The organism is Candidimonas nitroreducens (assembly GCF_002209565.1).
Classification (GTDB): Bacteria; Pseudomonadota; Gammaproteobacteria; order Burkholderiales; family Burkholderiaceae_B; genus Candidimonas; species Candidimonas nitroreducens.
In genome coordinates this window covers 115,344-172,010 of sequence record NZ_NJIH01000012.1, presented here as the reverse complement: position 1 = coordinate 172,010, position 56,667 = coordinate 115,344, and the positions used below count along the sequence as shown (strand labels likewise).

General features: G+C 63.4%; 51 protein-coding genes (2 of these 51 running past the window's edge). 28 read left to right on the top strand and 23 right to left on the bottom strand.

Going from position 1 to position 56,667, the window contains the following annotated elements; all coding sequences use genetic code 11:
• Window positions 1–1,196, top strand: partial view of an MFS transporter gene (locus CEY11_RS20615; protein ID WP_198958950.1) — the 3' portion only. The gene continues 28 nt to the left of window position 1, outside the view; only the last 1,196 of its 1,224 coding nucleotides appear in the window; the start codon falls outside the window, past its left edge; the stop codon is at window positions 1,194–1,196.
• Window positions 1,197–1,317: 121 nt separating this feature from the next.
• Here the strand turns inward: CEY11_RS20615 and CEY11_RS20610 are convergent, their stop codons facing one another.
• Both CEY11_RS20610 and CEY11_RS20605 read right to left on the bottom strand, forming a co-directional pair.
• Entirely contained in the window at window positions 1,318–1,926 is a 609-nt protein-coding gene (locus CEY11_RS20610; RefSeq protein ID WP_088605294.1) for a helix-turn-helix domain-containing protein, read from the bottom strand.
• A gap of 62 nt (window positions 1,927–1,988) precedes the next feature.
• Window positions 1,989–2,960 carry a Bug family tripartite tricarboxylate transporter substrate binding protein gene (locus tag CEY11_RS20605; protein WP_088605293.1) on the bottom strand — a complete coding sequence of 324 codons (972 nt, stop codon included), beginning with the start codon at window positions 2,958–2,960 and terminating at the stop codon, window positions 1,989–1,991.
• A gap of 170 nt (window positions 2,961–3,130) precedes the next feature.
• On the opposite strand from CEY11_RS20605, the gene CEY11_RS20600 reads away from it, so the two are divergent.
• The gene (locus tag CEY11_RS20600; RefSeq protein ID WP_088605292.1) at window positions 3,131–3,862 is read left to right on the top strand and encodes an aspartate/glutamate racemase family protein; all 732 of its coding nucleotides are present in this window, start codon (window positions 3,131–3,133) and stop codon (window positions 3,860–3,862) included.
• A 58-nt stretch (window positions 3,863–3,920) separates the two neighbouring features.
• Here CEY11_RS20600 and CEY11_RS20595 read toward each other — a convergent pair whose 3' ends face one another.
• The 3 genes from CEY11_RS20595 to CEY11_RS20585 all read right to left on the bottom strand — a co-directional run bounded on the left by CEY11_RS20595 (window position 3,921) and on the right by CEY11_RS20585 (window position 8,252).
• On the bottom strand, window positions 3,921–5,549 hold the full coding sequence (locus CEY11_RS20595; RefSeq protein ID WP_158215399.1) for a gamma-glutamyltransferase family protein: 1,629 nt from the start codon (window positions 5,547–5,549) through the stop codon (window positions 3,921–3,923).
• A 215-nt stretch (window positions 5,550–5,764) separates the two neighbouring features.
• Complete coding sequence (gene amaB, locus CEY11_RS20590) at window positions 5,765–7,255, bottom strand: L-piperidine-6-carboxylate dehydrogenase (protein WP_088605290.1); 1,491 nt, start codon at window positions 7,253–7,255, stop codon at window positions 5,765–5,767.
• A 100-nt stretch (window positions 7,256–7,355) separates the two neighbouring features.
• Window positions 7,356–8,252, bottom strand: a complete 897-nt coding sequence (locus CEY11_RS20585) for a LysR substrate-binding domain-containing protein (RefSeq protein WP_088605289.1) — start codon at window positions 8,250–8,252, stop codon at window positions 7,356–7,358.
• Window positions 8,253–8,445: 193 nt separating this feature from the next.
• Here CEY11_RS20585 and CEY11_RS20580 point away from each other — a divergent pair, with 193 nt between their 5' ends.
• The 11 genes from CEY11_RS20580 to CEY11_RS20530 all read left to right on the top strand — a co-directional run bounded on the left by CEY11_RS20580 (window position 8,446) and on the right by CEY11_RS20530 (window position 20,605).
• A complete protein-coding gene (locus CEY11_RS20580) occupies window positions 8,446–9,738 on the top strand; it encodes an NAD(P)/FAD-dependent oxidoreductase (protein ID WP_088605288.1) in 1,293 nt (430 codons plus the stop codon).
• Window positions 9,739–9,747: 9 nt separating this feature from the next.
• On the top strand, window positions 9,748–10,977 hold the full coding sequence (locus CEY11_RS20575; RefSeq protein ID WP_088605287.1) for an aminotransferase-like domain-containing protein: 1,230 nt from the start codon (window positions 9,748–9,750) through the stop codon (window positions 10,975–10,977).
• Window positions 10,978–11,234: 257 nt separating this feature from the next.
• A complete protein-coding gene (locus CEY11_RS20570) occupies window positions 11,235–12,149 on the top strand; it encodes an ABC transporter permease (RefSeq protein ID WP_088605286.1) in 915 nt (304 codons plus the stop codon).
• Window positions 12,150–12,195: 46 nt separating this feature from the next.
• Window positions 12,196–13,113, top strand: coding sequence for an ABC transporter permease (locus CEY11_RS20565; RefSeq protein ID WP_198958949.1), 918 nt, complete (start codon window positions 12,196–12,198; stop codon window positions 13,111–13,113).
• A gap of 2 nt (window positions 13,114–13,115) precedes the next feature.
• The gene (locus CEY11_RS20560) at window positions 13,116–14,144 is read left to right on the top strand and encodes an ABC transporter ATP-binding protein (protein ID WP_088605284.1); all 1,029 of its coding nucleotides are present in this window, start codon (window positions 13,116–13,118) and stop codon (window positions 14,142–14,144) included.
• A complete protein-coding gene (locus tag CEY11_RS20555) occupies window positions 14,134–15,183 on the top strand; it encodes an ABC transporter ATP-binding protein (RefSeq protein ID WP_088605283.1) in 1,050 nt (349 codons plus the stop codon). Before CEY11_RS20560 ends, CEY11_RS20555 begins: the two co-directional genes overlap by 11 nt.
• A gap of 58 nt (window positions 15,184–15,241) precedes the next feature.
• Complete coding sequence (locus tag CEY11_RS20550; protein ID WP_158215398.1) at window positions 15,242–16,831, top strand: ABC transporter substrate-binding protein; 1,590 nt, start codon at window positions 15,242–15,244, stop codon at window positions 16,829–16,831.
• A gap of 103 nt (window positions 16,832–16,934) precedes the next feature.
• Entirely contained in the window at window positions 16,935–18,221 is a 1,287-nt protein-coding gene (locus tag CEY11_RS20545; protein ID WP_088605281.1) for a Zn-dependent hydrolase, read from the top strand.
• Between the two features lie 59 nt (window positions 18,222–18,280).
• Complete coding sequence (allE, locus tag CEY11_RS20540; RefSeq protein ID WP_088605280.1) at window positions 18,281–19,051, top strand: (S)-ureidoglycine aminohydrolase; 771 nt, start codon at window positions 18,281–18,283, stop codon at window positions 19,049–19,051.
• Between the two features lie 10 nt (window positions 19,052–19,061).
• Window positions 19,062–19,565 carry an ureidoglycolate lyase gene (locus CEY11_RS20535; RefSeq protein ID WP_198958948.1) on the top strand — a complete coding sequence of 168 codons (504 nt, stop codon included), beginning with the start codon at window positions 19,062–19,064 and terminating at the stop codon, window positions 19,563–19,565.
• 197 nt (window positions 19,566–19,762) lie between these two features.
• Window positions 19,763–20,605 carry a MurR/RpiR family transcriptional regulator gene (locus CEY11_RS20530; protein WP_088605278.1) on the top strand — a complete coding sequence of 281 codons (843 nt, stop codon included), beginning with the start codon at window positions 19,763–19,765 and terminating at the stop codon, window positions 20,603–20,605.
• Between the two features lie 4 nt (window positions 20,606–20,609).
• Here CEY11_RS20530 and CEY11_RS20525 read toward each other — a convergent pair whose 3' ends face one another.
• From CEY11_RS20525 to CEY11_RS20500, 6 genes are all read right to left on the bottom strand, one after another.
• Window positions 20,610–21,158: a DUF3830 family protein gene (locus tag CEY11_RS20525; protein ID WP_198958947.1), complete on the bottom strand. Its 549-nt coding sequence runs from the start codon at window positions 21,156–21,158 to the stop codon at window positions 20,610–20,612.
• A 222-nt stretch (window positions 21,159–21,380) separates the two neighbouring features.
• The gene (locus CEY11_RS20520; RefSeq protein ID WP_088605276.1) at window positions 21,381–22,553 is read right to left on the bottom strand and encodes an L-rhamnonate dehydratase; all 1,173 of its coding nucleotides are present in this window, start codon (window positions 22,551–22,553) and stop codon (window positions 21,381–21,383) included.
• Between the two features lie 121 nt (window positions 22,554–22,674).
• Window positions 22,675–23,694, bottom strand: a complete 1,020-nt coding sequence (locus CEY11_RS20515; protein WP_088605275.1) for a 4-hydroxythreonine-4-phosphate dehydrogenase PdxA — start codon at window positions 23,692–23,694, stop codon at window positions 22,675–22,677.
• Between the two features lie 38 nt (window positions 23,695–23,732).
• Complete coding sequence (locus CEY11_RS20510) at window positions 23,733–25,223, bottom strand: tripartite tricarboxylate transporter permease (protein WP_088605274.1); 1,491 nt, start codon at window positions 25,221–25,223, stop codon at window positions 23,733–23,735.
• Between the two features lie 20 nt (window positions 25,224–25,243).
• Window positions 25,244–25,786, bottom strand: coding sequence for a tripartite tricarboxylate transporter TctB family protein (locus CEY11_RS20505; protein ID WP_088605273.1), 543 nt, complete (start codon window positions 25,784–25,786; stop codon window positions 25,244–25,246).
• 66 nt (window positions 25,787–25,852) lie between these two features.
• The gene (locus tag CEY11_RS20500; RefSeq protein ID WP_198958946.1) at window positions 25,853–26,875 is read right to left on the bottom strand and encodes a Bug family tripartite tricarboxylate transporter substrate binding protein; all 1,023 of its coding nucleotides are present in this window, start codon (window positions 26,873–26,875) and stop codon (window positions 25,853–25,855) included.
• 149 nt (window positions 26,876–27,024) lie between these two features.
• Here CEY11_RS20500 and CEY11_RS20495 point away from each other — a divergent pair, with 149 nt between their 5' ends.
• From CEY11_RS20495 to CEY11_RS20460, 8 genes are all read left to right on the top strand, one after another.
• Entirely contained in the window at window positions 27,025–27,942 is a 918-nt protein-coding gene (locus CEY11_RS20495; protein ID WP_088605272.1) for a LysR family transcriptional regulator, read from the top strand.
• A 234-nt stretch (window positions 27,943–28,176) separates the two neighbouring features.
• Window positions 28,177–29,175, top strand: a complete 999-nt coding sequence (locus CEY11_RS20490; protein ID WP_233155005.1) for a Bug family tripartite tricarboxylate transporter substrate binding protein — start codon at window positions 28,177–28,179, stop codon at window positions 29,173–29,175.
• A 44-nt stretch (window positions 29,176–29,219) separates the two neighbouring features.
• The gene (locus tag CEY11_RS20485; RefSeq protein ID WP_088605271.1) at window positions 29,220–30,722 is read left to right on the top strand and encodes a sulfatase-like hydrolase/transferase; all 1,503 of its coding nucleotides are present in this window, start codon (window positions 29,220–29,222) and stop codon (window positions 30,720–30,722) included.
• Window positions 30,719–31,663, top strand: a complete 945-nt coding sequence (locus CEY11_RS20480) for a LysR family transcriptional regulator (RefSeq protein ID WP_088605270.1) — start codon at window positions 30,719–30,721, stop codon at window positions 31,661–31,663. Before CEY11_RS20485 ends, CEY11_RS20480 begins: the two co-directional genes overlap by 4 nt.
• Before the next feature lie 25 nt (window positions 31,664–31,688).
• The gene (locus CEY11_RS20475; RefSeq protein WP_233155004.1) at window positions 31,689–32,528 is read left to right on the top strand and encodes a cytochrome b561 domain-containing protein; all 840 of its coding nucleotides are present in this window, start codon (window positions 31,689–31,691) and stop codon (window positions 32,526–32,528) included.
• 41 nt (window positions 32,529–32,569) lie between these two features.
• Window positions 32,570–33,484: an SMP-30/gluconolactonase/LRE family protein gene (locus tag CEY11_RS20470; RefSeq protein WP_088605269.1), complete on the top strand. Its 915-nt coding sequence runs from the start codon at window positions 32,570–32,572 to the stop codon at window positions 33,482–33,484.
• Window positions 33,481–34,413 (top strand): YncE family protein, encoded by a 933-nt coding sequence (locus tag CEY11_RS20465; protein WP_088605268.1) that lies wholly within the window; start codon window positions 33,481–33,483, stop codon window positions 34,411–34,413. Before CEY11_RS20470 ends, CEY11_RS20465 begins: the two co-directional genes overlap by 4 nt.
• A gap of 232 nt (window positions 34,414–34,645) precedes the next feature.
• Complete coding sequence (locus CEY11_RS20460; protein ID WP_088605267.1) at window positions 34,646–35,578, top strand: dihydrodipicolinate synthase family protein; 933 nt, start codon at window positions 34,646–34,648, stop codon at window positions 35,576–35,578.
• A 21-nt stretch (window positions 35,579–35,599) separates the two neighbouring features.
• On the opposite strand, the gene CEY11_RS25270 is transcribed toward CEY11_RS20460, so the two are convergent.
• Window positions 35,600–36,541 carry a LysR family transcriptional regulator gene (locus tag CEY11_RS25270; protein WP_158215397.1) on the bottom strand — a complete coding sequence of 314 codons (942 nt, stop codon included), beginning with the start codon at window positions 36,539–36,541 and terminating at the stop codon, window positions 35,600–35,602.
• 258 nt (window positions 36,542–36,799) lie between these two features.
• Here CEY11_RS25270 and CEY11_RS20445 point away from each other — a divergent pair, with 258 nt between their 5' ends.
• The 3 genes from CEY11_RS20445 to CEY11_RS20435 all read left to right on the top strand — a co-directional run bounded on the left by CEY11_RS20445 (window position 36,800) and on the right by CEY11_RS20435 (window position 41,172).
• Window positions 36,800–38,083, top strand: coding sequence for an NAD(P)/FAD-dependent oxidoreductase (locus CEY11_RS20445; RefSeq protein WP_088605320.1), 1,284 nt, complete (start codon window positions 36,800–36,802; stop codon window positions 38,081–38,083).
• A gap of 160 nt (window positions 38,084–38,243) precedes the next feature.
• The gene (amaB, locus tag CEY11_RS20440; protein WP_088605265.1) at window positions 38,244–39,761 is read left to right on the top strand and encodes an L-piperidine-6-carboxylate dehydrogenase; all 1,518 of its coding nucleotides are present in this window, start codon (window positions 38,244–38,246) and stop codon (window positions 39,759–39,761) included.
• A gap of 163 nt (window positions 39,762–39,924) precedes the next feature.
• Window positions 39,925–41,172 carry an MFS transporter gene (locus CEY11_RS20435; protein WP_408608156.1) on the top strand — a complete coding sequence of 416 codons (1,248 nt, stop codon included), beginning with the start codon at window positions 39,925–39,927 and terminating at the stop codon, window positions 41,170–41,172.
• A 50-nt stretch (window positions 41,173–41,222) separates the two neighbouring features.
• On the opposite strand, the gene CEY11_RS20430 is transcribed toward CEY11_RS20435, so the two are convergent.
• Window positions 41,223–43,454, bottom strand: coding sequence for a sensor histidine kinase (locus tag CEY11_RS20430; RefSeq protein ID WP_158215396.1), 2,232 nt, complete (start codon window positions 43,452–43,454; stop codon window positions 41,223–41,225).
• A 370-nt stretch (window positions 43,455–43,824) separates the two neighbouring features.
• On the opposite strand from CEY11_RS20430, the gene CEY11_RS20425 reads away from it, so the two are divergent.
• Window positions 43,825–44,646, top strand: a complete 822-nt coding sequence (locus CEY11_RS20425; RefSeq protein WP_088605262.1) for a response regulator transcription factor — start codon at window positions 43,825–43,827, stop codon at window positions 44,644–44,646.
• A 128-nt stretch (window positions 44,647–44,774) separates the two neighbouring features.
• On the opposite strand, the gene CEY11_RS20420 is transcribed toward CEY11_RS20425, so the two are convergent.
• From CEY11_RS20420 to CEY11_RS20385, 8 genes are all read right to left on the bottom strand, one after another.
• A complete protein-coding gene (locus tag CEY11_RS20420; protein ID WP_088605261.1) occupies window positions 44,775–45,365 on the bottom strand; it encodes a Maf family protein in 591 nt (196 codons plus the stop codon).
• Window positions 45,366–45,383: 18 nt separating this feature from the next.
• Window positions 45,384–46,823: a pyruvate kinase gene (pyk, locus tag CEY11_RS20415; protein WP_408608154.1), complete on the bottom strand. Its 1,440-nt coding sequence runs from the start codon at window positions 46,821–46,823 to the stop codon at window positions 45,384–45,386.
• A gap of 114 nt (window positions 46,824–46,937) precedes the next feature.
• Window positions 46,938–47,408 (bottom strand): 23S rRNA (pseudouridine(1915)-N(3))-methyltransferase RlmH, encoded by a 471-nt coding sequence (rlmH, locus tag CEY11_RS20410; protein WP_088605259.1) that lies wholly within the window; start codon window positions 47,406–47,408, stop codon window positions 46,938–46,940.
• 90 nt (window positions 47,409–47,498) lie between these two features.
• Window positions 47,499–47,894: a ribosome silencing factor gene (gene rsfS / locus CEY11_RS20405; RefSeq protein ID WP_088605258.1), complete on the bottom strand. Its 396-nt coding sequence runs from the start codon at window positions 47,892–47,894 to the stop codon at window positions 47,499–47,501.
• A 20-nt stretch (window positions 47,895–47,914) separates the two neighbouring features.
• A complete protein-coding gene (nadD, locus tag CEY11_RS20400; RefSeq protein WP_198958945.1) occupies window positions 47,915–48,529 on the bottom strand; it encodes a nicotinate (nicotinamide) nucleotide adenylyltransferase in 615 nt (204 codons plus the stop codon).
• Entirely contained in the window at window positions 48,520–49,428 is a 909-nt protein-coding gene (gene hemF, locus CEY11_RS20395) for an oxygen-dependent coproporphyrinogen oxidase (RefSeq protein WP_088605257.1), read from the bottom strand. Before hemF ends, nadD begins: the two co-directional genes overlap by 10 nt.
• 40 nt (window positions 49,429–49,468) lie before the next feature.
• Window positions 49,469–50,767, bottom strand: a complete 1,299-nt coding sequence (purD, locus tag CEY11_RS20390; protein ID WP_088605256.1) for a phosphoribosylamine--glycine ligase — start codon at window positions 50,765–50,767, stop codon at window positions 49,469–49,471.
• A gap of 117 nt (window positions 50,768–50,884) precedes the next feature.
• Window positions 50,885–51,616 (bottom strand): YebC/PmpR family DNA-binding transcriptional regulator, encoded by a 732-nt coding sequence (locus CEY11_RS20385; RefSeq protein WP_088605255.1) that lies wholly within the window; start codon window positions 51,614–51,616, stop codon window positions 50,885–50,887.
• A gap of 266 nt (window positions 51,617–51,882) precedes the next feature.
• On the opposite strand from CEY11_RS20385, the gene CEY11_RS20380 reads away from it, so the two are divergent.
• The 3 genes from CEY11_RS20380 to CEY11_RS20370 all read left to right on the top strand — a co-directional run bounded on the left by CEY11_RS20380 (window position 51,883) and on the right by CEY11_RS20370 (window position 55,203).
• Window positions 51,883–52,818 (top strand): 2-hydroxyacid dehydrogenase, encoded by a 936-nt coding sequence (locus tag CEY11_RS20380; protein ID WP_408608153.1) that lies wholly within the window; start codon window positions 51,883–51,885, stop codon window positions 52,816–52,818.
• Window positions 52,819–52,924: 106 nt separating this feature from the next.
• Window positions 52,925–53,992 carry a tartrate dehydrogenase gene (locus CEY11_RS20375; RefSeq protein ID WP_088605254.1) on the top strand — a complete coding sequence of 356 codons (1,068 nt, stop codon included), beginning with the start codon at window positions 52,925–52,927 and terminating at the stop codon, window positions 53,990–53,992.
• 221 nt (window positions 53,993–54,213) lie between these two features.
• On the top strand, window positions 54,214–55,203 hold the full coding sequence (locus CEY11_RS20370) for a quinone oxidoreductase family protein (protein WP_088605253.1): 990 nt from the start codon (window positions 54,214–54,216) through the stop codon (window positions 55,201–55,203).
• A gap of 163 nt (window positions 55,204–55,366) precedes the next feature.
• On the opposite strand, the gene CEY11_RS20365 is transcribed toward CEY11_RS20370, so the two are convergent.
• Window positions 55,367–56,383, bottom strand: a complete 1,017-nt coding sequence (locus CEY11_RS20365; RefSeq protein ID WP_088605252.1) for a class 1 fructose-bisphosphatase — start codon at window positions 56,381–56,383, stop codon at window positions 55,367–55,369.
• Window positions 56,384–56,396: 13 nt separating this feature from the next.
• Window positions 56,397–56,667, bottom strand: the 3' portion of a protein-coding gene (pepN, locus tag CEY11_RS20360; protein ID WP_088605251.1) for an aminopeptidase N. The gene runs 2,429 nt beyond the window's last position; the window shows 271 of its 2,700 coding nt (coding positions 2,430–2,700); its start codon lies off the right edge, out of view — the gene reads right to left on this strand; its stop codon occupies window positions 56,397–56,399.

Below are 56,667 nucleotides of genomic sequence, written 5' to 3'. Positions count from 1 at the left end.
TGATGGCGGTCGCATTCGCCTGTGTCATCGCATTCATGGGTATCGGCCTGGTCGATCCGATCCTCAAGCCCATAGCCGACTCGCTCGGCGCGACGGCGTCCCAGACCGCGCTGTTGTTCACCAGCTACATGGCCGTCATGGGCCTGGCTATGCTGATCACCAGCGCCGTGTCCAGCCGCCTGGGGATAAAGCGGACGCTGCTTCTCGGCCTGGTGGTCATCATCGTAGGGGCGGGTCTTGCCGGCATGTCCGATTCCATCATGGCCATTGTCGGCTACCGCGCGGTGTGGGGCCTGGGCAATGCGCTGTTCGTCGCAACGGCACTGGCCGCCATCGTGAACGCGTCGTCCGGGTCGGTGCGCGAGGCCATCATTTTCTACGAGGCGGCGCTGGGCGTGGGCATCGCGGCGGGCCCGCTCATAGGCGGCGTGCTGGGCTCCATTTCATGGCGCGGGCCGTTCTTCGGCGTGTCTGTGCTGATGGCAATTGCCTGTGCGGTGACGGTGTTCCTGCTGCCGGAATCCGATACCAAGCCGCAGCCCAGTTCGCTGCGCGACCCTTTCAAGGCCCTCAGGCATCGCGGGCTGCTGGGGGTGGCGATCACGGCGCTGCTCTACAACTTCGGATTCTTCACGCTGCTTGCATACACCCCGTTTCCGCTCGACATGACAGCCCATCAGGTCGGACTGATTTTCTTCGGCTGGGGGCTGGCCTTGGCTTTCGCATCGGTGATCCTGGCGCCCAGGCTGCAGGCCCGTTTCGGTACGATCCCGGCTGTCGTGATTGCCCTGGTGGGTTTTGCCCTGGTGCTCGCCGCCATGGCGCTCTGGACGGACAACAAGACCGTCCTGGTGGTTTGCGTGGTGGCCGGCGGCTTCTTTCTCGGCATCAACAACACGCTCGTCACCGAAACGGTAATGCACGCCGCGCCGGTCGAAAGAGGGGTGGCTTCGGCGGCATATAGTTTCGTGCGTTTCAGCGGCGGAGCCGTGGCGCCCTGGTTGGCGGGCTACCTGGGGGAGACCGTCAATGATCATGTGCCGTACTGGGTCGGCGCCTCGGCCGTGCTGCTTGGTGTGCTGGTGCTGCTCGCTAGCCGGCGCCATCTGGCCCACATCGGCGGCCGCGCCGGCCACGATGCGCCGGCGGCCGGTAGTGCCCCGCAAGGGCCGATGGTGTCCGAAGCGGGCACGTGAAATTCAGTGCCGAGCCCAGCCCTTCCGGTCGGTAGCGGCTTCGTTCAATGCAAGCGTGATCGAGCGTGCTGCTTGCTCAACGGCGGATCCGCTCTGTAGTGAGCCCTCTCGGGTGAGTGGCTTATTGCAAGACGGTGCTGCTGACCCAAATCACTTCGGCCGGCTCTTTGCCGATACTGAGAAGCGCATGGCCCATCTGGCTGTCCAGATAGACGCTGTCACCGGGGCGCAAGCGTGCTGGATTGTAGAACTCGGAGTGGAATTCGACCTCGCCTTTGAGAACCATGAAGAATTCTTCTCCGCGATGTTTCACCAAGCCGCCGAATTCCTCCATGGATCGGGCCGTGACAATACTTCGGAAAGGCAGGAATTTCTTGAAGCTGAGGTCTGTGGCGAGTAACGAATGAATATATGAGGAGCTCCTCAGTTCAACTCCTTCGCCGGCTCTTGTGATACTGCGACGCCCGATTATCCTGGGATGTGGTATGTCTTCCAATAGGCCGGTCAAATCCAAAGACATGCCCTGGACGATGCGTTGCAGAATGTCGAAGGTCGGGGACATGATCCCGTTTTCTATCTTCGACAAGGTGGAGCTGGCGACGCCAGTCGCCTCGCTGGCGGCCTTCAAAGACCACTTGCGCAACGTACGTTCCCGGCGCAGATTGCGTCCCAGTTTGTTATGGGCGTCCGAGTCGGGCTCGTCTTTTCCTCGTCTCTTGTTGGCAGGCATACCGGTTGGTTCGCAGATGAGACTGCATATGATAGCGTACGTCTCCGAGCCCTGGTTGCCGCTCAGTTGTGCATGCGAATCCCCGCTGCCTCGATGATGTGGTGCCAATTGGCGAAATCGTTGTTGTAGTATGCCGTGAATGGCTGTCGTCCCATCCCGGCGGGAACCAGCCCCAGGCCGGCTATGCGCTTTTGAATGGCCTTGTTTTCGAGCGCGTGCATCACTTCTTTTGAAATATCGTCCGCGACAGCATCCGGCAATCCAGCCTGTCCCGCGAGCCCGATCCAGGCAATCGCTTCAAATCCCGGAACCCCTGATTCTGCGATTGTCGGTACATTCGGCATTTGCGCGAGCCGCTCCTGTGATCCAACGCCCAGGCAGCGCAACTTGCCGGCCTGCATCTGCGCCATCGCTGCCGATGGCACGATGAACATGAAATCCAACTGGCCGCCGATCAAGTCAGTTTGGGCCTGGCTCACCGCCTTGTAGGGGACGTGCGTGACTTTGATGCCGGTCTTGTCCTTGAGCTGTTCGACTGCAAGGTGGGCCGTGCTGCCCGTTCCCGGCGAGCCAAAATTGAGCTTTCCCGGTTCGCGCTTCGCCAATGCGATAAGTTGCTGCACGGTTTTCGCCGGGACGGATGGATTGACGCACAGCACCATAGGCACCATGGCAACGCGGGCGATCGGCTTCAGATCCTTCTGTGTATTGAAGGGCAGGTTGGTGTATAGATTTGCGTTGATGACTTGGTTGGTCGACAGCGCGAATAGCGTATAGCCGTCTGCTCGTGACCGCAGCACGGTCTGGGTCGCCAATATTCCGTTTGCGCCCGGCTCGTTTTTTACGATGATGGATTGGAGCCAGTCCTTGCCCAGCTTGTCAGCGATGACACGTATTAGCCCGTCGGTGGCGCTGCCCGCCGACACGGGCAACACAATTGTGACTGGCTTCGACGGATAGCCTTCAGAGGCCGCTGCACATATGCTCATTGTAGACATGGACACAGCGGCCGCTAGTGCGATGAACTTTTTCATGAGTGTCTCCTTTTCTATTTAAAATTTCCTATAGGAAATAAATGTACCTTATGTCTGAGTGAATTTCACTAGGGAATACGCTAGTTAGGCTTAGAAATCTATGTGTGAGCCAATGCAGTTAGTAGTAAAATTATTTCCAATAGGAAATTTCAGGAGGTGCTGGGATCGCCATGAGCTATGAAATCAACCGCGCAACTCGATCCTGGTATGGTGAAACCATCGGTATCTTGGTGCTCGATGCTCGATACCCCTGTGTCCCTGGCAACGTTGCCAATGCCTCTACCTTTCCGTTCCCGGTGCGCTACCAGCGTGTTGAAAATGCTTCGATCGAACGGCTTTTAACGCAGCGTGATCCCACTCTTGCTGAAGCATTCGTGGCGGCTGCATGTGAACTGGAAGCCGCGGGGGTCAAGGCGATCACCGGCGCCTGCGGTTTCATGGCGCTCTTTCAACGCCAGGTCGCGGCAGCGGTGCAAATACCGGTTTTCCTCTCCAGCCTGTCTCAAATCCCCTTCATATACGCCATTACCCGGTGTCGGGTGGGGATCATTACTGCAGATGCACAAGCGCTGACCCCTGAACATTTCAGCGTCCTGGGTATAGGCGCAGATGTCCCGACTGCTATCGGGGACATGAAAGCGAAAAAAGAGTTCCGCGAGGCCATTCTCGAAGAAAAAGGGACGCTGGACTCCAGCGTGATCGAGCAAGAGGCGGTTGCCGTTGCCATGGATCTTGTACATGGGCATCCGGATATAGGCGCGATCTTGCTGGAATGCAGCGACCTGCCTCCTTATGCGCACGCCATACAGGCTCGTACCAGACTGCCGGTGTTCGACTTCGTCACCATGATCCGATATGTGGGCAGCAGTCTCCGACATCAGAAATATTCCGGATTCATGTAGCATCCGTCGATTGGGCAAGCCCATTCTGCTGATCCTGCGTAGCCGGAAGCCGGGTGCGTCACCACGCCATCGCATAAGCTCCGCGTCGCGGGTCGGCGCCTGCATTGAGCAGGCCTTGATCCCAGTCGTTCCAGATCGCGCACACCGATCCGGCCAACCAGGAGGCTTCCGGCCAGACTTCCACGTCATATCCATAAGCCTGCATTGCCCGGCGGATCTTTTCCGGTATCCTGCTTTCAATGCATAAGCGGCCGAGCAGGACATGGTTGGGAGGAAACGAACTGGGATAACCGTATGTACCGATGCGAGGCGACTCGATCGCGCGTTGGATGGGCATCTTGAACTGCACGATGTTCAGCAGCGCCTGAAGCATTGCTTGGCACTGTATGTCGCCTCCCGGCGTACCCCAGACCAGACGAAGGCGCTTGTTTTCCAGGGCAATCGCGGGCGTAGGCGTGAGTCTGGGACGCTTGCCGGGCGCGACGCTGCAAGGATGGCCTTCTTCCAGGCGGCTTTGCATCCCTCGCGGAGAGATGGCGAGCCCCATGCCGTCGATCATGGGCGTGTTGTACATGGTGTCCGACGGGGTCGCAGAATAGGCATTCCCGAATTTGTCGACTACGCAGGCGTAGATCGTGTCGGGTGGAGGAGGAACCGGCCCGCTGCCAGCCGTGGGCTGGTTCAGGCGCTGTGAGCGGGAGCGCAGGAGGCCGGGGGCTGCGGCCCGTGGAGCGCGGCGCGGATCGATGCGCATCCGCTGGCGCGCTGCATACTCTTCGGAGAGCAGCTCTTCGGTGGGCACATCCACGAATTTGGGGTCGCCGACATATGCTTCGCGATCCGCGAACGCCAGCTCGAGCGCCTGGGCGATCAAATGTAGATATGCGGGCTGGTTGTGTCGGTATTGCGAGAGGTCGAATCCTTCGAGTATCTTGAGCGCTTCATGCAGCACGATGCCTTGGCACCACACGTCGCAACTATGTATTTGCAGGTTGTGGTACGAGGATGAAATCCCGCTGCTGACCGGAACTTCGAAATCGGCAAGATCTTCCAGGCGCATGAAACCGCCGAGCCGTTCGTGAAAGTTCGCGATGTCGCGTGCAATAGGCCCTTTGTAAAAGCAATCGTGCACGGCGCGCAACCTGGACGCCCGATCGCCGGTTGCCGCGCGTTCGGCCTCGACGAGGCGCCAGAGGGTCTTGGCCAGATTGGTCTGCCTCAGACGCGCGCCGACCGGAAGCGTGGTTCCCCCTGGGCGGAACACCGCGGCATTCTCGGGGTAGCGATCGATGTCGGCAGCATGCTGTTCCAATACATCTCGCAGTACGGGGTACATATAGAACCCGTCGCGGGCCAATTCAAAGGCGGGGGTGACGGCTTCTTCGAAGGAGATTGTTCCGAAGCGTCTGAGGGCTTCGATGTGTGTGGCCGGAGCGGCAGGAATCACTTGCTGCAGGATGCCTTCCGGAATCGTGGCGCCGCCAATCGCACGCAATTTCCCGACGTCTGTTGCTGCGGGCCAATATCCCAAGCCCTCCAGGCTGGTCACACGTCCGGTATCACGCATATAGACCAGTGTGGGCGCCACTCCGGCGAAGGACACTACGTCTGGCTGCAGAATTGACAGCGCCATTGCCGCTGTGACGCCGGCGTCCACGGCGTTGCCGCCACGATCAAGCACCCGCATTGCGGCGGCAGTCGCCAGCGCGTGGCCGGATGAGACCGCGTAATGACTGCCCGAAATCGTAGGGCGCCAGGATTCGATTGAGTTAGTCGTCATGCCAGGGGCTGTCCTATGAACCTTGCGCTTTCAATTGCAGACTTTCCACGGTGCTGTTCTTTCCTTATGTCTGTAGTTCGAGCGAGGGCTGTATCGCCGCGTCTGCCGGCTGCATCGGGTATTCAGTCGAAGTTGATTCCCTGGGCCAGCGGCAGTTCATGCGAGTAATTGATCGTGTTGGTTTGGCGGCGCATATAGGCCTTCCAGGCGTCCGAGCCCGATTCACGCCCGCCTCCCGTTTCTTTCTCGCCTCCGAAGGCGCCGCCGATCTCGGCGCCGCTGGTGCCGATGTTGACGTTCGCGATGCCGCAATCGCTGCCCAGCGCGCTTTGGAACAGCTCGGCTTCGCGTATGTCGGTGGTGAAGATGCAAGATGAAAGACCATGCGGCACGGCATTGTTCAAGGCAATGGCTTCACCAATTTCCCGATAACCGAGGATATACAGAATGGGGGCGAATGTTTCGTGACGAACCACTTCGGTCTGCCGCGGCATTTCCACGATGGCCGGTGCAACGTAATAGGCGTCGGGAAACTCGGACTGGAGCTGTCTTTCGCCGCCATATACCTTGCCGCCTTGGCTGCGCGCCTGCTCCAAAGCGTCCTGCATGGCCTCGTAGCCCGCCTTGTCGATCAACGGGCCGACCAGGCTTCCCTGCAAGGGATGGCCGATGCGCACTTTGGCGTAGGCGGACTTGAGACGCGTGACGATTTCATCTTTGACGGACTCGTGGGCGATCAGGCGGCGCAGGGTGGTGCAGCGCTGCCCCGCGGTGCCCACGGCGGCAAACAGGGTCGCCCGCACCGCCAGGGCCAGATCGGCGCTGGGTGCCAGGATCATGGCATTGTTGCCGCCCAGTTCCAGGATGCTGCGACCGAAGCGGGCCGCGACGCATTGCCCGACTTCGCGACCCATGCGAGTGCTGCCTGTCGCGCTGACGAGCGCCACGCGCGGGTCTGCCGCCAGGGCCTGCCCGGCTGCGCGATCGCCCACGGATACTTGGCTGAGCTGCGGCGGGGCATCGTCAAAACCGTGCATGGCCTGTTCCAACAATGCCTGGCTGGCCAGGGCTGTGAGAGGCGTCTTTTCCGATGGCTTCCAAATGACGGAGTTGCCGGTGACCAGCGCCAATGCTGCATTCCAGGACCAGACCGCGGCGGGGAAGTTGAAGGCGCTGATTACTCCGACCACGCCTAGCGGATGCCAGGTTTCGCGCATGTGATGTCCGGGACGCTCGGAGGCTATGGTCAGGCCGTACAACTGACGCGACAGGCCGACCGCGAAATCGCAGATATCGATCATTTCCTGGACTTCACCCTGTCCCTCCTGGGCGATCTTGCCGGTTTCCCATGAGACCAGCTCTCCCAGCGCTGCCTTGTTGCGTCGCAATACTTCGCTGAAGCGGCGTATCAGTTCTCCGCGGCGCGGTGGCGGCACGGTGCGCCAAACATCGAATGCGTCCCGTGCGCGCTCGATTTTGGCCGCTACCGTGGCCGGATCGTCCAGCGCGATGGTGCCGAGCCGGCTGCCGTCAATGGGAGTGTGGAGCGGAAACGAGCCCGACGTGTATGCGGATCGGGGCACGCCGAGGCCGCTCAGCAATTTGTCGATCATGAAAATCCTTGAATACCTTTCGCAACGAGACTGAGTGATAGTATCCCGTAGAGAAGAGCTTCGGCCAAACGACAAATATTTCTCAAATTATTCCGTCAAATCATGATCTCGAGGCAGATTGACGATGTATCCACTCGCGAAACGCCCGTAGCGGCGGGTACTCCCGCCTGTCGGAGGGCCAGGCAAGGTAGTAGCCTTCCGCACTTTCCATGGGGCTGTCGTTCGGTACCAGCAGATCGCCACGCGCAAGTTCTGCCTCGATCAGAAAGCTCGGGAGAAGCGCCACGCCAAGGCCGGATATTGCCGCTTGTGCCGCTATTGCGAATTGATCCACCAACATGCCATGCAGTTGGCCCGGCGCGATGCCATGCGCTTCGAACCAGCGTTCCCATGCGTCGGGCCGGGATACGAGGTGCAGCAAGGGGACGTGCAGCAGATCTTGGGCGTAGGCTATGGGGTGCTCTTCCAGGAATGTGGTACTGCATGCCGGCACTACCGTTTCGTGCATCAGGAAATCCAGCTCGGCGCCCGGCCAGTGCGGCAGCCCGAAGTGCACCGCGGCATCGGCCGTGTCCATATTGAAGTCGAAGGGCGCAAGGCGCGTGGTCAGGTTGATGGTGATGCCGGGATGCTCTGCCAGGAAGCGCGGCAGGCGAGGCGCGAGCCAGCGCGTTCCGAACGTGGGCAGGATGGCCAGGTTCAGCGTGCCGCCATATGGATTTGCGCGAAAGCCGAGAGTCGCCGAGGAAATCCGCTTGAGCGCCTCGGCAATTTCTTTGGCGTAGGCGGCGCCCGCATCGGTCAAGCGCACTGTTTGCCGTTCCCGTATGAACAGGGGCGAGCCCAGGATGTCTTCCAGCGCGCGAATCTGGCGGCTGACTGCGCTTTGCGTGAGTTTGATCTCGGCGGCGGCTGCTGTGAAGCTCTGCAGTCGGGCCGCTGCCTCGAAAGCCAGCAACATCGACATCGGGGGCAGGAAGCGTCTTGGCGTTAACATGGCGAGTTCATGTCAAATCAGAATGACATGATAAAGGAACATCGTTTGACTGTCTACGACGCTAGTTGCAAAAATGGCTTTATCGCTCCGTATGTCATGCGAATAACGAATGAGTGATGTCGGTCTTTGCCTGGACTCGTGAATTCCATCCATGGATGCGTCAACTGAAACCCTTTCTCGCAGGTGAGGCTGCATGAAAAACAATCCGCGCTCTCATGGCTTATGGGAAGCCTCTGCTCCACCTCCACCCGGCGCTCGCCCGTTGGCCGGCTTTATCGAATGCGACGTGGCAGTCGTCGGTGCGGGGTACACGGGCTTGTCGGCTGCCTTGCATCTGGCGCAAGGCGGCGCCTCGGTCGCGGTCATCGAGGCTGTGGATATCGGCTACGGCGGATCAGGCCGCAACGTGGGTCTGGTCAATGCGGGCATGTGGGTCATGCCGGAGAAGCTGACCAGCGAACTGGGGCAGTTGTATGGTCGAAGACTGCTCGAATTATTGGGCGAGGCCCCCTCCCTGGTCTTTGATATCGTGCAGCGCCACGACATTGCGTGCGAGGCTGTGCGCAGCGGCACCTTGCATTGCGCGGTCGGAGCGGCCGGCCTGAAAGAGATTACAGAGCGCGCCCGGCAGTGGCGGGCGTTGGGCGCGCCCGTGCATGTGCTCGACGCGCGTGAAACCGCTCGCAAGGTCGGCACGTCGGTGTATCGCGGCGCGTTGCTCGACAAACGTGCGGGCACGATTCAGCCGCTCGCTTATGCCCGCGGACTGGCTCGTGCCGCCTTGCGGGCGGGCGCCGCGATCTATTCCGGCAGCCCGGTGGCCAGGCTCGAAGATACGGGCAGCCGCTGGCGCCTGCATACCCGCGGTGAAGGGGCGGTCGAGGCGCCTTGGGTCATCGTTGCTACCAATGCCTATTCCGGGGTCGATGGCCTTTGGGCGAAATTACGCCGTGAACTGGTACATCTTCCGTACTTCAACATGGCAACCCCGCCTCTGGATTCCGCCCTGCGCCAGGCCATATTGCCGGAGCGGCAGGGGGCATGGGATACACGCCAAGTGTTGTCGTCATTTCGTTTCGACCAGGCCGGGCGCCTGGTATTTGGCAGTGTAGGAGCCTTGCGTGGCGCGGGTTCCAGCATCCATCGGGATTGGGGCAGGCGGGCGCTGCGCCACTTGTTTCCGCAGTTGGCTGACATCGATTTCGAGCATGAGTGGTACGGCAGCATCGGCATGACGGCCAATGCCTTGCCCCGTTTCCATCGCATGGGACGCAACATGATTTCTTTCAGCGGCTACAACGGTCGTGGCATTGCCCCCGGCACGGCCTTTGGCCGCGAAATGGCTCGTCTGGTGCTGGGCGAATTGTGCGAGGAAGATCTGCCTCTGCCGGCGAGCGCCGTCTTGCCGATAAAGCTGCGTACGGCGCGCGAGTACTGGTACGAGGCAGGTTCTCAGGTGGTTCATATGTTTGGTGCGCGTATTTAGGGTTTTTCCATGATCTCCGTCGAATTCGCATCGAGCTACGCAAATCCCGCGGGCTCTCCGATACGCGAGCTTTTTCCGTACTTGAATAGGCCGGGCATGATTTCGTTTGCGGGCGGCTACCCGTCGCCATCGCTATTCGACGCGGAGGGCTTACAACAAGCCGCACAACATGCCTTCGCGGATACGGCTGGTAGCCTGCAGTATGGAGCCACCGAGGGCTCCCCCGCGCTTCGCCAGGCCCTGGCGCAGTTGTGTGCTGCGCGCGGGATCCAGTGCGACCCCAGCCATTTGATCGTCACGACCGGGTCGCAGCAGGCGTTTGACTTGCTGGTTCGCGTCTACATTGCACCCGCGGCGAGCGTGTACGTCGAAACACCGGCATATCCCGCCGCCATCCAGGCCCTGAGGCTCGCCCAGGCACGGATCCATGAGGTTCTGGTCGACGAAGACGGTATAGACGTCGACGCCTTGCAGCGGCAGCTCGAAGACGCTGTGCCATCTGATCGGCCCAAGCTGTTGTACACGGTACCTACGTTTTCCAATCCCTGCGGCACCTTGTTGACGCAATCGAGGCGTGAGGCTTTGGTGAGGCTGGCGCTGAAGTATGAGTTTCTGATCATTGAAGACGACCCCTACGGGGAGCTTGCCTTTAGTACGTCAGTGCCTCCGCCTATCTATGCGACAGGACATGTCATGGCCGCCGCGGACAATCCCGTGGTGTATTTATCGAGCCTGTCTAAAACGGTGGCGCCGGCATTGCGCGTAGGGTGGATGCTCGCTCCGGCGGAAATTCTGCGTCGTTGCGCTATAGCCAAGCAGACTTCCGATCTCTGCACGTCGCCGCTTGCGCAGGCCGTTGCATCACGATATCTGGCGAGTTCCCGTTATGCCGCCATGGTGGCCGGCGCACGGGACGAGTATGCCAGCCGCATGCGAGCCATGGCGCACGCCTTGCGCGACGAACTGGCCGATACTTTGACATTTTTTGAACCAAAGGGCGGCATGTTCGTGTGGGCGGAGCTTGCTCGACCAATGGATATGCCACGCCTGTTCCAGGCGGCGGTGGAGCAAGGCGTGCTGTATGTGCCGGGTGACGCGTTCTACCCCTATGAGCCTCGCGGGCAGGGCATGCGCTTATCTTTTGCAACGCCCTCCACACACGAGATTGCTCAAGGGGTTCGGCGGCTTGCCCGGGCTTTGAGGCTCTGCGCCGACCACCGGTCATCTGCCTCGAGATGACTCGCCATGCCCGGCGCAAAACGCCGTGCCGCTCTGCAAGGCGCATATGCGCCCGCCGCGCGCTTGACGTCGTACCGGATCACCGAGACGGAGCGTTTGTCCAATAGCTGGCGAAAGCCCGAGCTGGTAAGTTCATTCAAGCCATTTTCGGTAATAAATTTTTATATTGACATAAAATGAAAATTTATTATCATTCCACTAGATCGGAAAAAAACATGCATGCCAGATAGCGGCATGCACCGGATCGAGGTGGAGACATGAAAAGATACCTGATGCGCTATGCGCTGCAGTTCATCCCCGTACTGCTGATCATCTCGCTGATCGTGTTTGTGCTGGTGTACATGGCCGGGGATCCGGTGGCGCTGATGTTGCCGGATTCGGCCACGCCGGCGGAAATCGCCACTCTGCGCGAGTCGCTTGGCCTGAATCGGCCATTCCTGGTGCAGTTCTGGATCTTCCTGACTCATATCTGCTCCGGGGACTTCGGCATGTCGTTCCGCTACCATGCCGACGCCATGTCGGTGGTCTTGAGCCGCTTGCCGGCCTCTGTCGAATTGGGCATGTTGGCGATGGCCTTTGCGCTTGCCGTCTCCATTCCCCTGGGCATCTGGTCCGCCATCCGCAGGAACAGCTCGCTGGACGTACTGATCACGGGAGCGTCGGTGGCCGGCAAGGCCATGCCGACGTTCTGGCTGGGCCTGATGCTGATTCTGATCTTTGCCGTGAAATTTCGTGTCTTCCCCGTCTCCGGCAGCGGGGGGCTGTCGCACATGATATTGCCCGCCATCACGCTCGGCGGCGGAGCGGCCGCGGAAATCGCGCGCCTGGTGCGTTCCAACATGATAGAGACGCTGGGACAGGATTACATCCGCACGGCGCGCAGCAAGGGGCTGGGCGACTTTGACATCATCTTCCGGCATGCATTCAAAAACTGCCTGAATCCGGTCATTACCATGGTCACCGTACAGCTTCCTTTTCTGATCGGTGGTTCTCTCATCACCGAGACTGTCTTCGCCTATCCGGGGGTAGGCCAGTTGCTGGTGCAGGCGGTCAATGCCCGGGATATGTCGGTGGTCGAGGCCGGCGTCTTCCTGATCGCACTGATCGTGATTTTCATGAATATGGTCGGCGATGTGCTTTACCGCCTGGTCGACCACCGAATCAAGTACTGACTGGAAACCGGAGACAGAAATGAATCATGGCGAGGGAGCAATCGCAATGAATGACTGTCGGCCCGATATGGAGGCCGCGGCGGGCGCTTCGACAAAGCGCAAGTGGGGGCGCACGAAGAGCTGGCTGGGCATGCTGAGCCGGAGCAAGACCGGAGTGACCGGCTTGCTCATCGTGATCTTCATTGTGCTGGTGGCCGTGTTCGCACCCTGGGTCGCGCCCTACGATCCGGCCAAGGTGGATCTTGCCGGCATGCTGACGCCGCCCGCGTGGCTGTCCGGTGGGTCGATGGCGCACATACTCGGCACGGACAACCTGGGGCGCGATGTGCTCAGCCGCATTATCTACGGTTCGCGGGTGTCGCTTCTGGTGGGGGTATGCGCGGTTCTAGTATCGGGCTGTATCGGCACCATACTGGGGGTGGTCGCGGGCTTTCATGGAGGCTGGATCGGCGCCGCGATCATGCGCTTGACAGACGCGTTCCTGGCACTGCCGGCGATGCTTCTGATGCTGGTGATCATCGGAGTATTCGGCCCCAGCCTGATCACGCTCATCTTCGTCATGGGCTGTACGAAATGGGTTCCCTACACCCGCCTCATGCGCGGGGAAGTGCTGAGCCTGAAAGAACGCGATTTCATCCGGGCGGCATACTCCATCGGCACTCGCAGCCACACCATCATGCTGCGCCATCTCCTGCCCAATGTCTTCTCGACGCTGATCGTCATTTCCACGCTCAGTGTCGGATCGGCCATCATTTCCGAATCTTCGCTCAGTTTCCTGGGGCTGGGCATACAGCCGCCGCAGGTTTCCTGGGGCTATATGCTGAGCGAGGGACAGGCGTATCTGTCCACCAGTTGGTGGATCGCCACCTTTCCCGGCATCGCGATCACGGTGACAGTTATCGGAATCATCTTTCTGGGCGACTGGCTGCGCGACGTGGTCGATCCCAGACAACAGGGGCGCTGATCATGACGACCAATCAGGCAGATCCGGCTCGGTCGGGCGAAAAAGCACCGCTGCTCGATGTGCGCAACATACGGACGTCCTTCCGGACATCGCAGGGGCTCGTCTATCCCGTCGACAATGTTTCGTTCTCGCTCGATCGCGGCGAAGTGGTTGCCATCGTCGGCGAATCGGGCTGCGGCAAGAGCATCACCGCTTTTTCCGTCATGGGCCTGCTGGGCGACTCGGGCCGGGTCGAGCAAGGAGAAATTTTCTTCGAGGGCAGAGACATAAGCGCTATGTCGCGCGAGCAGATGCGCGGCATACAGGGCAACGATATCTCCATGATCTTCCAGGAGCCGCTCACTTCCCTGAATCCGCTGCTGACCACGGGCTACCAGATCGACGAGTCCTTGCGCCTGCATAAAAATCTGAGCAGGAAGCAGGCCAAAGAGCAGAGCATCGACATGCTCAGAAAAGTAGGCATGCCTCGCCCCGAAGCCGTGTATGCCGCGTATCCGCATGAACTGAGCGGGGGCATGCGTCAACGTGTGATGATCGCGATGGCGCTCTCCTGCGGACCCAAGCTGCTTATTGCGGACGAGCCCACTACGGCGCTGGACGTCACCATCCAGGCGCAGATTCTCAAGCTGATGCAGGATCTGCGCAGCGAACTCGGCACCACGATCGTCCTCATCACTCATGACCTCGGCGTGGTCGCGGAAATGGCCGATCGCGTGATCGTGATGTATGCGGGACAAGTGGTGGAGCAGGGGGATGTCTACAGCCTGTTCCAGAACCCCAAGCACCCCTATACCCGGGGGTTGATGAACAGCACCCCGAAGATACATGAGATCCGCGATGCGCTGGAGTCGATACGCGGAACCGTGCCGGCTCCTGGCGAGATGCCGCGCGGGTGCCGTTTCAGCCCCCGGTGTCCCCGCGCTTTTGACAAGTGCAGAACCGAGGCGCCGGTATTGCAGGAATTTTGCGGCAATTATCAGGTGCGGTGCTGGTTGCCTGAAGAACAGGAGGTGACGTTAGATGAGCACTGATTCTATGACCCCCCTGCTCGAATTGAGGGGACTCAAGAAGCATTTCGATATATCGGGCGATTGGTTCGCCGGCGAGCGCAAGTACCTGAAGGCGGTCGATGGCATCGATCTCAAGGTCTATGCCGGGGAAACTCTGGGCATTGTCGGCGAGTCGGGCTGTGGGAAATCCACCACGGGCAATGTCATATTGCGGCTGATCGAGCCGTCCGCGGGCGATATTCTGTTCGAGGGAAAAAGCATCTGCGGGCTGTCCCTGGCCGAGCTCAGGGCGAAGCGCAAAGACTTCCAGATGATATTCCAGGATCCATTTTCATCGCTCAACCCGCGCATGCGGGTTCTGGATCTGATCGCCGAACCGCTGCGCTCCCACAACGTGCTGTCCGGGGAAAAATTGCGCCGGCGAGTCGGCGAACTGATGGAAAGTGTCGGCCTGAGCCCCTCTTTCATCACGCGATACCCTCATGAGTTCAGCGGCGGCCAGAGGCAGCGCATCGGCATTGCCAGGGCGCTGGCGCTGCGGCCGAAGCTGATCGTATGCGATGAGGTGGTTTCGGCGCTGGATGTGTCGATACAGGCGCAAATACTGAACCTGCTGGGGCGGCTGCAGAAAGAATTCAACCTCACTTACATCTTCATATCGCATGGCTTGCCGGCAATCAAGCACATCAGCACCCGCATCGCCGTGATGTATTTGGGAAAAATCGTGGAGCTGGCGACCAAAGAGCAATTGTTCCGCCGCCCGTTGCACCCTTATACGGAGGCGCTGCTGTCTGCAGTCCCGATTCCCGATCCGGCGCTGGCCCGCAGTCGCAAGCGCATTGTGCTCGATGGCGACATCCCGAGCCCGGTGAATCTGCCCTCGGGATGCCGCTTTCATACTCGCTGCCCGTATGCACAGGAGAAATGCCGCCTCGTGGAGCCGGCGCTGCTCGTAAAGCCGGACGGCCATCAGGTGGCCTGTCATTTCCCTTTGGCGGAGACGGCCGGGCCGCTGGCCGCGCCGGCGCAACCGGCGGCGGCCATGGCTTTGGCCGAATGAAGGGCGGGCAGGATTCGATTTCGCTCATTTGAAAATCTACATGCTGAGGAATACCGGAATGGATCAAGTCAGGAAGTCTTCCACGCGTAAAGGCTGGATAGCAGGGCTGGCCGTGGCAATTGTCGCGGTGGCGGGGTATTCCCTGTTCATGCGGACAAGCCATGAGAGCCCGAAACCGGCCGCCGCCGCGGCGCTGGCTCGGGATCCCGACACACTCAGAATCGGCATGGACAAGGGCATTCTGTCGTTCGACCCGCAGAATAACGGCAGCTATGGCACGCCGTTGATGAACGTCTTCGACACCCTGGTGCGGATCGACAAGGACGGCAATTTCCAGCCGCAACTGGCCGAGAGCTTCAAGCAGGTCGACCCTGTCACCTGGGCATTCTCGCTGCACAAGGGCATCAAGTTCCACAATGGCGACGAGCTGACCTCGAGCGACGTCAAATTTACGCTCGATCGCGTCACGTCTGACAAATCGCTGATTGAGAATGCCCGCTTCTCGTCCATCAAGGAAGTCAAGATACTCGACAAGTACAACTTCGAAATCATTACCAAAGAACCCGATCCCGTATTGCTGAACCGGCTCATACGCATGGGAGGCAGTATTCTGCCCGAGCACTACTTCAAAGAAAAGGGCGTGAGTTACTTCATGCAGCATCCCGTGGGCTCCGGGCCTTACCAGGTCGTGGATTACGAGCCCGACCGCAGATTGATACTCAAAAGGTTCGACGGCTACTTCAAGGGCAAGGTCTCCGAATGGAAAAAGGCGGTGATCACCGTATTGCCCGACGCGGCGACCAGGGTCAATGAGCTGGTGACCGGAGGCGTGGATCTGGTTACGGAAATTCCGCCCTCCGAATGGAGCCGGGTGAACGGCCAGAAAGGGTTGAAAATCGTCGATGGCAATTCCACGCAGGTAATGTTGCTGGTCGTCAATTGCAATAAGGAATTTCCGACGTCGGATCGCCGTGTGCGCCAGGCCATAGAGTATGCGATCGACAGCCGCCTCATCGTCAAGAAGCTCTTCGACGGGATGGGGACTCCCACACGGACTCACATCACGCCGGGAATTCTTGGCTTCGATAAAAGCCTGTACGACACATCGGACTACGACCCGGCCAAGGCGAAGGCGCTGCTGAAAGAAGCCGGCTATGGCGAAAGCAAGCCTCTGAAGCTCACGCTGCAGATCCCCCAAGGGCGCTACCTGCTCGATTCCGAACTGGGGCAACTGATCGCCGCCATGCTGCAGGGCGTAGGCATCCAGGTGAAAATCGAATTGCTTGAAAACAGCCGGTACGTGCAGGTGCGTAACAGCAACAAGAACCAGGCCTTGATGCTGGCCGGTTATGGCAACAGCATGTTCGATCCTTTCCTGCCGCTCAATGCGCTGAATTCGAAAGTCTATTTCAAGCGTATCGGATACAAGAATGAAAGAGTGGATGCGCTGCTGGACAAGGCCATGCAGACCATGGATCCGAAAGAGCGGGCCAAGATGTACCAGGAAGTGCAGCAGATTCTGGCCGTGGATCTGCCATACATCTATATCTACAACGAGCGGTATTTCACTGGCATCGATACCAATAGGGTCAGCTTCGACCCGCCGGCCAGCAAGGACATTCTTGTCGAGGACATCAAAAAAAAATAAGCGCCGGCGAACGGCCGGGCCGAGATTCACGGATATTTCCCCAGTGATCCCGTTCCTTCGGGCGCGGTCTATGAGGGCACGCTAAAACAGGGTTGTGACTTATATGGTTGATGAAAACCGCTTATTCGACAGATTGACCAGGCTCGGCGACGTCGGCCGGACATCTCACGGCGGGGTCAGCCGCCTGGCCCTGACCGACCTGGATCGGCGCGGCTTGGAGCTGATCGCGCGTTGGATGCGCGAAGCGGGCCTGCAAGTGCGCATGGATGCCGCTGGCAATCTCATAGGCCGCAAGGAAGGGCGCCGGCCGGATCTACCGGTGGTTCTGACCGGTTCGCATTCGGATACTACGCAGGAAGGCGGGATGTTCGACGGCGCCCTGGGCATTTTGGGAGGCATCGAGGCTCTGCAATGCATGAACGAACGGGGCCTGGCCACGGATCATCCCATAGAGGTATGCGCCTACAGGGACGAGGAGGGCTGCCGCTTCGCGGCCAGTTACTCGGGCTCCAGGATCATGACGGGCAAGCATGATCCCGACCGCTTGTCACGTACGGACGAGAACGGGATATCGATTGCGCAGGCATTGCAGGCCCAGGGCATCGAGCCTGAGCGCGTGGGCGAGGCCGCCCGCGTGCCGGGCTCGGTCAAGGCGCATGTCGAATTGCACATAGAGCAGGGAAAGGTGCTGGCCAGCAAGGGCCTGCCGGTCGGCATAGTGACAGGTATCTGCGCCTCGTCGCGCAGCAGGATCGTCCTGACCGGCGAAGCCATGCATGCCGGCACCACGCCCATGTCCCTGCGCCGCGATCCGATGGCAGCGGCCGCGGTGATCATTCAGGCTATCGAGGACGAGGCGCGGCGCACGCAAAGCACCGTTGCCACGGTGGGCATGATCAGAACCTTTCCGGGAGGCGTGAATGTGATTCCCAGCAAGGTGGAGTTTTCGCTGGACTGCAGAGACATCGATGTGCGGGTGCGCGATGCCGTGCTCGACCGGATTGTGGAGAGGGCGAAGGAGATATGCGAAGAGCGCACCATCGGCTTTGACATCACGATCTTCGGCAGGGGCGAATCCAAATTGTGCTCCGACATGGTGAAAGAGCCGATAAGGCGCGCCTTCCAGAGGCTGAATCTGGAGGCTTTTTCACTGCCCAGCGGCGCGGGCCACGATTCGGGCGCGTACTACGATTTCTGCCCGATGGGCATGATATTCGTCCGTTCCAAGGACGGCATCAGCCACAATCCTGCCGAATGGAGCTCGCCCGAGGACTGCGCGCGCGGCGCCCAGGTTCTCTACCACACCCTGCTGGATCTGGCCGCCGCGGGCGAAGACGGAGTCGATCCGCAAGCCGCGGCGCCCGACCGGAAGACCTTGCTGTCCAGTTGATTCATGCCCAGGCCGATCCGGCCCTGCGTCGTCCTATAACATGAAGGAGTTGCTTCAATATGTCCAAAAGACAAATCCAGCCCCCCGGCGTATTCGCCCATCATCGCGCCGCGCTTACCTCCCACTATGCGGTGATGCCGCCTGAAGGGATTCTGGAAAGCCGCATACCGGGTATCAGCAATACCACGATCAGCGTACAGGCTTCCCGCAGCCTGGGCGCAGAGTTCGCGCAGATTCTGCTGGACATGCGAGCCGGCGGGGGCATGGATCATGCACGCAACGATGGCCTGCAGGCGTTCTTCTACGTCATATCGGGGCAGGCCTGGCTGGAAATCGACGGCCGATCCCACGATCTGCGCCCCGGCAGCTTCGCCTACGTGCCGGCCGGGGCGAATATTCGCCTCGCGAATGCGGGCGGCGAGAATGCCCGCGTAATCTGGCTGAAGAAAGCTTATGAAGCAGTCGAAGGGATAAGGCCTCCGAAGGCGCTCGTAAGCCATCGGGATCAGGTCGAGAAAGTCAACAAGCACACTCAGGGGCGAACCTGGCAGCACCTGCTTCCTGACGAAGACCCGGCATTCGACTTTGCCATGAATATATTGAGCTTCGAGCCCGGAAATTATTTCCCGATGATCGAAACACACGTCATGGAGCATGGCCTGTACATGCTGGAAGGTCAGGGCATGTATCTGCTGCAGGCCGACTGGCACGAATGCTGGGAGGGCGATTTCATATACATGGCGCCGTTCTGCCCGCAATTCTTTTATGCGACCGGCTGGTCGCGGGCAAGCTACCTGCTGTACAAGAATGTCAATCGCGACATTGTCTGAGCGCGCTGCCATGACTATGCTGGATATCACCGCGCAGCCCCTAACGAGGGAAGTATTTTCGGAATTCGGAGACGTGGTCGATACGCTTGCGGGCACGTCCTTCGCAATCAATGCGGGGCGCGCAATGCGCCACCACGATCTGGCGCGTGTCGAAACCCTGGGGGAAGGCGCCCGCGCGCAATTGAGCATTTTCGTGAGCAAACCGGTAGAGCTTCCGTTCGAGCTGGAATTTCTGGAACGGCATCCTCTGGGCAGCCAGGCCTTCGTTCCCATGGATGGAAGCCGCTTCCTGGTTGTCGTGGCGCCTGTAGGAGAGGCGATCGATCCGGGCTCGGTGCGCGCCTTTGTCACCAACGGCCGCCAGGGCGTCAATTACCGGGCCTCAGTATGGCATGCGCCGCTGGCGGTGCTGGAGCGCAGCGGCGAATTACTGGTGGTCGACCGGGGCGGAGAAGGCGCTAATTGCGATGTGCATCCTCTGCGGCTGCGCGTCGGGCTGGCCGCCGGCTGCTGATCGGTATGCGTGGCGCAATGCGCGGCATATATGCCGTTGCGCCGCTCATGCCGAGAAGCCGGTGCCAGGGCATAGGTGGTTAAACAAAACTGGAAAAGCTAAACTACGATGACTTTGGCAACCGGCAAGATCGTGTCACTCATGCGGACGACTACAAAAAGCAGATTGCGGGCGATGATCGAAACGGGCCGATTACCATGAGGCTTCAGCTCGAAGACCGCCTCAGGGAAATCTACGAAGAGCTGCCTCAGAGCGAGCGGCTGCTGGCCGACCTGCTCATGGATTTCCCGGGGGTGCTGGTAACCCACTCCATTCCCGAACTGGTCAAGCAAGCCAATACTTCGAATGCCGCAGCCACCAGGCTGGTCAAGCGCCTTGGCTATACCAATGTGCAGGAAATCCGCAAGCAGGTGCGTCAGGCCCGTGTGGAAGGTTCGCCGCGCTATCTGAATACTTTTGTGCACGATACGTTGGATTTCGAAAGCGGCGTGAAGCAGCATGTCGAATCCGAGATCCAGAATTTGCTGTACAGCTTCGGGGCGCTGGGAGAAGGTACGCTCACAGAGATCGTGGCGGCGCTCGGGAAAGCGCGCAATGTATGGGTTGTCGGCTATGGCAATAGTCATATGCCCGCCATGTACCTGCGTCAGCAGCTGATACAGCTGCGCGAGCATGTCGAGGTGCTGCCCCGGCCCGGCCAGGCCATCGAGAAAGATCTGTCGGATCTGGGCCGCAGCGACATGATCATCGTCATAGGCTTTCGCAGACGCAATGAAATCCGCTACAAGCTCCTGAAGTATGCAAAAAACGTTGGGGCGCACAGCCTGTATGTAACCGACCATTCCGAATCGAAAACAGCCGGCCTGGCGAACTGGACGATACGCTGCCGTGTCCAGAGCACGTCATTGTTCGATTCATATATTTCGGGCTACAGCATACTCAACTACATTTGCGCATCGCTGTCCGACCAGCTTGGCCGCGCCGCCTCCGAGCGGCTCGGCCAGGCCGAAAAATTGCACGAATTGCTCGGCGACGAGTGACGAGTCAGTCTGCAAGCTCGAACAGGATTTCCTGCGCACCGTGCCAATGAACCAGTTCCCCGAACTGCGGCAGTGACTGCTCGCCTTCGATAATGCTCAGGAAATGGTTGCCGGCCAGTTTGCCGTATTCGCAGGCAAAGGCATTGGGGCCATAAGGCATGTAAATTTCGCCGCCCCCTTGCGTGGCGTCTCCGGGGCACATCACGATATCGCCCGTTTTCGGATAGCTGGTGGGGTTTTCGTAGGCGACCTCCGCACCCGTGGTTCCGAGGCGGATGAACACGGCCTTGCCGCTCCACCGGCCTTGGCTGATATGTGTTTTGAAGGGCAGCTTTCGCAAGAACCACGCGCAGGTCTGCGGCGCGGTTTCTTCTTCCAGGCGGGCAAGGTATGTGTATTGTCTTGACGTGATTTTTATGTGTTTCATGGTTTGATCCGATAAATGTCCAGGCCTGTTGCTTACCAGGGTCGACGATTCGTTTCCCGCTGCCTTTTTGTCTTTTGGGTATCTGCTCGATGGCGCGATTCGGCAACGGCGTGCGGGGGAATGCATCTGCCGGCAGCTCAGGGGCAGCGCCTCTCCCGTGCCTGAATGATAATTTATGATCGGTTTTATATCAACATAAAAATTAATTTTCAGTTTGGCGCGTTAAGGTATGCAGCCGTGTGATGAACCGGCTGGGCTTGTGTAGGATGGGCGGCAATCCACGGGCGTCGGCGGCGCGGGCCGTGGCCGAATTCCTGTCCCGTCGAACCGGGCCGCCGGCGCCGTAGCCTATTCGATGATATTGAACTGATCCAGATACTTTTCGGACAGCGTCAGCCCCAGGCCGGGCTTGTGCTCGTCCAGATCGATGAAGCCGTTTTGCGGGGTCGGGTCGCCTTCGAAGATGTAATAGAACAGCTCGTTGCCGACCTCCACGTCGTGCACGGGGAAGAATTCCGACATGGGCGAAGCCAGGGTCGACATGGTGAGGTGGTAGTTGTGCATCTGGCCCGCGTGCGGGATGACCGGCACGGAATAGGCTTCGGCCAGGGCGTTGACCTTGTGCGCCGCGGTGATGCCGCCGACGCGGTTGGTGTCGTACTGGATCACCGACACGGCGCGCTTGTCCAGCAGCTGGCGAAAGCCGTAGCTGGTGAATTCGTGTTCGCCGCCCGAGATCGGAATGCTGGTCAATTGATTGAGTTCGGCGTAGCCGTCGATGTCGTCGGCGATGACGGGTTCCTCCAGCCAGCGCGGCTCGTAGCGTTCCAGCTTGGGCAGTATGCGCTTGGCGTATTCCAGGTTCCAGCCCATATAGCATTCCAGCATCAGATCCACGTCGTAGCCTATGACCTCGCGTACCGCCGCGACGCTGTCCAGGTTCTGGCGCACGCCCGCCGGGCCGTCCTTGGGGCCGTAGCCGAAACGCATCTTCATGGCGCTGAAGCCCTGATCCAGGTAGGACTGGGCCTCGCGCTGCATCTCGGCCAGGTCGGTGCGGTACAGCTTGGACGCGTAGCAGGGAATCTTTTCTTTGGTGCGCCCGCCCAGCAGTTTGAAGACCGGCCGTCCGGTGGCCTTGCCCATCAGATCCCACAGGGCGATATCGATGGCCGAGATCGCCGCCATGGCCACGCCCTTGCGGCCCCAGGCCAGGGTCGAGCGGTACATGCGCTGCCACAGATATTCATAGTCGAAGGGATCCTGGCCGATCACCAGCGGCGCCAGGTACTGATCGATGATCTGCTTGGCGATGCGCGGCGCCAGGGCGACGTTGCCTATGCCGACATGGCCGTCGTCGGTTTCGACTTCCACGACGGTCCAGCCGTGGAAGCGGAACGTGCCCATGGTGTCGCCGCGGCTCCACAGCTGATCCATGGCGTTGGCGCAGAAGTGGGCTTGAGGCGGAACGGTGCGGCCTTTCCATTCAAAGACGCGGGCGCGTATGCGGGTGATTTTCATTGGTTTCTCCGTACGGAAATAGAGACTCGGCAAGTTTGTTCGGCGCGCACTGAGCCACCGGCCGGCCCTGTCGGGGCCGGTCGTCGCGGCTGCGCGCGTGATGGAAGGGGTTGCGGCTGGGCTAGGCGGACTGCTTCATATAGCTTGCGCCCATGCGGCAGGCGATCAGGAAGGCGTTGCGTGTGGCGTTGACATTGGCGAGGTTCCTGCCGGCGATGTCGTAGGCGGTGCCGTGTGCCGGGGTGGTGATGGGAATGGGCAGCCCGCCCTGGACGGTCACGCCTTTTTCGAAGCCCAGCAGCTTGATGGCGATCTGGCCCTGGTCGTGATACATGGTGACGATGGCGTCGTATTTGCCGTCGCGCGCCTTGATGAAAATGGTGTCGGCGGGGAAGGGGCCGTCCACCGGGTATCCCTGCTCGCGCAGCGCGCTTACGGCGGGCCCGATGACGTCGATTTCTTCGCGCCCGCAAGAGCCGCCATCCCCGCCGTGTGGGTTGAAGGCGGCTACGGCCACGCGCGGCTCGTGTACGCCGGCGGCCTTGAGCGAGTCGTAGATGAGGCGGCTGGCGTCCTCGATGCGTTCCTTGCTCAGGTACGAGGCCGCGTCCTTCAGCGGAATGTGCGAGGATACGCGCGAGGTCCAAAGGCCGTCCAGCGTGTTGAATTCACAGAAGTAGCCGTCGACCTTCAGGTAGTCGGCGAAGTGGTGCAGCTCGTCTTCGAACTTCATGCCCGATTGCTTCATGGCGTGCTTGTTCAGGGGAGCGAAGCAGATGGCGTCTATCTGGCGTGCCATGACGCCGTCCATGCACAGGTTCAGTATCTTCAGCACCGAGGCGCCGCCCGCCGCGTCCGCCTTGCCGGTTTCCACCTGGTCGGCGCGCACGCTGTCGACCGCCAGGAACAGCGGCATGCCGCAAGCGGCGCCGCGCGCCTCGGCCAGCGTGGCGATGGGCCGGGTGGCGACCTGCACGCCCGCGACTCGCTGTCCGGCCTGCCACAGCCACGGATCGCCGATCAGCACGATGTTGGCGTGCCTGATGGTGTCGGGATCGTGCAGCAGCTTGGCGATCAGTTCCGGGCCGATGCCCGCGGGGTCGCCCAGGGTCAATGCTACGGTAGCTTGGGATTTAGGCATGGGGTTTCTCTGTGTGATTCGTGTCGATGGGGTAGGCCCTAGGCCCTTGCGCGGCGGTACACGCGCATGATCAGCGGCAGGCAGGCCATCGCGAGCCCCACCGTGGTCAGGGTGCCCGACAGGCCGTTGTGCCAGAAGATGCTCAGCTTGCCGCCCGAGAACAGCATCGACTGGCGGAAGGCGTCTTCGGCCTTGTCGCCCAGTACGGCGGCGAGCACCAGGGGCGCAATGGGGTAGCCCAGTTTCTTGAACATGTAGCCGAATGCGCCGAACACCAGCATCAGGCCGACATCGAACAGCGACTGGTTGACGGCATAGGCGCCGACGCTGCAGATGATGATGATGATGGGTGCCATGATGGAGAAGGGCACGCGCAGGATCGAGGCGAACAGCGGAACCGTGGACAGAACCACGATCAGGCCCACCACATTGCCCAGGTACATGCTGGCGATCAGCCCCCAGACGAAGTCCTTCTGTTCCACGAACAAGGTGGGGCCGGGCTGCAGGCCCCAGATCATCAGGCCGCCCAGCATGACCGCTGCGGTGGCCGAGCCCGGCACGCCGAGCGTCAGCATGGGCAGCAGCGCGCTGGTGCCGGCCGAATGGTCGGCGGATTCGGGCGCGATGACGCCTTCCAGCGAGCCCTTGCCGAAGCGTTCCGGCGTTTTGGACATGCGCTTGGCGACGCTGTAGCTGAGGAAGGACGCGGCGGTGGGGCCGCCCGGGGTGATGCCCATCCAGCAGCCTATGAGCACGCTGCGCAGCCAGGTGGCCCAGTAGCGCGGCAGCTGCTTCCAGGTCTGCCACACGACCCGCGGGTTGATCTTGGTGCGTTCGCCCTTGAAGACCAGGCCTTCCTCGACGGTGCAGAGGATCTCGCCGATGCCGAACAGGCCTATGACCGCCACTTCGAAGCTGATGCCGCGCAGCAGTTCCGGCACGCCGAAGGTCAGGCGCAGATTGCCCGACACCGTGTCCATGCCCACCGCGGCCAGGGCGAAGCCTATCATCATCGACGAGATGGTTTTCAGCGCCGGGCTGCGGTTCAGGCCTATGAAGCTGCCGAAGGCCAGTACGTACACCGCGAAGAATTCCGGCGAGCTGAAGCTCATGGCGAACTTGGCGATGTAGCCGGAAAGAAAGGTAATGAGCAGCACACCCACCAGCGCTCCGAGCAGCGCCGAGGTGAACGCCGCCGTCAGCGCCTCGCCGGCCCGCCCCAGGCGCGCCAGCGGGTAGCCGTCGAAGGTGGTGGCCACCGACGACGGCTCGCCCGGAATGTTGAAGATCACCGAAGTGACCGAGCCGCCGAACAGTGCGCCCCAGTACATGCAGGACAGCAGGATGATGGCCGACACCGGCTGCATGCTGAAGGTGATGGGCAGCAGCAGCGTGACGCCGTTGGGCGCGCCCAGGCCCGGCAGCACCCCCACCAGGATGCCGAGCAGGATGCCGGCGACCATGATCATCAGGTGGTACCAGGAAAGCACGACGCCCATGCCGTGCATCAGTAGTTCGAGTTGTTCCATTTGCGGTCTTTTCCCGTTGCTCAGTATCCGAACCAGGCCGGGATCGGGCCCGCGTACAGGGGCACCTCGAACCAGCGGGTAAAGATGAAATAGCAGGCCACCGGCACGGCGACGGAAATCGCCACGGTTTTCAGCCAGCTATGGGTGGCGCCCGGCTCGGCCATGCGCCGCATGAACCAGGCGATCAGCAGCCCCGACGCCACATACATGCCCAGGTAGGGCATCAGGGCCGCATAAACGCAGATGGGGATGAAGACCCCCAGCACGCGCCGCAGTTGCGAGCGGCTGGTCAGGTCGCCGCGGCCCTTGCTCCATTTGGCCAGGGTGCCTAGGGCGGTGCCCAGGCTGGACAGCGCCAGCAGCAGGCCGATATAGAAGGGAAAGTAGCCCGGCATCGGGCCCGCGTCGTCCCAGCCTATGCCTTGCTGCAGGCTGCCGTACATGACGATGCAGCCCAGCACGATCAGTGACGAGGACGTCGCCAGCCCGCCTGCGCGCAGGCTCAGCCCCTGGCCTTCGGCCTCCCGCTCCTGCGCGGCGGGATCGGTATCGTGTTCATTCATGTCGTAGACGGAGGTAAGAAGGGGCCTGCCGCCCGGGCTGGCCGGGCGGCGTCAGGAACTGCAAGCTTACTTGCGCAGCCAGCCGGCTTCCTTGAAGATCGGCTCGACGCGGGCCAGATCGCTCTGGATGTAGGCCTTGAACTGGTCGCCCGCCAGGAAGGTGGGCACCAGGGCGCCGTGCTTGAGGTATTCCTTGAATTCGGGCGTCTGCGTCACTTTCTTCAGCAGATCCACATAGTACTGGCGTTGCGCCGCGGTCACGCCGCCAGGCATGAAGACGGTGCGCGGGAAGCGGTATTCGTCGATCTTCAGGCCTTGCGAGACACAGGTGGGAACGTCGGACCAGGCCTGGGTGGCGGTAACTTTCTCGGTGTAGACCATGCGCTCTTTGCTGAACACGCACCAGGGCTTGATCTGGCCGGCCTTCCATTGCGACAGGCCCTCGCTGGGATTATTGGTGTTCGAGGCGATGTGGCCGCCGGCCAGCTGGATGGAGGCTTCGCCGCCGCTCTTGAAGGGGATGTATACGAACTTGGTGCCCTCGACCTTGTTGATTAGCATGGTCAGCGTCTGATCCACGTCCTTGGACTGGCTGCCCCCCATCGGGTATTTGGACGGGTTGGCCTTGACCGCGGCCAGGTACTCCTGGACGTTCTTGAACGGCGAGTTGGCAGGCCCCCAGAGTATGAAGTCGTCTTGGGCGACCGCGGCGACCGGAGTCAGATCGTCCCATTTGTAGCCCAGCTTGGCGACCAGGGGCAGCAGGTATTCGTTGTTGGTGCCGACGATGAGGGTGTAGGGGCTGCCCTGGGCCATCTTGACGTCCAGGAAGCCTTCGGCGCCGTTGCCGCCGCCCTTGTTCTGAACCACGGTGGGCACCGTCATGAGCTTGTGGCGGGTGATGATCGACTGGATCAGGCGTGCCAGTTGATCCGTGCCGCCGCCGGCGCCCGCCGCCACGATCAGGGTGACGTTCTTGGTGGGGTGCCAGGCCTCGGCGGCATGGCTCGGCAGAGCCGCCAGCGCGGCGGTGGCGGTGCAGGCAAAAAGGGCGGCGCCGCGGCGTAGCAGCTTGGAGGGCATGCGCATGGTGTTGTCTCCTGGATATATGAAAGGACGATACTGTAATCAGGGCTGTAAGTATGGCGAAACTTGTGATAGCTTAATAATGAATTAATAAGATATAGTGATAATCTGAAGTGATACCAGAAGCGGGCATTCTATTCAATCGCCTCAGAATGCGGCAGCTTGGTCTGCTGCTGGCCCTGGACGAGCACCGCTCGCTGCGCAAGGCGGCCGACCAGATCGGCCTGACCCAGCCGGCAGCCACCAAAATGCTGCACGAAATGGAGGCTGTTACCGGCCTGAGGCTGTTCGACCGCTACCGGCGCGGTGTGCGGCCCACCGTGTATGGCGACGTGATGATTCGCTACGCCCGCGTGGTCTATTCCGACCTGGGCGGCGTGCGCGACGAACTCATGGCCATCGCCTCGGGCAATATCGGCAAGGTGCGCATCGGTGCCATCATGGCGCCGGCGCCGCAGCTGCTGACCGACACGCTGCTCGAGCTCAAGCGCAGCCATCCGCGCCTGGCGCCCAGCATCCAGATCGATACCAGCGATGTGCTGCTGACGGCGCTGCTGCAAGATCGCCTGGACGTGGCCATAGGCCGGGTGCCGGACACCTGGGACAGCAGCGAGATCGTATTCGACCCGATAGCCGAAGAGGCCCTATCGATCGTGGCCAGCCCCGATCACCCCGAGGCGCGCAACCGCAGGCTCACGCTGGCCCGCCTGTTCCAGTATCCCTGGATACTGCAGGCGCACCCCAGCCCCATGCGCAAAGTGCTGGAGCTGGTGTTCATGGAGTCGGGGCTGGCCATGCCGGCCAATATTCTCGAAACCTCGTCCATGCTGCTGACCTCGTCGCTGCTGCGCAAATCGGCCACGCTGGGCGTCATGCCGACCGACGTCGCCGAACATTACGTGCGGCTCAATACGCTGGCCATCGTGCCCCTGAAGATCAAGCGGCGCATCCCGCCCTACGGCATCATCACCCGCAAGGGCCGGATACTCAGCCCGGCCACGCAGGTGTTCATACGCGAGCTCAAGGCGGCCATGGAACGCCAGCGCGCCGAAGCGCCGCCGGCGGCCTGATCGCGGCCCGGTCTTTGGTATCCGGAAACCGGATATATCTATTCTGAATCCTTAGTTCATCACGCTCATATCGGGTGATATTCTGGAAAAAAGCAAGCCGTGAATAGCTTTTTTCAGAATATTCAACTATACGGAATCCGGATGTTGTCGGGATGACGGCCGTCTTGGCGCCGCGCAAGCGCGTCTGCGGCCCGCAGGTTCCCGCATCCGGCGTCCTTGAACCGGAGCGAGGCAATGGGTCTGCCATTTGGTAAGAGTAAGAAAGTCTTGAACGCCGTATTCGCGGCGTCTGTCACAACGGCGCTGATGGGCCTGGCGCACCCCCCGCAGGCCCGGGCGGCTTCATTTCCGAGCCGCCCCATCACCATCATCGTGGGCTCCGAAGCAGGCAGTTCCCCCGATGTCCTGGCGCGGCTCGTGGCTTCGGACATGGGGGCGGCCCTGCACCAGTCCATCATCGTCGAAAACAAGCCCGGCGCGACCGGGGCGATCGGTGCGGGCTATGTGGCCTCGGCGCGCCCCGATGGCTACACCTTGTTGATGGGTACGGTTTCGAATATTGCGCTGTCGCCCTTGTCGCGTACCGTGCACTACAAATCCGGGGATTTCACCGTCGTCAGCCCCGTGGCCTCGGTTCCCCTGGTGTTGGTCACTGCGTATGGCGCGAATGTGCACGACCTCGCGGGCATCAAGGCGCTGGCGGCCAAGCAGCCGCAGGGCATGGCTTATTCTTCCCCGGGCATCGGCGGGCCCCAGCATCTGGCGGGGCTGCTGCTGCAGAAGGCGCTGGGCCTGAATCTGCTGCACGTGCCGTACAAGAGCGGCGGCGCCGCCGTGCTGGCCGTGGCCAGCGGCGAGACGCAGCTGACCTTTGCCGGCGTGTCGGCGGCCATGCCTTTCATTCATTCGAAGAAGGTCGCGCCGGTCTTCGTCACCGCGACGGCCCGTTTGCAGTCTTTGCCGCAGGTGCCCACCGCCAAGGAATTCGGCATGCCGGATCTGCTGGTGGACAACTGGCATGGCCTGTTCGCACCGCACGGCCTGCCCGAGCCGGTACGCCAGGTTCTGGCTGCGGCCGTGCACAAGGCGCTGGAGAACCCCAAGGTGCAGGAGAAGTTCACGGCCTTGGGCGCCGCGGTCGATCTGCGCAGCCCGGACGATTACGTCGGCTTCGTGTCGGCCGAGACCAAGCGTTGGGCCCAGGTCGTGCATGAGAACCACATCTCTTTCTGACCTGACTTCCGGGTATTTCCGATTTTCTTTCCGAAGCTGAGAGCATGGCCGTAAATTCGCCCACCCAGTCCCCCAATCTGCTCATCATCATGAATGACGAGCACAACAAGAAAATGCTCGGCTGCAATGGCCACCCGATGGTGCGCACGCCCAACCTGGATCGACTGGCCGCGCGCGGAACGGTGTTTGGCAATGCCTATACCAACTCGCCGATCTGCGTGCCGGCGCGGGCCGCGTTGGCCACCGGGCGCTATGTGCACGACAACCGGTGCTGGGACAACGCCATCGCCTACGACGGCAATCCGCCCAGTTGGGCCCACTATCTGCGCGACGCCGGCCACGAGGTGGTTTCCATCGGCAAATTGCACTACGCCAGCGAGCAGGTCGACGGCGGCTTCAGCGAACAGATCATTCCCATGCACATCGAGGCGGGTGTAGGGGATCTTTACGGCCTGATCCGCAATCCGCTGCCGGTGCGGTACCAGTCCAGGGATCTGGCCCACAGCATAGGCCCGGGCGAGAGCACATACATCGAATACGACCGCGACATCACGGCCAGAACCGTGCAGTGGCTGCAGGATCACGGCAAGGCCCGGCGCGAGCGGCCCTGGGTGCTGTTCACCTCGTTCATCGCGCCGCACTCGCCGCTGATCGCGCCGCCCGAATACTATGCGCTGTACGACCCCGACGCCATTCCCATGCCCAAGCGGGCGGCGCGCAGCCTGCATCCGTGGGTGCAGCAATGGGACGATTGCTACCGTTTCGATTCGTACTTCGAGAGCGATGCGCAGCGGCGCATCGCCATCGCTTCGTATTTCGGCCTGTGCTCTTTCATGGACGCCAATGTGGGCCGGATCCTGAACGCGCTCGAGGCCCAGGGGCTGGCCGAAAACACCGTGGTGCTGTTCCTGTCCGACCATGGCGACAATATGGGCGCGCGCGGCCTTTGGGGCAAGTCCACCATGTATGAAGAGTCGGCCGCCGTGCCCTTGATCATGGCGGGCCCGCGCGTCCGGCCGGGCGCGCGGGTCGATACGCCGGTGTCGCTGGTGGACTGCTACCCGACGATCCTGGACGCCGTCGGGCACGGCGCGCCAGCCGCAGGCACGGCGCTGCCGGGGCGGTCTTTGTTCGACATTGCCTCGAACCCGTACGATGCGCAGCGCGTGGCGTTCAGCGAGTACCACGCGGCGGGCTCGGTCAGCGGCGCATATATGCTGCGCCGGGGGAACCTGAAGTACATACACTACACCCACTACCGCCCCGAGTTGTTCAACCTGCGCGACGACCCCGAGGAACTCGATGACCTCGCGCTCGGCGGACGGCACGAGCCCGAGCTGGAGGTATTCCGCGGGCTGCTGTCCGGTATTTGCGACCCCGAGCGTACCGATGCCGCGGCAAAGGCCGATCAGGAAGCCTTGATCGAACGGCACGGCGGCGTACAGGCTATCGTGGCGCGCGGCGGCAGCAGCTATACGCCTATTCCCGGAGAAGAGGTGAGGCTCATGGGAAATGAGGAATCCGCTGCTGGCGGCCGCCAATCGTGAAGCCACACTATTTCGATGCCCTGCGGCTCAGGCACCTGCGCCTGCTGGCGGCGCTGCGCGATACCGGCACCATCCAAGGCGCCGCCGATCGCCTGGAAATGTCGCAGCCGGCCGCCAGCCGCATGGTCGGAGAGATCGAGCAGGCCATGGGCTGTGCCCTGTTCGTGCGTGAACACCGCGGAGTCAGGCCCACCAGCGCCGGCACACGCCTGATGGACAAGGTGAGCATCGTCCTGGAAGAGCTGGGCTACGGCGAGTCCGACGCGCAGCATCCGCCCGCCGAGGCGCGGCAGGTGGTCAGGATCGGGGCGATCTCGCAGGTCGTGACGCAGATCCTGCCGGCCGCACTGGGCCGCATGTGCGCGCGCGAGCCCAATCTGTCGGTTTCGCTGTTCGACTCGACCAGCCGGCAGCTGCTGCAGATGCTCAAGGATGGTGAAATCGATTGCGCCATCGGCGGCTTCATGCTCAACGGCGAGAGCCGGCGCGAATTCCATGCCCAGGAGCTGTGGCAAAAAGATGACGCGCTGTGCGTGATCGCGCACCGCGGCAACCCTATACTGCGCTCCCGCGGTGCGGCGGGCGCGGCGATTTCCCTCTCAGAATGCGCCGAGCTGCAGTGGGTATTGCCCACCCAGGGCACGCTGCTCAGGAACGTGTTCGACGCGCAGTTCGTCAGCCGGGGCCTGGTTCCCCTGGAGCCGCAGATCGAGTCCCCGTCACCGGCGGTGATCCTCGCCTTTGTCGCTGCGCACCAATGGCTGTGCTCGATCAGCCGGGAGTCTGTGCTGGAGCTGTTGCCGGCCGGAACGCCGATCGTGAAGATCGTCCTGCAGGAGGGGCTGAACCTTCCCAGGCTGCAGATCCTGATTCGCCGCAATGCCGAGAAAATCAAGTCGCTGCGGCTGTTCCTGGCGGAATTGAAGGCGGAAATCGCATGAGCGCGCGCGTGCCGGGGAGGCCGTCGTGAGCCCGCAAGTCCTGGCGGCATGCTGGGACTGGCTGTGGACGCCGGTGTCGGGCGCGGCCGGGCACCATCTTGCCGGCTGGGCGGCCTGGCATGGGCGCCTGATGGTATTGGCCTGGGGCATCCTGATTCCGTTGGGCGGCCTGATCGCCCGCTATCTCAAGGTGTTGCCCGGGCAGGACTGGCCTGCCGAGCTGGACAACAAATGGTGGTGGCGCGCCCATCTGGCGCTGCAGACGGCCGGGCTGGCCGCAGCCGCCCTGGCGCTGCTGCTGGCTTGGGACAATGCGGATGCGCGGGGCACCGCGCTGGCCGGCGTGCATGCCTGGGCCGGTTGGCTGCTGCTGGGCCTGGGGGCTGCGCAGGGCCTGTCGGGCCTGTTGCGCGGCTCGAAGGGCGGGCCGACGGATATGTCGCCCGGCGTACGGCGCCAGGCGGGTGCGGGGGATCATTACATCATGACCCGCCGCCGCCGGGTATTCGAGCGCTTGCACAAGCTTCTGGGTTGGCTCCTGATCGCCTGCGCCGTTCCAATCATTGTGCTGGGCCTGGTCGTTGCCGACGCGCCGCGCTGGATGTTCGTGGTGCTGGCCGGGTGGTGGGCCGCTTATGTCCTGGTGCTGGCGTGCTGGCAGCGGCAAGGGCGCTGCATCGATACGTATCAGGCCATCTGGGGGCCCGAGCCCGGCCTGCCCGGCAATCGCCTGCCGCCCATAGGCCCGGGCATCCGCCGTTACACCGCGCAACAGTGGCGCGCGCTGTTGCGCGGCCGGCCCTTGTGGGGAATGTCTGCCGCCGGCGGGCGGGGCGGCATGCCGCGCCGTGGAGCCGGGCGCTGAGCGTGACGGATCATCGATCTGTACGAAGGAACCGAGGAACCATGAGGATTTTCGACGACACCGCCAGGGCGGTACTCAGGCCCGACTCGCGCCTCGAGAAGCTCGCCACCGGTGCGGCCTGGAGTGAAGGCCCGGTCTGGGTGGAAGAGGCCGGGGCGCTGCTGTGGAGCGACATACCCAACGACCGGATACTATGCTGGCGCGAGCGGGATGGCTTGTCGGTGTGGCGCGATGCGGCCGGATACACCAACGGCCATTACCGCGAGGCCGACGGCAGCCTGCTGCATTGCTCGCACGGCCGGCGGGCCATCCTGCGCACGCGACTGAGCCACGGGCTTGTCGCTGCTCAAGACGAGGTCGTCGTGGATCATTATCAGGGGCGCCGCCTGAATTCGCCCAACGACCTCGTCGTGCGCCGCGACGGCACGATCTGGTTCAGCGATCCCCCCTATGGCATCTTGTCCGACCGCGAAGGCCACAAGGCCGATCCGGAGCTGCGGCACAACTATGTGTTCCGCTACGACCCCAGGTCGCAGGCCCTGGACATCGCCACCGACTATGTCGACGAACCCAACGGCCTGGCCTTTTCCCCCGACGAGCGCATTTTGTATGTATCGGATACGTCGGCGGCGCTGCGTACCGACGGGCGCGGCAAGCATCACATCGTGGCCTTTACCGTGGGCAGCGGCGGAACGCTGTCCGATCCGCGCGTCTTCGCCGAGATCGAGCCGGGCCTGCCGGACGGATTCAGGCTCGATCGGCAGGGGTGGCTGTACACCAGCAGCGCCTCGGGCGTGCAGATCTATCACCCCGACGGCCGGCGCCTGGCCGAAATTCCCGTGCCCGAAGTCGTCGCCAATGTGACATTCGGCGGTACGCACTCGGACTGGCTGTACATCTGCGCCACCAGCTCACTGTATCGCATACACCTCAATACCCAAGGACTACAGAAATGACGGCACGAGAAACACTGCTGCTGGTGGAAAAATGCAGCCATTGCATAAGCTGGTACGACATCGCAACCGGAGAGCGCTTCCATACATTGGAACTGGATCGCTATCCGCACGAGTTTGTGACCGATGGCGCGGGCCGTACCGCCTGGATCGGACACTACGGCGTCGAAACATCGGGGCACAGCGGCGCCGGCGGGCACGTGCTGTTCCAGGTGGACATCGCCGGCGGGCGCCTGGTGCGCACCATTGATCTGTCGCCCTACAATCGCCTGCACGGCATGCAGATGGACAGCCGCGACCGGCTCTATGTCCTGAGCGAAGAGAAGTCTACCCTGCTGGTTCTGGATGAACCCGCGGCGGATGCGGGGCCGAAGCGGGCCGTGTCCTCGGCCGGCATCAAGAGCCATTTGTTCGCGCTGACGCGCGACGGCACGGCCGCGTATTGCATGAACCTGCTGTCGCACACCGTGGCCAAGGTGTCTCCCTGGGATCCCCTGGCGGCCCCTTTGCTGTGCGCGCCCGGCCAGAAGCCCGAAGGCTGCTGCCTTAGCGCAGACGAGCAGACGCTGTATGTCACCAACCGCTGGAGCAACACCCTGGCGGCCATCGATACGGCGACGATGCGCGTGCGCTGCGTCGCCGCCTCGCGCAGCGACCCGACGCGCATCAATCTGTTCCGGGACGGGCGCCTGTTCGTGTCCAATTACGGCGATTGCAGCCTGTCCGTGGTGAGCCCGGACAATCTGAACGAAACGGCCTACCTCAAGCTCGAGGCGCGAGCCATTGCCGTGTCATTCCACCCATCCCGTGCGCTGGCGTTTGTTTCGCAGGACGACGACAGGGTGGCCGTTCTGGATACGGACGATTTGTCGATCCAGCGCTACATCCGGACGCAGCGCGAGCCGGATGTCTCGAAAGTGGTGTTCGTCTAAGAAGCCACTCCGCCCGACGCATGCGCCGCGGCGAATGCCGTGGCGCATAGGCTGGGCTGCGGGGTGGCTTCGGCCCGGCGGCCGCATTGCCGCGCCGGCTGCCGCCCTGCCGCACGCTGCGCACTGCTTGAGATTCCAGAATGCGAACGCAGAGTGGAAATTATTCATTGGACGCGGCCGGCGCGCCGCGCCACACTGGCTTACCTGAATTCTTGCCCGGAGCTTATCGACCATGAACCAGCCCGTCCGCACCCCACGCTACAAGGGCGTGTATCCCGTCGTACCCACTATCTTTCATGAGGACGGCAGCCTCGACCTGGAAGGGCAGAAGCGCTGCGTCGATTTCATGATTGCCGCGGGCTCGGACGGCCTGGGTATCCTGGCCAATTTTTCCGAGCAGTTCGCCATTTCGGATCAGGAACGCGCGGTGCTCACGGAAACGATACTCGCGCACGTCCAGGGCCGCGTGCCCGTCATTGTCACCACCTCGCACTACAGCACCGACATCTGCATTGCGCGCAACCGCCACGCCAAGGATCACGGCGCGGCCATGGTGATGCTGATGCCGCCTTACCACGGCGCGACCATACGTTGCGGCGAGGCGCAGATCTACGAGTTCTACGCGCGCCTGTCCGATGCGGTCGACATTCCCGTCATGATCCAGGACGCGCCCATGAGCGGAGCCCAGATGTCGGCGCCGTTCCTGGCCCGGCTGGCCAAAGAGATCGAGCAAGTGGCGTATTTCAAGATCGAGATGCCCGGCGCGGCGTCCAAGCTGCGCGAGCTCATCCGCCTGGGCGGCGACAGCATCGAAGGGCCCTGGGACGGAGAGGAGGCCATTACCTTGCTGCCCGACCTGGACGCCGGCGCGACGGGCGCCATGACCGGCGGCGGCTATCCCGACGGCATCAAGACCATCGTCGACAGTTATTTCGCGGGGGATCGCGAACGGGCCGCGGCCCTTTATCAGCAGTGGCTGCCGCTGATCAACTACGAGAACCGCCAGGGCGGCATCCTGACCAGCAAGGCCTTGATGCAGGAAGGCGGCATCATCGGCTGGGCCGGCGGGCGCCATCCGTTCCCGCCCATGCTGCCCGAGGTGCGGGCCGGCCTGCTGGAAACGGCCCGCAGGCTCGATCCGCTGGTGCTGCGCTGGGCCAGGTAGGCAGCCCTGTGTCAGGGGCGGCTAGGCCTGCGCGCCGCGCTGCCCGGCGATGGCTTCGATGAAGATCTTGGCGGCGCGGCTCAGGTTGCGCCGCTTGCGCGTGATCAGGCCATAGGGCTGCGCATGTGAGTGCAGGGCTACTGGCAGGATGGAGATCAGGCCCTGCTTGGCGAAAAAGCCGGCGACGTCGGTGGGGATCAGCGCCACCAGGTCGCTGCTGTCGTTGAGCAGCGCGATGGTGATGAAGGTCGAGGCGGTTTCTATGGGCGTGGCAACGCTGTTGATGCCGGCGCGCCCGAGTTCCTGGCGCAGCAGTATGTTCAGCGGCGCGCGGCTCGGGTAGCTGATCCAGCGCAGGTGGGCCAGTTCGGCCAGTTCCAGGCGCTTTTTGCGGGCCAGCGGGTTGGCGCTGCCCGATACGACTGAAATGCTTTCCTCGGCCAGGTGCAGATAGTCGTAGCCGTCGGCGTCGGGGCTGACGCTGGTTCTGCCTATGACCATGTCCAGCTTGTCGCTGTTGAGCATGGACAGCATGATGGCGCTGGTGTTTTCGTGGATCTCGATGACGATGCCCGGGTTGTCCGCACAGACCTGGGCGATGGCATCCTTGAGCACCGTCGGCACCCCGCCCATGATCACCCCGACCCTGACCTTGCCGCCCCGTCCGTGTCGGATTTCATCGAGCTCGTCCGACAGGGCAACGACGTCGCGGTGTATGACGTGCGCATAGTTGATGGCGCATTCGCCCAGCCGGTTCGGGTACAGGCCGTCGCGCCGCCTTTCGAACAGCGGGTCGCCCAAGATGGATTCGACCTCGCCCAGCGCCTTGCTTGCGGCCGATTGCGTCATGACCAGCTCTGCGGCCGCCTGGCGCAGGGAGTTGTGCCGGCCGATGGCGATCAGCAGATTCAGCTGCCTGAGCCTGAGCCGTCCGAATAGCGCATTGAGCTTGTTGCCGGTCATGTCGTCTGCGTGGCGTATGAAGGGGAATGGCCGGCGGCCGCAGGGGAATCGAGCCTTGATTGTAGCCTTGCAGGCCGCGGGCCGGCGGCGTGGCCTCGCTTGTGCTTCGAGGTGTGTGCTTTGAGATGTGTGCTGCGCAGGCCGCCGCCGCGCTGCCTGCGGCCTGGTTTTATCCTCACGCATCGGGCGGCCGCCATGCTGTGCGTGGCGGCATGCGCGCAGTATCATGGCGACAGAACCCTGGCGGAGCACTGCCGCATGGATGGAGATAAGCGTACTCATGGCCTGTGGGAGGCTAGCGCGCCGCTCGCGCCGCGCACTTCCGCGCTGGTGGCGGATACGCAGGCCGAGCTTGTCATCGTCGGGGCCGGCTTCACGGGCCTTTCGGCGGCGCTGCACCTGGCCGAGCGGGGCATCGATTGCGTGGTGCTGGAAGCTCGCGGCCCTGGCTTCGGCGGCTCGGGGCGCAATGTCGGGCTGGTCAACGCCGGCATGTGGGTGATGCCCGACGAATTGCCGCGTGTGCTGGGCCCTGTTTACGGTTCACGCCTGCTCGAGGTGCTGGGCAATGCTCCCACGCTGGTCTACGACATCATCGAGCGCCATCGCATTGCCTGCGAAGCCGTGCGCCGCGGCACGCTGCATTGCGCGCTGGGCGCGCGGGGGCTGGCGGAAATCCGCCGCCGCGCGCAGCAATGGGGCCGGCTGGGCGCACCGGTGCGCCTGCTCGATGCCGAGCAGACGGCCCGGCGGGTCGGTACGCGCGCCTATCGCGGTTCTTTGCTGGATCTGCGCGCGGGCACCATACAGCCGCTGGCCTATGTGCGTGGCCTGGCCGCCGCGGCCTTGCGTTGCGGCGCCCGCATCCATACGGCAAGTCCGGTCTTGTCCTGGCGCGCGGCGGGCGATGGCTGGCGGCTGGAGGTGGCCGGCGGCGCCAGCGTTACGGCGCGCCGCGTGCTGCTCGCCACCAACGCCTATACAGATCGCAGCGGCCAATGGCGCGCGCTGCGCGCGGAACTTACCGCGTTTCCTTATTTCAATTTCGCCACGGCGCCGTTGTCGCCGCGGCTCATCTTGCCGGGTGGGGAAGGCGCCTGGGATACCAATCGGGTGCTGTCCTCCATGCGCCTGGACGCGGCTGGCCGCCTGGTGTTCGGCAGCGTCGGTGCGTTGCGCGGTGCCTGCCTCGCGGCGCATCGCGACTGGGCGCGCCGCAGTCTGTCGAGACTGTTTCCCGAGCTTGGCGCCGTGCGCTTCGAGCACGAGTGGTTCGGTACCATAGGCATGACGGCCGATTGCCTGCCGCGCTTCCACGAGCCGGCACCCAATCTGTTTGTTTTCAGCGGCTATAACGGGCGCGGCATCGGCACGGGCACCGTTTTCGGGCTATGGTTCGCACGCCTGGCCGCCGGCGAGATATCCCGGGAAGACATGCCGCTGCCGCTCACACCCTTGCGGGCCATGGGCTGGCGTGGCCTGCGCGAGTTCGTCTACGAATGCGGCGCCGGCCTGGCGCATTTTGCGGGGGCGCGCTTCTGATGCCGGCCCGCCACCGTGTCGAGGTGCCTGTTTCTCCGCCAGCGCGGCGCCCCATTTTGGGTGGGCGGATCCTAACGGCCGTGGGGCTTGCCGCCACCCCCGAAGATGAAAGAGACCTCTTTCGCATTAACAGACGGAACATGGGCAGGAGCCATAAGCCATGAAAGTTGAACGCGACATAGTAGACCGGACGCTCGCCGAGCTGGGCGTGGAGTGCCCCGGCCCGCAAGAGCCGGGCCTGGTTTCCGTTTCCCCGATCGACGGCGCGCCCCTGGGGCGGGTGCGCATGCATACCGCGGCCGAGGTCGCCGGCATGGTCGAGACGGCGCGGCAGGCATACGCCGCCTGGCGGCTGGTGCCCGCACCACGCCGCGGCGAACTGATCCGGCTCTATGCCGACGAGCTGCGCGCGCACAAACAGGCTTTGGGGCGCCTGGTGTCGCTGGAAGCCGGCAAGATCATCAGCGAAGGGCAGGGCGAAGTCCAGGAGATGGTCGACATCTGCGATTTCGCCCTCGGCCTGTCGCGCCAGTTGCACGGGCTGACCATCGCTTCGGAAAGGCCGGGCCACCGCATGATGGAAACCTGGCATCCGCTGGGTGTGGTAGGGGTCATCAGCGCCTTCAACTTCCCGGTGGCCGTGTGGTCGTGGAATTTCGCCCTGGCCATAGTCTGCGGCAACCCGGTGATCTGGAAGCCCTCGGAAAAGACGCTGCTGGCCGCGCAAGCCTGCCTGGCGCTGTTCGGGCGGGCGCTGCGCCGCTACGGCGACGAGGCTCCGGCCGGCCTTGCGCAAGTGGCCCAGGGCGGGCGCGAGGTGGGCGAGGCGCTGGTGGACGACCCGGGCGTGGCCCTGCTGTCGGCCACCGGCAGCACGGCGATGGGGCGCGCGGTAGGCCCGCGCGTGGCCGCCCGCTTCGGCCGTTCGCTGCTGGAGCTGGGCGGCAACAACGGCGTCATCGTCGCGCCTTCGGCCGATCTCGAGCTGGCGTGCCGCGGCATTGTGTTCGCCGCCGTCGGCACCTGCGGCCAGCGCTGCACCACTACCCGCCGCCTGATCGTGCACGCGGACGTACGCGAGGCGCTGCTGGCCAGGCTGCGGCAGGCGTATGCGCACCTGTCCATCGGCGACCCGCTGGCGTCCGGCACACTGGTCGGGCCGCTGATCGACGCCGCGGCCTTTGATGCCATGCAGGCCGCGCTGCGCGAGGCCGTCAGCCAGGGGGCGGTAGTGCATGGCGGCCGCCGGGTGCTGGAGCGCAAGGCGCCCAAGGCCTACTATGTAGAGCCGGCCATTGCCGAAATGCCGGGCCAGACCGACGTGGTGCGGCGCGAGACCTTCGCGCCCATACTGTACGTCATGAGCTATCGCGAATACGATGAGGCGATTGCCATGCACAACGAAGTGTCCCAGGGGCTGTCCTCGGCGATTTTCACCAACGACTTGCGCGAGGCCGAGTCGTTCCTGTCGGCGGCGGGCTCCGACTGCGGCATCGCCAATGTGAATCTGGGCACGTCCGGCGCCGAGATAGGCGGGGCTTTCGGCGGCAACAAGGAAACCGGCGGCGGCCGGGAGTCGGGTTCGGACGCGTGGAAGAACTACATGCGCAGGGCGACCAATACCGTCAACTATTCACGCCAGCTGCCGCTGGCGCAAGGAGTGAAGTTCGATATCTGAAGTTCGGTATCTAGCGTTCCGGTTTCAGCGCGTTCAGATGCGACCGGTGCGCCATGGCAGTACCTTGAGCCCCGGCCCGCGGGCAAGCGGCATGCGCCGGCCCCGGGGTAACGATGCAGTTTCCGTGCCTACACTCATTACTCATGGAGCTCACGTGAATACCATCACCCCGAACCAAATCGTAGCGCTCGCCGCGGCACCCCGCCGCGCCTATGCCACGCTATACGCCAGCACGTTCGCATTCATGGTCTGTTTTGTCGTCTGGATGATGTTCGGCGTGCTCGGCATCCAGCTGCGCGACGAACTGGGCCTGAACAGCACCGAATTCGGGCTCCTGACTGCCACGCCGGTGCTGACGGGGGCCGTGATGCGGCTGCCGCTGGGGGCATGGACGGATCGCTTCGGCGGGCGCAACGTCATGACCGTGCTTCTGGTGATCTGCGCTGTGCCTGTTTATATCGTCAGCTATGCCACGCAATTGTGGCAATTTCTCGTGATCGGCCTGTTCCTGGGCTGCGTCGGCGCTTCGTTCGCCGTCGGTACGCCGTATGTCGCGCGTTTTTTCCCGCCCGAGCGGCGCGGTTTCGCCATGGGTTTTTTCGGGGCCGGCGCCGTAGGCGCCGCGGTCAATCTGTTCATCACTCCGAGCCTGCAGGCGGCCTACGGCTGGCGCATGGTGCCGCGCATCTATGCCGTGGTCTTGCTGCTTACCGCCGCCGGCTTCTGGCTGGTCGCCGCACGCGACCCCGGCGCGGGGAAGGCGGGCGGTTCGTTGCGGCAGTCGTTTCAGGTGCTGCGCGACCCGCGCGTCTGGCGCCTGTGCCAGTATTATTCGATCACTTTCGGCGGCTTCACGGCACTGTCCCTGTGGATCCCGCAATACCTGAAGGCGGAGTACGGCATGACCGTCGTGGCCGCTGCCGCCGTGGCAGCCGGATTTTCCTTGCCGGGCTCGGTGCTGCGTGCAGTGGGCGGTGTGCTGTCGGATCGCCACGGCGCCCATGCCGTGACCTGGTGGGGCCTGTGGGTTGCCTGGATCTGCCTGTTCCTGCTGTCGTACCCCAAGACTGACCTGGTGATCTACACCATCGATGGCACCTGGACACTGCACCTGTATGTGTCCATGCTTATTTTCGTGCTGCTGGCCTTTGTGCTGGGCGCGGTGTTTGCCTTCGGCATGGCTTCAACGTTCAAGTACGTGGCCGACGATTTTCCCCAGAACATGGGGCTGGTCACCGGAGTCGTTGGGTTGGCCGGCGGCCTGGGCGGTTTTCTGCTGCCGATACTGTTCGGCGCGCTGCTCGATATCTTCAAGATCCGTTCGAGCTGTTTCATGCTGATGTACGGCATAGTCTGGGTATCGCTGATTCTTATTTACCTGTCGGACATCAGGAAATCCCGGCTGGCATGATGCGGTGCGGGCGGCGGCGGGTGGCCGTGGCTTTTCAGTGTGTACAGGCCCTAATAATCCGCGGCCGCCGTACCCACCGCCGACAAGGCCAGCGTTTCGATGCCCGGGAAGTCCAGCACCAGCAGCGCGGCCTTGATCTGCTCGACGTAGCCGGCAGAATCGGGGTGGTCGGCGGCAGTCTGCTCGATCCAGTCTTCGATCGAGCTGAGCTGTCCGTCGTGGGCCAGTATGGCCAGTTCCAGGCGCCTGCGTGCCGGCGGCAGCATGTCCGTGGCGATGATTTGCCGGGCTGGCTCGGGCGCAGGCGTGGTGGGCGGCGTCTCGGGCTGCCAGACGATGGTTTCGGGGTCGTCGGCTTGTACCGTGATGTGTACGCTGAAGCGGCTGCCGATGTCGGGGGCGCTTTCAAGCAGCAGTTTGCCGCCCATCTGCTCGACGATATGCTTGGCGATGAACAGGCCCAGCCCTGCGCCCCCCGAGTGCGGGTGCACGGGCGAGAAGGCCTGGAACAAGCCGGCCTGTACATTGGGCTCCATGCCTATGCCCGAATCGGCGACGATGAAGCTCAGCGCCCAGCGATTGGATTCGCGGCGTGCGAGAGCCTGTAGGCGGATCGTGCCGTTATGCGTGAATTTCGCGGCATTGGAAAGCAGGTTGTACAGAATCTGCTTGATGCGCCGCGCGTCGACCATGATACATGCGGGCAGCTCGCCGGGCGCTTCGGATACGTAGCGATTGTCCTGCTGGGCGCTCATGGCCACACCGTGCTGGTGCACGTCTTGAAGCAGCTCGTCCATGCGGGTCGGGCAGGGCGTGATCTGCAGCGGCTGTAGTTCCCCTTTGGCATATTCGAGCAGGTCGCCGATCAGCCCCAGCTGGTAATTGGCGCTGCGCTCGATGGTGCGTATGTAGGGCGCCTGGACGGAGGTCTGCGTCTCGCGCAGCAGCCTGGCGTAACTGACGATGGTGCCCAGCGGCGCGCGCAGGTCGTGGCTGATGTAGCCCAGCATTTCCGTCTGCTGGCGGTTCTTGTCGTCGGCGTATTTCAGCGCACTGTTCAGGGCCTGGGTTTGCAGATCCACCTCGGCTTGCAGGCGCTGATGCTCGCTTTCGCGGAACTCTTCCAGCGCGTGGCGGGCCGCCTGGCGCTGCTTGGCGACCTGGGTGATCCAGGAGGCCAGCAGTATGAAGTTGATGCAGGTGCCCGTCAGCGAGACGATGGGGTTGGTAGCTACGTTGTTTATGTCGAACTGGGACAGCACGCCCGCCACCAGGCCTCTGCGCTCCACGACCCGCAGGGCCAGGTGCAGCAGGAAAAACACCGCGAACCAGAAGGCGAACTTGCCGTAGGGGTCGGCGCGCTTGCTCAGGACGTAGGCCGCGGCCATCAGGCTGACGCCGATCAGTACGCTGCTGATTGCAATGATCAGGCCCAGGAAGGGCGCATCGCTGACTGCACTGAAGCCGGCGATCAGGCCCTCGGCGATGATCAGCCCCAAAAAGTAGCGCCGTGCCGGCAGCTTGACGGACTCTTGGCGTGCCAGCATGTAAAAGAACAGCACGAACATGCTCAGCGACAGGCAGCCCAGCATGTTGGCCGCGCGTTCGGCCCATTGAGTGGCATCGGGCCATAAATACAGCTTGGCATAGCCCCTGACCGTGGCTTCGTACAGCAGGCTGCTCAGGCTGAGCAGGCCCAGGCAGGCAAATGCCGGGCTGGCGGCAAACAGCGCTACGAACAGCGCGGCGATGCCGAGCGCGCCGAATTCGCCCAGCAGGAATCCGATCCAGATCGAATTCCAGGCCTCATGGCGCTGGAAGTCGGATTCCAGGTAGACGTGGGGCTGTATGCGTAGCGGCCGCAAGGCCTGGACGCGTGCGAAAATCCGTACTTTTTGCCCGGCGGCCAGCCCAAAGCCCAGTGTCGGCAGGCGTCCAGGCTGGCTCTGGCTTTCCAAGGGTATGCTTTCGCCCGCGATATAGTGCTGCCATCGCCCGTTGCGCTCGAGGTAGAAATCGACCCACTGTATGTTGGGCGGCCCCATCACCAGGCGCAGCTGCAGCGGAACGATGTCGGTGTTGGCCAGATCGAATTCCAGCCACCAGGCCGATGCCGTGCGGCCCGGGTGCAGCAGGGTGGACGTAGCGGGAATGAAACGCTGGGGATGCTGCTCGGCCAAGCTGGCAATCTGCCGAATGTCCAGGGTTGCGCTACGATCTTCGTAGACACGCACCTGTTGCAATGCGCCGGCGGGCCAGGGTTGCTGGTGATCGATGGGCAAAATTCCCGCCCTGGCGACTGTAACCAGCAAAAAAAACAGTATGCCTATCAGTGGCCGCAGCATATTATTAGCAGGTTTTACCTTTTTGGATATTGTAGGTAAATCATTTCAGTTGTATTTTAATGTAAATGCGGGTTCCTGCGTTTGGCCGCCAGGCTGCGGCCAGGTGCCCAGAAGCCCAATGCTGGTGCGGATTTCCGGGCGCGGGCTGTGTGCCGGCATAGCTTGTATTTTTAAGCAGTCTTGGCCAATTCCTTGACTTAGTCAAACGCTATATGCAACTTTAAGGGATGTTTCGGGTCGATTGCCGTAAGGCACATTGTCTCGATACCAAGGATGCCTGTTGTAAATTCTTTACGGATTCAGTCATATGTCAGCTTCCGCTCCTGTCTCGCCGCATGCCCATATTCTTATCGTGGATGACAGCCCCGATGAGCTGCGTTTGCTGGTCGAAACCCTGCGCCGGGCGAATTATCGGCTCAGTGTGGCGTTCGACGGCGCGCAAGGCTACGACAGAGCGATCGCGGGCCGTCCCGATCTGATCCTGATGGACGTACGCATGCCGCGCATGGACGGCCACGCCACGTGCCGCCGGCTCAAGGCCAATCCGGCCACGGCGCATATTCCCGTGATCTTCCTGAGTTCGGCGGCGCAGGCCGACGAGCGCCTGGCGGGCCTGCACAGCGGCGGGGTCGATTATGTGATCAAGCCCTATTCCGCCGAAGAGGTGCTGGCGCGGGTACAAATACATCTGGCGCTGGCTTCGGGCACCCCGGGGCCCCGCGCCGAGCAAGAAGCGGGCAGCCTCGACGACGACGAGGTGCTGGTGCAGGCGACCAAGCGCTACCTGGCCAACCATTTCGCCGACACCCCTGCGCTGGAATCCGTGGCGCGGGCACTGGGCACCAGCGAGAAGCGCTTGTCCAATGCCTTTCGGCAGTGCCTGGGCGTAACGGTGTTCGAATATTTCCGCGGCGAACGCATGGCCTATGCCCAGCGGCTGCTGGCCACCACGTCGCTAAGCATCGTGTCGATTGCCGATGCCGTGGGGTTTTCCAGCGCAGCGAACTTCTCGACCGCTTTCCGCGAATACGCGGGCGTTTCGCCTTCGACGTATCGCAGCAATAATCGCGGCCATGCCCATGCCGTCCAAGAGCAGGGCGATGCCGGGGCCTCGCTGTCCGAATACTGACGCGGCGCGCCAGCCCGGTGCAGGCTCTGCGGGCGCGGCAGGCCTGGCATTGCTACCCGCGGGCTTGCGCCAGGCTGTTTTCTGTCGCTGTTCATAGCTTGTAGGCTCGCAGTCTGTGGGGCCGTGGCCTATAGATAGGCTCGCAGCAGGCGGTGGGTTTCGAATAGCGGCAGGCCCATTACACCGGTATAGCTGCCCGAAATGTGCGCCACGAAGATGGCCGCCATGCCCTGTATGCCGTAGGCGCCGGCCTTGCCCAGCGGCTCGCCGCTGGCGCAGTAGGCGTCGATTTCAGCCTCGGCCAGTGGGCGAAAGCGCACCTCGGTCACCGATACGTCTTCCTGCAGCCGGCCCTGCCAGTCGAGCACGATGGCGGTGCGTACTTCGTGGGCACTGCCGGATAAGCGCCGCAGCATGTCGCGCGCATGACCGGCGTCTGCGGGCTTGCCCAGGATGTCGCCATCCAGAATGACCGTGGTGTCGGCCGCCAGCACCGGCCGCGGCGCCAGCGATTCCCGGCGTATCCAGTCGCGCGCCCGCAGCGCTTTGTCGCGGGCAGTGCGGCACACGTAATCGGCGGGCGCCTCGTTCTGGAGTACCGGCTCGTCTTCGCCGTCGGGCGACGGCACCCGCAGCACCTCGTGCACGATGCCGATCTGTTCCAGCAACTGGCGCCGGCGCGGGCTGGCCGAGGCCAGGTATATCGGTGGCAAGGACATGATGTGCCGGCCCGCGTCTCAGCGTACCTTGAGTATCTTCATGCCGTTGGTGCCGCCGCTGTTGCTGTAGTAGTCGCCCTTGGTAAGGATGATCCAGTCGCCTTTTTTCAGCAGCGCCTGCTGCTTGAGCGATTCGATGGCGACGTCGCTGAGGCGGGCCGGGTCGACCGAGGTCGGATCGAAGGGCACGGTGTAGACGCCGCGGAACAGCGCCGCCCGGCGCTGGGTCATGGGGTGGCGGGTGTAGCAGTAGATGGGCACGCCCGAACGGATGCGCGACATGATCAGCGGTGTGTGGCCGCTTTCGGTAAGGGCGATGATGGCCTTGACGCCGGGGAAGTGATTGGCGGCGTACATGGCCGACAGGGCGATGGTTTCGTCGCAGCGGCCGAAGGTTTCGCCCAGCCGGTGCTTGGAATGGGTGGTGGTCGGTTCCTGCTCGGCGCCCAGGCAGATGCGCGCCATGGCCTGCACTGCCTCGACCGCGTACTTGCCCGAAGCGCTTTCGGCCGAGAGCATCACCGCGTCGGTGTAGTCGAGCACGGCATTGGCCACGTCGGAGACCTCGGCGCGCGTGGGCAGCGGGCTGCTGATCATGGATTCCATCATCTGGGTGGCCGTAATGACCAGCTTGTTGTGCGAGCGCGCGTGCTGGATGATGCGCTTCTGGATGCCCACCAGCCGCGCATCGCCGATTTCCACCCCCAGGTCGCCGCGCGCCACCATGACGCCGTCGCTGGCCTTGATCAGGGCGTCCAGCGCCCGGTCGTCGGCCACGGCCTCGGCGCGCTCGATCTTGGCGATCAGCCACGCCGGGCTGCCGGCGGCGCGCACCAGGTGGCGCGCCTCTTCGATGTCGCGCCCGTAGCGGGGAAAGGACACCGCTACGTAGTCGAGTTCCAGTTCGGCCGCGATTTTGATGTCTTGGCGGTCTTTGTCGGTGAGGCTGGGCGCCGAGATGCCGCCGCCGCGGCGGTTGATGCCCTTGTTATTGGACAGCGGGCCGCCGACCGTGACGTGCGTGTGCACCGCCTGTTCCTCGACTTCGTCGACCACCAGCACTACCCGCCCGTCGTCCAGCAGCAGTTCGTCGCCCGGGCGGCAGTCGCGCACCAGCGGCGGGTAGTCGATGCCGACGATGCTGGCGGTGCCGGCATCGGGCGGGTGCTGGTTGGACAAGGTGAACTTCTGGCCTTCCTTGAGCATCACCTTGCCCTGGGTGAAGCGCGCGATGCGAATCTTCGGCCCTTGCAGATCGCCCATCAGCGCCACATAGCGGCCGTGCCGGGCGGCGATCTCCCGCACCGTCTCGGCCCGCAGCCGATGATCCGCGGCGTTGCCGTGGGAAAAATTGAGGCGCGCCACATCCATGCCGGCGAGGATGAGCTGCTCGATTTTTTCCGGGGCGGTGCTGGCCGGGCCCAGGGTGGCGACGATTTTGGTACGGCGTCTGGTCATGATTTTTGTGACTCTTGGGCGGGATTGCTGCGTTTCAACAAGATGCCTAGCCGTTGTTGCGTGGCGTTCGGTTCGGCAGGGGGCGATGTCTGCCTGGCCGCCTGCACGAGGTACTCACGCGCGATGGTAGGGGTGGTTGTTCATGATAGCCCAAGCACGGTACAGCTGTTCGGCCAGAATGACCCGCACCATGGGGTGGGGCAGGGTCAGCGACGACAGGCGCAGCAGTGATGCGCAGCGCTGCTTGAGCTGGGCGTCCAGGCCGTCGGGGCCGCCCACCAGGAAGGCCACGTCGCGGCCCGAGGCGCGCCATTGTTCCAGTTCGCTGGCCAGTTTTGCCGTGCTCAGGTCGCGGCCGCGTTCGTCCAGGGCGATGCACAGCGCCTGCGGCGGCACGGCGGCCTGCAGGCGCCGCGCCTCGGCCTGCATCATTTGCTCGACGCTCTTGCCCGAGCTGCGCGGCTCGGGCTTGATCTCGCGCAGCTCCAGGGCGCAGTCCGGCGGCATGCGCCGCGCATAGTCGTGCCACGCGTCTTGCACCCACGCGGGCATGCGCACGCCCACGGCCAGCACCAGCAGCTTCATGCAGCGCCCCCTGTAGCGCTGCCAGAAAGGCGGGGGCGTGGCAGGCGGCTCATGATGGGTATCGGGGGGGATCGCGGCCGGGCGCGCGATTCAGTCCTGCTCGAAGTCGTACGAGGCGCCCAGGCTGGGCACGGTGGACTGCGGCAGCAGCTTCATGCGCACCGGTTTGCCGCCCCAGATTTCTTCCAGGTTGTAGTACTGGCGGATGGAGGGCTGCATGCAGTGCACCACGATGTCGCCCAGGTCGACCAGCACCCATTCGCCGGCGTCTTCGCCCTCGCAGGCGACGATGGGGATCTTGAGTTCGCGCGCCTTGTCCTGCACGCTGTTGGCCAGCGCCCGGGTCTGCCGGTTGGAGGTGCCGCTGGCGATGACCACCCGGTCGAACAGGCTGGTGATGTGGGTGGTGTTGAATACCTTGATGTCTTGCGCCTTGACGTCTTCCAGGGCGTCCACGACGATGCGTTGAAGTTTTTGAATATCCATGGACGGAACTATACCGTGAGTCAGGGGTTTTGAAACGAGCCGGTTCGGTAGAGCCCATGCTCGGCGATGTAGCGCGCCACCGCCGCGTCCAGCAGCCCTTGGGTGGATACGCCGGCTGCCAGGCGGCGGCGTATGTCGGACGCCGACACCGCCATGGGCTCGAAGGGCAGTTCGACGACGGGCCGGCTCAGCGCCTGCAGCACCTCGTTCAGTTCCCGCGGAACCTGGCTGCCGCTGCCGGGGCGCTGCGCCACCGCCAGGCGCACCAGCGCGACGATGTCCGCCCAGCGGTGCCACGAGCAGAAATTGCGCAGCTGGTCGCCGCCCAGTATCCAATAGTATTCGGGGCCGGCGGGCAGGCCTTCGAGCGTGTCGATGGTGTAGGTCTTGCCGCCGCGTTCGATTTCCACCGGATTGACGCGCAGCCGCGCCTGGCCGTCGACCGCCAGGCGCAGCATGTCCAGGCGCTGCCGGGCGCCGGCCGCCAGTGGCGGGCGCTGCCAGGGGTCGGCCGCGGGGATGAGCTGCAGTTCGTCCAGGCGCAGGTGCTCGCAAGCGGCCCGGGCCAGGGCTATGTGGGCCAGGTGCACGGGATCGAAACTGCCTCCCAGCAGGCCGACGCGCCTCAGAGCCATGCGCGCGGCTTGAGGAAATCGTACAGCGCGGCTTCGGGGCTGCCGGGCTCGGGCGACCAGTCGTAGCGCCACGCCGCCGTGGGAGGCATGGAAAGCAGGATGGATTCGGTGCGCCCGCCCGACTGCAGGCCGAACAGCGTGCCGCGGTCGAAGACCAGGTTGAATTCCACGTAGCGGCCGCGCCGGTAGGCCTGGAATTCGCGTTCGCGTTCGCCGTAGGGCAGCGTGCGGCGCTGCTCGACGATGGGCATATAGGCTTCCAGGAAGCTGTCGCCCACCGAGCGCACCAGGGCGAAGCAGGTGTCGAAGTCGGGCTCGCTCAGGTCGTCGAAGAACAGGCCGCCCACGCCGCGCGTTTCGCCGCGGTGCTTGAGAAAGAAGTACTCGTCGCACCATTTCTTGTAGGCGGGGTATTTGTCCTCGCCGTAGGCTTGCACCGCGTCGCGGCAGACGCGGTGGAAATGCCGCGCGTCTTCCTCGAACGGATAATAAGGGGTCAGGTCGAGCCCGCCGCCGAACCAGAATACGTCCTGAGCGTCGCTGCCCGGCGCCGCTGGGGCGACGAACAGCCGCACGTTCATGTGCACGGTGGGTACGTAGGGGTTGCGCGGGTGCAGCACCATGGACACGCCCATGGCCTGCCAGGCGCGTCCGGCCAGTTCGCCCCGGTGCGCGCTGGCCGAGGGGGGCAGGGCGCTGCCGCGCACGTGGCTGAACAGCACGCCGGCGCGTTCGAACAGCGGGCCGCCCTCGAGCAGCCGCGACAGGCCGCCTCCACCCTCGGCGCGGGCCCAGTCGTCGGAACGGAACGGCGTGCCGTCGGCCTGTTCTAGCGCGGCCACGATGCGGGCCTGGAGATCCTGGAAGTAGGTGTGGGCGGACTGGACGGATACGGCCATGGGGCGTGGGGTTCCTTGTGGTTGGCGGTCGGCGCCGGCGTCAGGAGGGCGCGGCGTCGCCGTGCGGCAGCGCGCGCCAGCCTATGTCGCCGCGGTATTGCCGGCCATCGAACTGGATTTTTTGTACGGCGGAATAGGCCGCCGCCTGGGCCCGCTTGACCGAGTCGCCCAGGGCGGTGACGCACAGCACTCGGCCGCCGGCGGTTTTCAGGGTGCCGTTCTCGAGGCGGGTGCCGGCGTGGAACACCATGCAGTCCTCGGTGTCCGCGGGCAGTGGCCCGAGTACGTCGCCGGTGCGCGGCGTGGCGGGGTAATTGTGCGCGGCCAGCACCACGCCCAGCGCGGTGCGCCTGTCCCAGTCGATGTGCGCCTGGTCGAGCTTGCCGGCGACGGCCTTCTCGAAGATCTCGATCAGATCGTTCTTGATGCGCATCATGATGGGCTGGGTTTCGGGATCGCCCATGCGGCAATTGAATTCCAGCACTTTGAGCGGGCGGGTCGAGTCGGGGCCATTGCCTATCATCAGGCCGGCATACAGGAAGCCGGTGTAGGGCTGGCCGTCCTTGGCCATACCCTGCACGGCCGGCAGTATCACCTCGCGCATGATGCGGTTGTGCAGCGCGGGGGTGACGATGGGCGCCGGCGAATAGGCGCCCATGCCGCCGGTGTTCGGGCCCTGGTCGTGGTCTTTGAGGCGCTTGTGATCCTGGCTGGTTGCCAGTGCCAGCACATTGCTGCCGTCGCACATGACGATGAAGCTGGCTTCCTCGCCGGCCAGGCATTCCTCGATGACGACGCGGGCTCCGGCTTCGCCCAGCGAGCCGTCGCCGAGCATGGCATCGACGGCCTGCTTCGCTTCTTCCTCGGTGGCGGCGACCACCACGCCCTTGCCGGCCGCCAGGCCGTCGGCCTTGACGACGATGGGCGCGCCCTGTTCGTCGATATAGGCCTTGGCCGCCTGCGGGTCGGTGAATGTGCGATACGCGGCGGTGGGGATGTGGTGCCGCACCATGAAATCTTTGGCGTAGTCTTTCGAGCTTTCGAGCTGGGCGGCGGCCTTGGTGGGCCCGAAGATCTTCAGCCCCTGGGCGCGGAAGGCGTCGACCACCCCGGCGGCCAGCGGCGCCTCGGGGCCGACTACGGTCAGCGCGACGTCTTCACGGCGCGCAAAGTCGATCAGGTCGTCGATTTGCGTGAGATCCACGTTCTGCATCCGGCTGCCGCGGGCGGTGCCACCGTTGCCCGGCGCCACATATACTTTGTGCACACGCGGGGACTGGGCCAGGCGCCACGCCAGCGCGTGCTCGCGGCCGCCGCCGCCTATTACTAGAAGTTTCATGATGGAGTTTGAATACCGTTACTGTATGGCGAAGTCGGGAAACAGAGCTTGATGTGGATCAAAAGGCGGGCTCGAACCGCTGCGGTTCGGAGCCCGGTGGCGGGCCGGGGAGTCGCGCTAGGCCGATTCGTCCAGCACCGCGGTGGTGTAGACCTCCTGGACATCGTCCAGGCCCTCGAGTATGTCCAGCAGCTTCTGCATTTTGGCGGCGTCTTCGCCGACCAGTTCGGTTTCGTTCAGGGCCTTCATGATCACGCCCTGAACCTCGGGCGCGAGCCCGGCCGCCTCGAAGGCCGCCTTCACGGCGGCGTAATCGGACGGCTGGCAGACCACTTCGATCACGCCCTCGGCGTCGGATTGCACGTCTTCGGCACCGGCCTCGAGCGCCGCTTCCATGACCTGTTCTTCCGAGGTGCCGGGGGCGAACAGGAATTGCCCGCAATGTTTGAACATGAAGGCCACCGAGCCTTCCTGGCCCAGGTTGCCGCCGTTCTTGGACAGGGCGTGGCGCACCTCGGCCACGGTGCGGATGCGGTTGTCGGTCATGCAGTCGACCAGCACGGCCGCACCGCCCACGCCGTAGCCCTCGTAGCGCACTTCTTCGTAGTTGGCGCCGTCGGCGCCGCCGGCGCCGCGCTGAATGGCGCGCTGGATGGTGTCTTTGGGCATATTGGCCGCGGTGGCCTTGTCCCAGGCCAGGCGCAGGCGTGGATTGGCGTCCGGGTCGGCACCGCCGGCGCGCGCCGCCACTGTGATTTCCCGGATGATCTTAGTCCAGAGTTTGCCCCGTTTGGCGTCCTGGCGACCTTTGCGGTGCTGGATATTCGCCCATTTACTGTGTCCGGCCATGGAATGTCGTCGCAATGCTTGAAAAAAGCGATTTTACCGCGAGCCGGCGGGTGCGTATGCGGCGCACGGCGCGGCGAATTACACTGGCGGATTATGAGTGCGCGGGGCGGCCGGCGCGACCGCCGTCCCGGGCCCGGCCCCGGCCGGCCCGGAGTCGCGGCGCGGCTCGCCTTGGCAAGCGGAAGGAGAAAAATGGCGGATACCGGTATTGTTGCAAAAAGCAGACAACCTGTGCCTTGCGGCTCGTCCGCGCCGTGGGGGCGTCCATGACCCTGGAGATCGTCATCGCCGGCAGCCCGGGCAGGGACATGAGCAGCTGGTGCGCGGCCTTTGCCGCCGCCATGCCGCAGGCGCGCTTCCACCCCTGGGACGACAAGGGCCCGTATGTGGGCGCGCGCTACGCCATCGTCTGGAAGCCGCCCGCGGCCCTGTTCGAGCGCGAGACGGGCTTGCAGGCCGTGTTCAATCTGGGAGCGGGCATCGACGCCCTGATGGACATGCCGCAGCTGCCGCCCCACGTGGCGGTGCTGCGCCTGGAAGATGCCGGCATGGCCGTGCAGATGGTGGAATACGTGTTGTACGGCTTGCTGCGCGCGGCGCGCGGCTTCGACCACTATGCGGCGCAGCAGCGCCAGGAACTCTGGGCGCCGCTGCCTGCCGTCGACCGCGCCGCCTGGCCCGTGGGGGTCATGGGGCTGGGGGCGCTGGGCACGCGCGTGGCGCAGGCCGTCGCGGCCCTGGGCTATCCGGTGGCGGGCTGGGCCCGCAGCGCACGCGAGCTGCCTGGCGTCGAGGTGTATGCGGGCGACGCGCAGCTACCCGGCTTCCTGGCGCGCAGCCGGGTGCTGGTCAATATGCTGCCCCTGACGCCGCAGACCGAGGGCATCCTGAACCGGGCCCATCTCGAACGCCTGCGGCCCGGCGGCTACCTGATCAATGCGGCGCGCGGCGGCCATCTGGTCGAGGCGGATCTGCTGGCGCTGCTGGACGAGGGACGCATGGACGGCGCCCTGCTGGATGTGTTCCACGACGAGCCGCTGCCGCCCGGACACCCGTTCTGGGGGCACCCGCGCGTCATCGTCACCCCGCACGTCGCGGCCATGACGCTGCAGGCCGAGGCGGTGGTTCAGATCACCGATAAAATACTCGCCATGGAAGGCGGCGGCTCTCCGGCCGTCGTGGCGCGCGACCGCGGCTATTAGTTTTGGAAGTATTGAAGGCTCCGCGAGCCTGCGCATTGCTTTTCGTATTCCGTACGCGGGCCCGCGAAAGCGGCTCGCCTCTTCAACCCGCGCAAGAGGAAACAGCGTGTCCAAGATACATAAAATCGCAGTGATCGCCGGCGACGGCATAGGCAAGGAAGTCATGCCCGAGGGCATCCGGGTGCTGGAGGCCGCGGCGCGGCGCTACGGCATCCGCTTCGACTGGGACGAGCTGGACTGGAGCTGCGACTATTACGCACGCCACGGGCGCATGATGCCGGCCGACTGGAAAGAGCGCATCGGCGGCCACGAGGCGATCTTCTTCGGCGCCATAGGCTGGCCCGAGACCGTGCCCGACCATGTCGCCCTGTGGGAATCGCTGTTCAAGTTCCGCCGCGAATTCGACCAGTACATCAATCTGCGCCCCGTGCGGCTGATGCCCGGCGTGACCTCGCCGCTGGCCGGCCGGCGCCCCGGCGAGATCGATTTCTTCATCGTTCGCGAGAATACCGAAGGCGAATATTCCAACAGCGGCGGCCGCCTGTTCGAAGGTACCGAGCGCGAAGTGGTGATCCAGGAAAGTGTCTTCACCCGGGTCGGCGCCGACCGCGTGCTGAACTTCGCCTTCGAGCTGGCGCGCAAGCGCGGCAAGCACGTTACGGCCGCCACCAAGTCCAACGGCATTTCGATTTCCATGCCCTGGTGGGACGAGCGCGTGGCCGCCGCGGGCCAGCGCCATCCCGAGGTGCGCTGGGACAAGTTCCACATCGACATCCTGTGCGCGCATTTCGTGCAGCACCCCGACTGGTTCGACGTGGTGGTGGCCTCCAACCTGTTCGGCGACATTCTGTCCGACCTGGGGCCGGCCTGCACCGGCACCATAGGCATCGCGCCCTCGGCCAATCTCAATCCCGAGCGCCGCTTCCCCTCGCTGTTCGAGCCGGTGCACGGCTCGGCGCCCGACATCGCCGGCCGCGGCGTGGCCAACCCCATAGGGCAGATCTGGAGCGGCGCGCTGATGCTGGATTTCCTGGGCTACCCCGAAGCCTCGCAGGGTGTGCTGCGGGCGGTCGAGGCGGTGCTGGAAAACGGCCCGCGCACCGCCGACCTCAAGGGCAGCGCCAGTACCGCGGAGGTGGGCAAGGCGGTGGCCGAGCAGGTCGAGCGCGCCTGATCCGCGGCGCGGGGGCTTGCCCACAGGCTGCCAAAGAGAAAAGAGTGGGTCGATGCCGCGAGTTTCCCGGTTTTTCGGGGGCGCGCGGCATTAAACTTACGCCGCATCATTTGCCATGCGTGCGCGGGGTTGTTTACGGTTCCGGCCGAAGATCCTCGTGTCCAGCGAAACAACGCTTCAACAACCCTTCAACATCCAGTCAATACCCAATCAAGGAGTCCATGTTGGAAATCCAATCGAAAGCCATACGCATCGAAGAGCACGGCGGCCCGGAAGTGCTGCAGCTGGTGACGGTGTCGGTGCCCGCGCCGCAGGGCAATGAGGTCACGATACGGCAGAAGGCGATAGGGCTGAATTTCATCGACACTTATTTCAGAACCGGCCTGTACAAGCAGCCGCTGCCGCATGGCCTGGGCTCCGAGGGCGCCGGCGTGGTCGAGGCGGTGGGCGCCGACGTGCGCCACCTGAAGGTCGGCGACCGGGTGGCGTATGGCCAGAGCCCCATAGGCGCCTATGCCGAGGTGCGCAACGTGCCCGCCGACCAGGTCGTCAAGATTCCGCGCGGCGTCAGCTTCGAAGAGGCCGCCGCCCTGATGCTCAAGGGGCTTACGGTACAGTACCTGTTCCGCCAGACCTATCGCCTGCAAGGCACCGAGACGATATTGTTCCATGCCGCCGCCGGCGGTGTCGGGCTGATCGCCTGCCAGTGGGCCAGGGCGCTGGGCGTCAAGCTGATCGGTACCGCGTCCAGCCCGGAAAAGGCCGCGCTGGCCAAAGAGAACGGCGCCTGGGAAGTCATCGATTACTCGCGTGAGAATGTGGTCGAGCGCGTGCTGGAACTGACCAAGGGCAAGAAAGTGCCCGTGGTCTACGACGGCGTGGGCAAAGACACCTGGCTCGCCTCGCTGGACTGCCTGCAGCCGCGCGGCCTGATGGTCAGCTTCGGCAATGCTTCGGGCCCGGTCGAGGGCGTGAACCTGGGCATACTGGCGGCCAAGGGCTCGCTGTACGTGACGCGGCCCAAGCTGGGCACCCACGTGGCCACCTACGCCAAGCTCAAGGCCGCCGCGGCCGAACTTTTCGGCCTGGTCGCCAAGAAGCAGATCCAGGTTCATATCGGCCAGCGCTTCGCCCTGGCCGACGCCGGCGCGGCGCACGTCGCGCTGACCAACCGCAAGACCACCGGCGCCACGGTGTTCACACTGGACTGATCGTCCGGTGCCGTGCTGGGTCGGGCTTGCCTCGGTTCCGCCCGATTCTGCCTGGCCCGGCGGCGCCCGCCGGGCGGTCGGGCCGCCGGATCGCTGGGCTGATGGGTTACCCGATCGCCGGTCGCCGGTTCGCTGGGCTACCCGATTGCCGGCCGCCGGTTCTTCAGGCCTGATCCTGGTGGTAGCGCTGCACGCGCTCGACCTCGGCGCGCGAACCCAGCACCACGCCCACCCGCTGGTGCAGCGCTTCGGGCTGAATGTCGAGTATGCGCCGCGCGCCGTCGGTGGCTGCGCCGCCGGCCTGTTCGACGATGAAGCTCATGGGGTTGGCCTCGTACATGATGCGCAGCTTGCCGGCGCGCCCCGACGGGCGCGCATCGCGCGGGTACATGAAGATGCCGCCGCGGCTCAGGATGCGGTGCACGTCGGCCACCATCGAGGCGATCCAGCGCATGTTGTAGTCTTTGCCGAGCGGGCCGGTCTTGCCGGCCAGGCACTCGTCGATATAGCGCCGCACGGGGGTTTCCCAGTGGCGCATGTTCGACATATTGATGGCGAATTCACTGGTTTGCTCGGGAATGGTGATGTTGTCGTGGGTAAGCACCCACGAGCCCATTTCGCGATCCAGCGTGAAGCCCACCACGCCCGCGCCTACCGTCAGCACCAGCATGCTTTGCGGGCCGTAGACCGCATAGCCGGCCGCGACCTGCTCTTTGCCGGCCTGCAGGAAGTCCTGCTCGTCCACGGCACGGCCCGAGGAATGGTGCGGCGCGCGCAGCACCGAGAAGATGGTGCCGATCGACACATTGACGTCGATATTGGACGAGCCGTCCAGCGGATCGAACAGCAGCAGGTATTCGCCCTTGGGATAGCGGTTGGGGATGTGGTAGATGGTCTCCATTTCTTCGGACGCCATGGCCGCGAGGTGGCCACCCCATTCATTGGCTTCCAGCAAAATTTCATTGGACAGCACGTCCAGCTTTTTCTGTACTTCGCCCTGCACGTTTTCGGTTTCCAGGCTGCCCAGGACGCCGCCCAGGGCTCCCTTGCCCACGGCGTGGCCGATGGCCTTGCAGGCCCGCGCCACGGTTTCGATGAGCAGCCGTACCTCGGCCGACACGGCCTGTTTCTTGCGCTGCTGTTCGACGAGGTATTGAGTAAGGGTAGTCTTGCGTTTCAAGTGGGGCTCCCGGTCAGATCTTCAGGGCTTTGGTAATGATTTCGGACACGTTGCGCGACAGCGGGCTGTGCGACTGTATGGTTTCCAGCGCCTGGCGGATGGCGTCGCGATTGGCCGGTACGTAGCGTGCCCAGTTGTCGAAGGCGCGCGCCAGCCGGGCGGCGATTTCGGGGTTGATGCGATCCAGCGCCACCACCTGTTCGGCCCAGAACTGATAGCCTTCGGGCGTATGGGCGCCTTGCAGATTGTTCATGCAGAACTGGAAGATCAGCGAGCGGGCGCGG

Excerpts from the sequence above, each read along its gene's own strand:
- rlmH (WP_088605259.1), bottom strand. The coding sequence starts at position 47,408 with ATGAAGCTGCTGGTGCTGGCCGTGGGCGTGCGCATGCCCGCGTGGGTG.
- CEY11_RS20460 (WP_088605267.1), top strand. The coding sequence starts at position 34,646 with ATGAACCAGCCCGTCCGCACCCCACGCTACAAGGGCGTGTATCCCGTC.
- CEY11_RS20505 (WP_088605273.1), bottom strand. The coding sequence starts at position 25,786 with ATGAATGAACACGATACCGATCCCGCCGCGCAGGAGCGGGAGGCCGAA.
- CEY11_RS20520 (WP_088605276.1), bottom strand. The coding sequence starts at position 22,553 with ATGAAAATCACCCGCATACGCGCCCGCGTCTTTGAATGGAAAGGCCGC.
- CEY11_RS20610 (WP_088605294.1), bottom strand. The coding sequence starts at position 1,926 with ATGCCTGCCAACAAGAGACGAGGAAAAGACGAGCCCGACTCGGACGCC.
- pyk (WP_408608154.1), bottom strand. The coding sequence starts at position 46,823 with ATGACCAGACGCCGTACCAAAATCGTCGCCACCCTGGGCCCGGCCAGC.
- purD (WP_088605256.1), bottom strand. The coding sequence starts at position 50,767 with ATGAAACTTCTAGTAATAGGCGGCGGCGGCCGCGAGCACGCGCTGGCG.
- CEY11_RS20420 (WP_088605261.1), bottom strand. The coding sequence starts at position 45,365 with ATGTCCTTGCCACCGATATACCTGGCCTCGGCCAGCCCGCGCCGGCGC.
- CEY11_RS20580 (WP_088605288.1), top strand. The coding sequence starts at position 8,446 with ATGAAAAACAATCCGCGCTCTCATGGCTTATGGGAAGCCTCTGCTCCA.
- CEY11_RS20560 (WP_088605284.1), top strand. The coding sequence starts at position 13,116 with ATGACGACCAATCAGGCAGATCCGGCTCGGTCGGGCGAAAAAGCACCG.
- amaB (WP_088605265.1), top strand. The coding sequence starts at position 38,244 with ATGAAAGTTGAACGCGACATAGTAGACCGGACGCTCGCCGAGCTGGGC.
- CEY11_RS20445 (WP_088605320.1), top strand. The coding sequence starts at position 36,800 with ATGGATGGAGATAAGCGTACTCATGGCCTGTGGGAGGCTAGCGCGCCG.
- nadD (WP_198958945.1), bottom strand. The coding sequence starts at position 48,529 with ATGGCTCTGAGGCGCGTCGGCCTGCTGGGAGGCAGTTTCGATCCCGTG.
- CEY11_RS20555 (WP_088605283.1), top strand. The coding sequence starts at position 14,134 with ATGAGCACTGATTCTATGACCCCCCTGCTCGAATTGAGGGGACTCAAG.
- CEY11_RS20585 (WP_088605289.1), bottom strand. The coding sequence starts at position 8,252 with ATGTTAACGCCAAGACGCTTCCTGCCCCCGATGTCGATGTTGCTGGCT.
- CEY11_RS20495 (WP_088605272.1), top strand. The coding sequence starts at position 27,025 with ATGCGGCAGCTTGGTCTGCTGCTGGCCCTGGACGAGCACCGCTCGCTG.
- hemF (WP_088605257.1), bottom strand. The coding sequence starts at position 49,428 with ATGGCCGTATCCGTCCAGTCCGCCCACACCTACTTCCAGGATCTCCAG.
- CEY11_RS20525 (WP_198958947.1), bottom strand. The coding sequence starts at position 21,158 with ATGCATTCCCCCGCACGCCGTTGCCGAATCGCGCCATCGAGCAGATAC.
- CEY11_RS20485 (WP_088605271.1), top strand. The coding sequence starts at position 29,220 with ATGGCCGTAAATTCGCCCACCCAGTCCCCCAATCTGCTCATCATCATG.
- CEY11_RS20565 (WP_198958949.1), top strand. The coding sequence starts at position 12,196 with ATGAATGACTGTCGGCCCGATATGGAGGCCGCGGCGGGCGCTTCGACA.
- CEY11_RS20575 (WP_088605287.1), top strand. The coding sequence starts at position 9,748 with ATGATCTCCGTCGAATTCGCATCGAGCTACGCAAATCCCGCGGGCTCT.
- CEY11_RS20465 (WP_088605268.1), top strand. The coding sequence starts at position 33,481 with ATGACGGCACGAGAAACACTGCTGCTGGTGGAAAAATGCAGCCATTGC.
- CEY11_RS20605 (WP_088605293.1), bottom strand. The coding sequence starts at position 2,960 with ATGAAAAAGTTCATCGCACTAGCGGCCGCTGTGTCCATGTCTACAATG.
- CEY11_RS20425 (WP_088605262.1), top strand. The coding sequence starts at position 43,825 with ATGTCAGCTTCCGCTCCTGTCTCGCCGCATGCCCATATTCTTATCGTG.
- CEY11_RS20550 (WP_158215398.1), top strand. The coding sequence starts at position 15,242 with ATGGATCAAGTCAGGAAGTCTTCCACGCGTAAAGGCTGGATAGCAGGG.
- CEY11_RS20515 (WP_088605275.1), bottom strand. The coding sequence starts at position 23,694 with ATGCCTAAATCCCAAGCTACCGTAGCATTGACCCTGGGCGACCCCGCG.
- CEY11_RS20595 (WP_158215399.1), bottom strand. The coding sequence starts at position 5,549 with ATGCGGGTGCTTGATCGTGGCGGCAACGCCGTGGACGCCGGCGTCACA.
- allE (WP_088605280.1), top strand. The coding sequence starts at position 18,281 with ATGTCCAAAAGACAAATCCAGCCCCCCGGCGTATTCGCCCATCATCGC.
- CEY11_RS20510 (WP_088605274.1), bottom strand. The coding sequence starts at position 25,223 with ATGGAACAACTCGAACTACTGATGCACGGCATGGGCGTCGTGCTTTCC.
- CEY11_RS20490 (WP_233155005.1), top strand. The coding sequence starts at position 28,177 with ATGGGTCTGCCATTTGGTAAGAGTAAGAAAGTCTTGAACGCCGTATTC.
- CEY11_RS20600 (WP_088605292.1), top strand. The coding sequence starts at position 3,131 with ATGAGCTATGAAATCAACCGCGCAACTCGATCCTGGTATGGTGAAACC.
- CEY11_RS25270 (WP_158215397.1), bottom strand. The coding sequence starts at position 36,541 with ATGACCGGCAACAAGCTCAATGCGCTATTCGGACGGCTCAGGCTCAGG.
- CEY11_RS20535 (WP_198958948.1), top strand. The coding sequence starts at position 19,062 with ATGACTATGCTGGATATCACCGCGCAGCCCCTAACGAGGGAAGTATTT.
- CEY11_RS20385 (WP_088605255.1), bottom strand. The coding sequence starts at position 51,616 with ATGGCCGGACACAGTAAATGGGCGAATATCCAGCACCGCAAAGGTCGC.
- rsfS (WP_088605258.1), bottom strand. The coding sequence starts at position 47,894 with ATGGATATTCAAAAACTTCAACGCATCGTCGTGGACGCCCTGGAAGAC.
- CEY11_RS20500 (WP_198958946.1), bottom strand. The coding sequence starts at position 26,875 with ATGCGCATGCCCTCCAAGCTGCTACGCCGCGGCGCCGCCCTTTTTGCC.
- CEY11_RS20380 (WP_408608153.1), top strand. The coding sequence starts at position 51,883 with ATGACCCTGGAGATCGTCATCGCCGGCAGCCCGGGCAGGGACATGAGC.
- CEY11_RS20470 (WP_088605269.1), top strand. The coding sequence starts at position 32,570 with ATGAGGATTTTCGACGACACCGCCAGGGCGGTACTCAGGCCCGACTCG.
- CEY11_RS20570 (WP_088605286.1), top strand. The coding sequence starts at position 11,235 with ATGAAAAGATACCTGATGCGCTATGCGCTGCAGTTCATCCCCGTACTG.
- CEY11_RS20545 (WP_088605281.1), top strand. The coding sequence starts at position 16,935 with ATGGTTGATGAAAACCGCTTATTCGACAGATTGACCAGGCTCGGCGAC.
- CEY11_RS20370 (WP_088605253.1), top strand. The coding sequence starts at position 54,214 with ATGTTGGAAATCCAATCGAAAGCCATACGCATCGAAGAGCACGGCGGC.
- CEY11_RS20530 (WP_088605278.1), top strand. The coding sequence starts at position 19,763 with ATGAGGCTTCAGCTCGAAGACCGCCTCAGGGAAATCTACGAAGAGCTG.
- amaB (WP_088605290.1), bottom strand. The coding sequence starts at position 7,255 with ATGATCGACAAATTGCTGAGCGGCCTCGGCGTGCCCCGATCCGCATAC.